Annotated in this window: 36 protein-coding genes and 2 pseudogenes; 18 read left to right on the top strand and 20 right to left on the bottom strand. The window is 65.7% G+C overall.

Translation table 11 applies throughout. The annotated features are described in order from the left end of the window. The 9 genes from AC1DXV_RS05415 to AC1DXV_RS05375 all read right to left on the bottom strand — a co-directional run. Positions 1-442, bottom strand: a 442-nt coding sequence (locus AC1DXV_RS05415) for a hypothetical protein (protein WP_477932770.1), incomplete at its 3' end; no start/stop codon positions are given. Between the two features lie 62 nt (positions 443-504). Beyond that, entirely contained in the window at positions 505-1,740 is a 1,236-nt protein-coding gene (locus AC1DXV_RS05410) for an MFS transporter (RefSeq protein ID WP_477932768.1), read from the bottom strand. Then, positions 1,740-2,618 carry a hypothetical protein gene (locus AC1DXV_RS05405; protein WP_477932766.1) on the bottom strand — a complete coding sequence of 293 codons (879 nt, stop codon included), beginning with the start codon at positions 2,616-2,618 and terminating at the stop codon, positions 1,740-1,742. Before AC1DXV_RS05405 ends, AC1DXV_RS05410 begins: the two co-directional genes overlap by 1 nt. A 259-nt stretch (positions 2,619-2,877) precedes the next feature. Then, on the bottom strand, positions 2,878-4,092 hold the full coding sequence (locus AC1DXV_RS05400) for a M16 family metallopeptidase (RefSeq protein WP_477932764.1): 1,215 nt from the start codon (positions 4,090-4,092) through the stop codon (positions 2,878-2,880). After that, the gene (locus AC1DXV_RS05395; protein ID WP_477873807.1) at positions 4,089-4,712 is read right to left on the bottom strand and encodes a DUF6445 family protein; all 624 of its coding nucleotides are present in this window, start codon (positions 4,710-4,712) and stop codon (positions 4,089-4,091) included. The genes AC1DXV_RS05400 and AC1DXV_RS05395 overlap by 4 nt, the downstream gene beginning before the upstream one ends. Positions 4,713-4,722: 10 nt before the next feature. Further along, positions 4,723-5,826, bottom strand: coding sequence for a spermidine synthase (locus AC1DXV_RS05390; RefSeq protein ID WP_477932762.1), 1,104 nt, complete (start codon positions 5,824-5,826; stop codon positions 4,723-4,725). Between the two features lie 17 nt (positions 5,827-5,843). Next, positions 5,844-7,322, bottom strand: a complete 1,479-nt coding sequence (locus AC1DXV_RS05385) for a TfuA-like protein (protein WP_477932760.1) — start codon at positions 7,320-7,322, stop codon at positions 5,844-5,846. Continuing rightward, positions 7,319-8,497 carry a YcaO-like family protein gene (locus AC1DXV_RS05380; protein ID WP_477868442.1) on the bottom strand — a complete coding sequence of 393 codons (1,179 nt, stop codon included), beginning with the start codon at positions 8,495-8,497 and terminating at the stop codon, positions 7,319-7,321. The genes AC1DXV_RS05385 and AC1DXV_RS05380 overlap by 4 nt, the downstream gene beginning before the upstream one ends. 285 nt (positions 8,498-8,782) lie before the next feature. Then, positions 8,783-8,971, bottom strand: a complete 189-nt coding sequence (locus AC1DXV_RS05375) for a hypothetical protein (protein WP_477868440.1) — start codon at positions 8,969-8,971, stop codon at positions 8,783-8,785. 1,477 nt (positions 8,972-10,448) lie between these two features. Between AC1DXV_RS05375 and AC1DXV_RS05370 the strand changes: the two genes are divergently transcribed. From AC1DXV_RS05370 to AC1DXV_RS05360, 3 genes and pseudogenes are all read left to right on the top strand, one after another. Beyond that, positions 10,449-10,694, top strand: coding sequence for a hypothetical protein (locus tag AC1DXV_RS05370; RefSeq protein ID WP_477868438.1), 246 nt, complete (start codon positions 10,449-10,451; stop codon positions 10,692-10,694). 229 nt (positions 10,695-10,923) lie between these two features. Beyond that, positions 10,924-11,097 (top strand): annotated as a pseudogene (locus AC1DXV_RS05365) (IS66 family transposase); the annotation flags it as partial. 147 nt (positions 11,098-11,244) lie between these two features. After that, a pseudogene (locus AC1DXV_RS05360) lies at positions 11,245-11,446 on the top strand (IS66 family transposase); the annotation flags it as partial. A gap of 798 nt (positions 11,447-12,244) precedes the next feature. Here AC1DXV_RS05360 and AC1DXV_RS05355 read toward each other — a convergent pair. Continuing rightward, entirely contained in the window at positions 12,245-13,072 is an 828-nt protein-coding gene (locus AC1DXV_RS05355) for a symmetrical bis(5'-nucleosyl)-tetraphosphatase (protein ID WP_477932758.1), read from the bottom strand. A gap of 110 nt (positions 13,073-13,182) precedes the next feature. Between AC1DXV_RS05355 and AC1DXV_RS05350 the strand changes: the two genes are divergently transcribed. From AC1DXV_RS05350 to pcaCD, 4 genes are read left to right on the top strand one after another with little or no spacing between them, the layout of a single operon-like run. Next, positions 13,183-14,484 (top strand): hemolysin family protein, encoded by a 1,302-nt coding sequence (locus AC1DXV_RS05350; protein ID WP_477867246.1) that lies wholly within the window; start codon positions 13,183-13,185, stop codon positions 14,482-14,484. After that, positions 14,481-15,260, top strand: coding sequence for a SapC family protein (locus AC1DXV_RS05345; protein ID WP_477867244.1), 780 nt, complete (start codon positions 14,481-14,483; stop codon positions 15,258-15,260). Before AC1DXV_RS05350 ends, AC1DXV_RS05345 begins: the two co-directional genes overlap by 4 nt. 13 nt (positions 15,261-15,273) lie before the next feature. Next, the gene (gene pcaB / locus AC1DXV_RS05340; RefSeq protein WP_477867242.1) at positions 15,274-16,686 is read left to right on the top strand and encodes a 3-carboxy-cis,cis-muconate cycloisomerase; all 1,413 of its coding nucleotides are present in this window, start codon (positions 15,274-15,276) and stop codon (positions 16,684-16,686) included. A gap of 50 nt (positions 16,687-16,736) precedes the next feature. Beyond that, complete coding sequence (gene pcaCD / locus AC1DXV_RS05335) at positions 16,737-17,945, top strand: bifunctional 4-carboxymuconolactone decarboxylase/3-oxoadipate enol-lactonase PcaCD (RefSeq protein WP_477867240.1); 1,209 nt, start codon at positions 16,737-16,739, stop codon at positions 17,943-17,945. Here the strand turns inward: pcaCD and AC1DXV_RS05330 are convergent. Next, positions 17,929-19,464, bottom strand: a complete 1,536-nt coding sequence (locus AC1DXV_RS05330; RefSeq protein ID WP_477932756.1) for a S41 family peptidase — start codon at positions 19,462-19,464, stop codon at positions 17,929-17,931. The two genes, pcaCD and AC1DXV_RS05330, sit on opposite strands and share 17 nt — an antisense overlap. A gap of 33 nt (positions 19,465-19,497) precedes the next feature. Next, positions 19,498-20,277, bottom strand: coding sequence for an IclR family transcriptional regulator (locus tag AC1DXV_RS05325; protein WP_477932754.1), 780 nt, complete (start codon positions 20,275-20,277; stop codon positions 19,498-19,500). Between the two features lie 70 nt (positions 20,278-20,347). On the opposite strand from AC1DXV_RS05325, the gene hmgA reads away from it, so the two are divergent. The 3 genes from hmgA (at position 20,348) to AC1DXV_RS05310 (ending at position 24,558) form a co-directional block, all read left to right on the top strand. Continuing rightward, positions 20,348-21,649, top strand: a complete 1,302-nt coding sequence (gene hmgA, locus AC1DXV_RS05320; RefSeq protein WP_477932752.1) for a homogentisate 1,2-dioxygenase — start codon at positions 20,348-20,350, stop codon at positions 21,647-21,649. Next, the gene (gene fahA, locus AC1DXV_RS05315) at positions 21,646-22,962 is read left to right on the top strand and encodes a fumarylacetoacetase (protein WP_477932750.1); all 1,317 of its coding nucleotides are present in this window, start codon (positions 21,646-21,648) and stop codon (positions 22,960-22,962) included. Before hmgA ends, fahA begins: the two co-directional genes overlap by 4 nt. Positions 22,963-23,058: 96 nt before the next feature. Further along, on the top strand, positions 23,059-24,558 hold the full coding sequence (locus AC1DXV_RS05310; RefSeq protein ID WP_477867563.1) for a Do family serine endopeptidase: 1,500 nt from the start codon (positions 23,059-23,061) through the stop codon (positions 24,556-24,558). Between the two features lie 537 nt (positions 24,559-25,095). Here the strand turns inward: AC1DXV_RS05310 and AC1DXV_RS05305 are convergent. Further along, positions 25,096-27,327 (bottom strand): RHS repeat domain-containing protein, encoded by a 2,232-nt coding sequence (locus AC1DXV_RS05305; RefSeq protein WP_477932748.1) that lies wholly within the window; start codon positions 27,325-27,327, stop codon positions 25,096-25,098. A gap of 325 nt (positions 27,328-27,652) precedes the next feature. Between AC1DXV_RS05305 and AC1DXV_RS05300 the strand changes: the two genes are divergently transcribed. Further along, positions 27,653-28,099: a carboxypeptidase regulatory-like domain-containing protein gene (locus tag AC1DXV_RS05300; RefSeq protein ID WP_477865302.1), complete on the top strand. Its 447-nt coding sequence runs from the start codon at positions 27,653-27,655 to the stop codon at positions 28,097-28,099. Positions 28,100-28,109: 10 nt separating this feature from the next. Here AC1DXV_RS05300 and AC1DXV_RS05295 read toward each other — a convergent pair whose 3' ends face one another. Genes AC1DXV_RS05295 through kynB form a run of 5 tightly spaced genes read right to left on the bottom strand, consistent with a single transcriptional unit; the run spans position 28,110 to position 32,293 of the window. Beyond that, on the bottom strand, positions 28,110-28,562 hold the full coding sequence (locus AC1DXV_RS05295) for a VOC family protein (protein WP_477865301.1): 453 nt from the start codon (positions 28,560-28,562) through the stop codon (positions 28,110-28,112). 16 nt (positions 28,563-28,578) lie between these two features. Continuing rightward, complete coding sequence (locus tag AC1DXV_RS05290; protein ID WP_477865300.1) at positions 28,579-29,451, bottom strand: DUF6597 domain-containing transcriptional factor; 873 nt, start codon at positions 29,449-29,451, stop codon at positions 28,579-28,581. A gap of 40 nt (positions 29,452-29,491) precedes the next feature. Continuing rightward, on the bottom strand, positions 29,492-30,361 hold the full coding sequence (gene kynA, locus AC1DXV_RS05285; protein WP_477932746.1) for a tryptophan 2,3-dioxygenase: 870 nt from the start codon (positions 30,359-30,361) through the stop codon (positions 29,492-29,494). Then, entirely contained in the window at positions 30,358-31,659 is a 1,302-nt protein-coding gene (gene kynU / locus AC1DXV_RS05280; RefSeq protein WP_477865298.1) for a kynureninase, read from the bottom strand. Before kynU ends, kynA begins: the two co-directional genes overlap by 4 nt. Positions 31,660-31,669: 10 nt before the next feature. After that, positions 31,670-32,293 carry an arylformamidase gene (gene kynB, locus AC1DXV_RS05275; protein ID WP_477865297.1) on the bottom strand — a complete coding sequence of 208 codons (624 nt, stop codon included), beginning with the start codon at positions 32,291-32,293 and terminating at the stop codon, positions 31,670-31,672. Positions 32,294-32,452: 159 nt separating this feature from the next. Here kynB and AC1DXV_RS05270 point away from each other — a divergent pair, with 159 nt between their 5' ends. The 7 genes from AC1DXV_RS05270 (at position 32,453) to AC1DXV_RS05240 (ending at position 40,279) form a co-directional block, all read left to right on the top strand. Beyond that, the gene (locus AC1DXV_RS05270; protein ID WP_477932744.1) at positions 32,453-34,807 is read left to right on the top strand and encodes a bifunctional salicylyl-CoA 5-hydroxylase/oxidoreductase; all 2,355 of its coding nucleotides are present in this window, start codon (positions 32,453-32,455) and stop codon (positions 34,805-34,807) included. Continuing rightward, complete coding sequence (locus AC1DXV_RS05265; RefSeq protein ID WP_477865295.1) at positions 34,807-35,667, top strand: SDR family NAD(P)-dependent oxidoreductase; 861 nt, start codon at positions 34,807-34,809, stop codon at positions 35,665-35,667. Before AC1DXV_RS05270 ends, AC1DXV_RS05265 begins: the two co-directional genes overlap by 1 nt. A gap of 4 nt (positions 35,668-35,671) precedes the next feature. Next, positions 35,672-36,199: a MarR family winged helix-turn-helix transcriptional regulator gene (locus AC1DXV_RS05260; RefSeq protein ID WP_477865304.1), complete on the top strand. Its 528-nt coding sequence runs from the start codon at positions 35,672-35,674 to the stop codon at positions 36,197-36,199. Continuing rightward, positions 36,196-37,047 (top strand): enoyl-CoA hydratase family protein, encoded by an 852-nt coding sequence (locus AC1DXV_RS05255; protein ID WP_477865294.1) that lies wholly within the window; start codon positions 36,196-36,198, stop codon positions 37,045-37,047. Before AC1DXV_RS05260 ends, AC1DXV_RS05255 begins: the two co-directional genes overlap by 4 nt. Further along, positions 37,047-38,189 carry an acyl-CoA dehydrogenase family protein gene (locus tag AC1DXV_RS05250; RefSeq protein ID WP_477932742.1) on the top strand — a complete coding sequence of 381 codons (1,143 nt, stop codon included), beginning with the start codon at positions 37,047-37,049 and terminating at the stop codon, positions 38,187-38,189. The genes AC1DXV_RS05255 and AC1DXV_RS05250 overlap by 1 nt, the downstream gene beginning before the upstream one ends. 1 nt (position 38,190) lies before the next feature. Next, positions 38,191-39,795, top strand: coding sequence for an AMP-binding protein (locus AC1DXV_RS05245; protein WP_477932740.1), 1,605 nt, complete (start codon positions 38,191-38,193; stop codon positions 39,793-39,795). Between the two features lie 88 nt (positions 39,796-39,883). After that, positions 39,884-40,279, top strand: coding sequence for a RidA family protein (locus AC1DXV_RS05240; RefSeq protein WP_477865291.1), 396 nt, complete (start codon positions 39,884-39,886; stop codon positions 40,277-40,279). A gap of 4 nt (positions 40,280-40,283) precedes the next feature. Here AC1DXV_RS05240 and AC1DXV_RS05235 read toward each other — a convergent pair whose 3' ends face one another. Continuing rightward, entirely contained in the window at positions 40,284-41,390 is a 1,107-nt protein-coding gene (locus AC1DXV_RS05235) for a catalase family protein (protein WP_477932772.1), read from the bottom strand. A 73-nt stretch (positions 41,391-41,463) separates the two neighbouring features. After that, positions 41,464-43,369: C1 family peptidase (locus AC1DXV_RS05230; protein ID WP_477932738.1), on the bottom strand; the 1,906-nt coding region annotated here is incomplete at its 5' end.

Raw genomic sequence — 43,369 nt, 5'->3', positions numbered from 1 at the left:
GACTTACCTCATATACCGGCGATAATGTCGCTGCGTCATACATCCAGCTTTTGCCTTCGTCATCGTGTGCACGCAGTGAAATCAAAACCCCTTCGCTCGGCGAATACCTAACATGTGTTCGGCGTCCCGCTGGGATCCAGAGAGAGCATTTGGGAGGCAGAGATTGCGTACCTTCTGATTCCAAAGGAAGCGGCTTGCCGTCCGAATGACTCTGTCGGTACACGTTAATATCGGCTGCCACGCCCATTGGGTTAAAAATGAGCTCACTTCGGTAGCCGCCGGCGATATATAGGCCCCCATACAGCGCTTTGCTCTCTGCGCTTACTGAATACAAATCATAGTCATCGAAATGAGCTAGAAGAACTTCGTCAAAGGAGCCGGATGGTGACTCTGACGAGTTCCGGCAAATAGCTTGGAGTGACTTGTTCAGCAGGCGTGACAACGCTCCACTCGAGAGTAAGCGAGTCAACTCTGTCCTTAGAATATCTTCTGTAGGCGGAAGAGTCATAGTGGGGCTTTCATCGGGGTTTCCTCGGCACGCGAATCCAGTGCATCACGTGCAGAGTAAGCATAAAGAAGGAATAGACCTGCGCTGACCGGCATCAACCATACTGCTACGTCGCGAACCCCGGGCCCAAGAAAGAGGAGGTAACCGGCAACCCCGGCCACCGCTAAGTTGATGAGACTCATGCCGCGGTGCAACGAAGCCCAAGTACGACGGTCGTCGCCGTGCTTGGATACCGCGATTTGGATCTTCGACTGTAGCGTGCTAGAGATAAATGTATGAAAGAAGCCGCAGAGTCCAACGCAAACTATCAGGGCCGGAGCGTCATGAAAGAGCACCAGTGCGAACAGCGACGCCAACAATCCCGTACCTAATCTGCCGATCGACTGTTCAAGAAGCCATGGCCAATGAACTCCCGCTGCCGACAGAAACCCTCCCAATCCCCACGCTCCAATCGCGAGACCAATTTCAAACTGAGTCAACTGACGAAGCTCGAAAACCGCAAACTCCAATGAATTAATGCAGGCTCCCGTCAGGATAAGGACGAGCCAACTCCATGTAAGTGTCCGTATGAGAGCTGGCACCGGGGACACTCCGGTAGAAATTGAATCTTGGGCAACTGTGAGCGTCTTCGCACCGTCTGTAGCTACGCCGTCTTGCTCTTCAGTCGTACCATAGAGTTGTCGGCAATAGATCAGTCCGAAAACAAGGATGACGGCAATTGCGGCGTCCAGAAGCAGGAGAACGCTGAGATTTGTATAACTTGCGACCACCCCGCCAAGTGGCGGCCCGACCGCAATCGCAGCTGCCATCAGTCCGTTGAGCCGAAGTCTCATTCCCTTTGCCGCCGCCGCTGGCACCCACTCCGAGATCAGCGATTGCATCGCAGGGCCCGAGTAGGTGCGTAACATGGCCGCTGCCAGGAAATAAGCAAAGATGCTAATTGTGCTGAGGTTGTTGCTCAGATAAACAAGGAGCAACGCTCTAGCGAAGTGTGTCGCAATAATCCCCGTCACCCTCGCCCTCCGCGGGAATATTCTGACAAACGTCATTGCCAGTAGTATCGCTGGTATCGTCTGGAAAACAATGGAATATGCGACACTTCCGCTACCACTCATCTTCATAAGAGAAACGGTTAGAGCAAAGTATGAAAGAAAGCTTCCTACTTGTCCGCCGATCGCCAGAGCATATATCGGCAAAAATGTAGGCGCCCCACTATGGTTGGGCTTGATCATTAGATATCTTCCTCAAAGAAAACTGCGTTTGTCAGCTGTGCATTAAGTGCGTTGAAATCCAAGTCGGCGAGTTCATTCTCAAAGTGTTCGCGAATATTCTGTAAAGCGTTGGCTGCAAAGGAAGCTGCCCCGCGCTCAGCGAGATACAAATGAACCAGCTTTCGCGCTCGCTGGTACTCTTCGTTGGATACTCCCTCGCGAATGAGATCCCGATAAATGGATCCTAAGCGCCCGCGCGGGCTTCTAAGCTCAGTCCCCGCACCCCGTGGAGCAACTGTTCCTATCATCTGGACGTGATCGTCAGCATGAGTAATTTCCGCATAGCGGTAGCAGAGCGGATCCAAGCCTCGAAGAGCGGAGAATATGCGCCCGCTTCGTGAATGGAGCACGGCCGAGAGAATCGAAATTGCGTGTACTCGATTAATGCCCCGGCGCGAGAAAGGAATGATTATTCCAGCTCCAAAGAATCGATATTCAGAGAGCTCACTTTCTCGGACTTGATTAGACCGGCTATACGAGTTAACAAAACTGCGTAGCGGGTCGGATTTCAGGTACGGTCCGAGGGCGCATCTAAACTCAAGAAGATGCCCCACGGCATATTCGGCAACGGGCAGAGGTGGCGCTGTGGTGACGACTGCAATCTGCTCGTCGTAGTGAGGCTGGCCGGAGGCCGCCTTCAGGCCCGGCGACGATACTCGCCGTCTTAGCGACCCTCTTACCGGTGAGGATCCTGAACTCGGCATCATCTTAGCCATGAAGCGCGCCATCGCGCGCGTCAACGGATCTCCTGCTGTCGCAGGAAAGGGGTGGTCCAAATCCTTCAGCGTGTCGATAGAAATCTTTGACTCGCACACCTCCCGTGCGTAGCTGAAAAGCATGTCGACGTCCGAAATTGAGATTTCACCCTCAACGCTGAGAAATACTCCGAAATAGCCGTCTAGCGTTGAGAAGGTGATTTCGGAATCTCTCCGGGGCACATCGTTGGCGCTTGAGGGCGGCCTAGAAAATTTGGGCGTTGATTCGTAGCTTGTGAGGTCATCCTCAGTTAATGCATGATATCGCCAGACAAAGCCGAGGTGCTGCCGGAGATCCGCGCTCGAGAGCCTCAAGATTGGAATGTCTGCGCGAGTCATTGCGCTATGCCGTGACAACAGAGATGGAACCAGCCGTTGTCGATAGTGATGTCTGGATGGCGTGCACGTTTTCCGCAGAGAGGTCGTTGACCCACTTGCGCCAAGTGCTAGAAATATCGCCTTGGAGAATGTCCTTCGGCCAAAATGAAAGAGGTGTCATCCAGGTTTCCGAAAAGAATGAGGACGAAGTAAAGCGCCGGGATAGTTCATTTTTTACGGCATATAGATCGGCAGCCTGCCAGTTGAATCCAAGTAACCATTGGATCAGAATACGTGCGAGCGACGAGCCACGCACACCAGGCATCCTCAAGCTGCACTCGGCGAACGATATACTTCGGATCTCGCAAAGGTTAATTTGCAGGCGCTGACGAACAATCATTGGGAAGCTCCGCTCAGCGACTAGCTGCGCGAGTTTCCAATACGTAGCGTAGGTAGCAAATCTCTCCTCCGATGGTAAAGCCCTGCAAGGAAATATCGCAATCACTTGCTCTTCTTCGGCAGGATGCATCGGAAGTGTGGATATCGGGTTGCTCACAATAGTGCTTGATGAGCGAATGTCTGGCAAGGCCCTTCCTCCAGTAGAGGTCGTGGGGTGCTCCAGAAAATACTTAGATAACGTATCGAAAATGGCTGTGAACGAAATTGGTCCGACATATATAAATCTCACTGTGGCGCCCACATGTGTCGTACGATGCAGGTCACGTAAAGCTTGGCTAGGAATTTCCTCCATCGAACTGCGGAGCCCACGGCTATGATGTGGCCGATCGCGTCCGAGTAGTCCAGCAATAAGGTGCGGCGAGCTTCGGCCGACGAATGTATCTTTTATATCTTCTATCTCGAGCGCCACCACCGCCTTCTCCGCAGCTATTGCTGTCTCAGAAAGTGCAGGATGGAAAATCGCCTGCAAAAAAAGAGGCAAAATCTGATCTGCTACGAAATCTACCGCTTTCAATTCGTAGATTAGATGATCCAGTCCAACGCGAGCGTCAAACACGGCTCCGTTTCTCTCGAAATTTTCGGAGAGATCGTTTCCTGCAGAGTCACGAAAAGCAAGATGCTCTAGCAAATGCAGGATTCCTGAGCACGCAGGTTCCTCATGTATGGTTCCAACTGGAAAGACGGCTCGCAAAAGACTGAAACTTCGCTCGGCCTGGATACAGGCTAGCTCAGCACCATTGGGAAGGGTATGCACTGCCAGTGGATTGCGACGTCGATTCATTTTGCGATGTTAAAGAAGAAGTGCTGCGTGAGACGTCCTGATTCGAAGCAATCCCCGAACTGACCCCAGGGGGCGTGATAATAGATGCTACCGCGAACGAGGAGCAACCTATTGAAAACGGCGGGAACGAGGCTCGAGAGTTGCCAAGCATCGGGGTTAAGAGTATCTCGTAGAAGGACCTCTCTATCGAATGCGGCCGCATCCTCATAGCCGAGCATCTGGGCTTCCGCATTCGTCGGAGGACCAGTTAATCCGGTCTCCTTATGAGTCAAGAATGCGGTTCCGCCCTCGATATTCTCAGGTCGCGACAAGTGCACTAAACCAGCCCAGTCTTCATGATCGGCATGGACTAATAGTCGTGGCCGATCGCTCTTTACCTCAAGTCGGAAATGGCCAAAGTTTGCCTCCTTGTGATCGTAGGTGATCGAGGATCCAACCAGCTTAGAAAATCTATCAACTACCCCCCTGGAGAACAGCGCCGTCCTTGATTGTGCGGCCGCAACATTCCCTGGTGCCCTATAATATTTCAGTGCTAAAGCAGCACTTCGAATTCGCTTGGGATCAGCAAAGAAATCATCAATGATGATGATCTCGGTTTCGCTTGGGCTCTGAAATGACATATGTCCGCAATCAGTTCTGTGCCAGCAGTTGGATGCGCCGCGACCAATGAGGATTGCGAGCAGAAATCGACTGTACGTTAGATAGGATGTCCCCATCGTAAGGCGACGCTGCCTGGCTTTCTATGCTGCAGCGAATCTGTTCGAGGCGATCCAATGCGCGCAGCGGATGATCGAAAGACAGTGCCGCGATTTCGGTGAGAAAAATCCAACGAAGAAATGGGCTATTAGTAAGAGCACTGAGTAGACCGGCGGTTATGTTCGAGCGCAACGACAATTCACTGAAGTCTGAAGCACACCGAATCTGCGGAAAGTTGAGCGCCGCCTTTTCATATAGTCGGAGCGCTCTTACTTCGAAGAGCTCTTGAATACTGGAGTAWAGTCGAGGAGAGGGAGATTGTGCAAGGAAGACGCGATGGTCAAATATGCGGGTGAATCGCCGAAAATCGCTGGCGCGGATGGCCAGCGCCTCGGCACAATATCGATCAGCTTCCGACAGATGTTCAAGCGAGTGGGGCTTACGCACATGTGCTTGAAGCGTGCCGGCGTAGATGAGAACATTTCTACGGTGTTTCAAGTACCATACTTCAGGAAAAACATTTCCGAGCGCTGCCATAGTGGCTGTTGAGATGGTCGGCGGGATCTCCGGGAACGCGTAGCTTGCAATGTCAAAGCAATTAATGGCCACGACACCCTTTGCCGCAAGGCGAGATCGCAAGAGTTCTATAAATGTGGGGTCCTGCAATAATTCATACGATGAGTGATCAGAGTATAGGTCCACATAGATGAATTCATACTTGCGCTCGGTGCTTTGCAAGAACTCCATAGCATCTGTTTGCACCTTTTCAATCGAAAAGAATATTTCGAAATCATCGTTGAGCGGGAGCGCTATCTCCTCTACGTCGACCAGCGTGACGTGGTGGACCTCCCGAAACAGGGAAAAAGGCAATAAGCAAGCCGCAAGCGACGCTCCAAGAACCAATATGCCATCCAATGATGGTGCCCGACCAAGCGCGCAAAAGAGGTCGTCCATTAGCGTACCCTGGAAAACACGACCAGGGGTAATCAACGCATGGTATCCGCCGTCTGATCGGTATGCAGCAAATTGATTTTCCACGCGGACCGCTTCCGAAGTTAAGGATTCTCTATGTCTAGCAGATCACGAGCGCCCTGGTCAAATCCGAATCTGACGAGGTGAAACTCACTGCGGCACAAATCAGAAAGTCGCGCACGGTTACCCTCGATGGCCGACTTATCCGAGTCTTGTATTCGTGTGCCAAGCTGAAGAAATCTATTGGCTTCCGACCACCACGAAATGTCGAGCGATGGTGYCCAACGCATCGGTGCTACTAAAGACATTATGGTGTGCTCGATTCTTGCGATACTCCTCAAGACTTCAGGTAGCTCGCGAATCGAAAGTGCATAGCGGGAAAGGAGTGCGCCGAGCGTGTCAACATCTAGTGATTTTGCCAGGCCGTACATTGCATCTACGACTCGTACCGCGTCCTTTTTTAGGGCAAGTGGTGGAGTGGAATCCGCATACCGTGCGAATAAGCTATTGAGCATTGAGGTAGACATTTGTAACGCGTCGTCCTCAATTATCTGAGCATTCGAAATCTGCGGCGAAGTGCGCCACCATTCGTCGAAAGCTTGCGACAATTGGAGATCGATATACAGGCGAAGCGTATTCTCCAGTCGCTTATCTGTGCCTTCTTTCCCCGGCATGCCAGAGTGCCAAGGCATGTTGGAAAGGCAGAGCATGCGAGAAGTGATGCTCGCAATCAAATAAAGACGCGGCCAGCATCTGAGTACTCTTGAGTCGACATACTCCGATGAGGCTTCTGCTTGGTCGGGTACTAGGGGCCGCCCGCTTGCAACAAGGCGGCCGATCAACCGTCGTACTCCACTCGTCAATAGGGGCAATTGCGCCTCAGTATCGTCCGAGACCTTCGGCGCCTCAAGCAGTTCTTGTACTCCTGCGATGTGCGAAATAAGTTTCTGTGCGTCGAGCCTCTTAATACTCGGGCCGCGGAGCGCGTCGAGGATTCGTTCTCGGCAGACAGGAGGGACTCCACACGCGTCCATGTCTTGGTCAAGAGTCCTCTGAACGCGAGTGGGATAGAATCTTTGGCGATGAAGATCAAGGACGGAACGCGCTTGCGCAGAAGTTAGGTCGCCTCTCTCCATTGCCTGTTCGAAGGCAAACCTCACGTCCACTAGAGCGTAGGAGAGACTTTTGTAGTTCAGTGCTCGCGGCCCGTGAACCAATGCAACCTCATCATCGGCCTCAATAACACCGTCTCGGTACCACTCGAAGACTTTTCCAACGCCGATCATGCCTTCGCTGTGGAGTTCAGCGGCTCGTAGCGCCCCCATGCTGGAGCAACCGTAGATGGAGATTCCTTTCGATATGGCAAGCAAAATCTCCTTGTGCCAAACGCTTGGTTCCGATCCAAATAAGCCGTCAATTATTGCTATATATTTTGGTCGCATTGAAATCGCGATCAATATATCTCCGCATCTGACGGGAGGCGCTAGCTGTACCCGGTCGAGACCAATCAAGTCGACTGCGACATCCATGCTGGGGCCGGCAAAGACGATTCCATTGATCATGAGTCATGCCTCATTCCTGGGATGAAGCATCGCACGACATAGAATGGGGGGGCAGCTCGATGCGCATATGCCACACAGGTGGGAAACCCCGAGTCTCTGAGCCGACTTAACAAAAATTCGATCGGATTGCTAAGCCATGACGCCAGAGTATTAGCGTCTGTGGGAGAAAACTCTCTTGTCGAAGAGGATTCAGTTCGCGATCTGGGAATAAAATAGTCCTCATGTAGATTGTCGTCCCGCGCGCCAGAAATCATTGTTAAGCGGCTCTGAGCGGCTTCAGTAATTGCACGCCCCACGGCGATCTCGGAAGATACATGCAATCCTCTGCCCGTGTAAGGTCGCGCTGGCATCAGGGGGTCGTTGGGATTCGTAATTTCGGCGACATAGCAAGGTAACCCCAGCGAAGCTTCCGCCAAGTGGAAGACTGTTAGCTCCATATTTGCGCCCTGTATGCGAGCGACAAGTTGGCGCGCATCGCTGCCAAGAGATGCCAAGGCGACGCCGGTGTCGGCTCGATATGAGGGCGACTGAGCTATCCAATAGCTGAACGCATGCCGCTCTATAAGCTCAAAGACACTATGGCTGAACGCCTCGGAGAAGTCGTTGCCAGAGGCGAGCCCGTTCGTCGTCACTTCGTAGTGCGCGGTTTCACTGTCCCAGCGTGTGGAATCCAGTGAGAGCATTAGCTCGGGAATAAGCACGGGTGTCCGGCTGTGCATCTCCAAGCCACGGTACCAAGACCGCAGGCTATCTGTGTTCCACACCACGTTCGTCCCGTTGAGCGGGTCCAATTCGGCCGGCGTAGCCATTGCGAGCCCTAGGCGCTGCACCTCATTCGCAGATGCAACTTGATCTGGTGTTGCCAAGTGCTCTGCATGATGGATCTCAATCGACTCGAGGAGTGCTGACACCTTGGCGGCTTCGAGCGAGGTACCCTTGCCCTGCGACACCGATAGGCTCTTCGCGCGGGGGCGCACTGCCAACGCAACTGCGATGCCGATGGAGTCAAGCCCGGTTACATCAGCTACCCGAGTCACACCGAAGGATGCGGCGAGCGGCAAGATGGCGCGCAGCGTCTCCTCGGGGGATTTCCGCCGAATGCAACTCCCATAGTTCACCCAACTGCCGCCAATGGACTCAGTGAGATCACGCTCACGAATGGTTTCAATACTCATACGGGCAACCAGCAATAGAGGTGGTGATTGAGTTCGACACTCGCTCGCACTCAACTCCGAACCGACTGCGTCCCACTTGGCATCGCGAGCGTGGGAGCGCTTCCAATTCTTAGTCGTGAAGCTGCACGATCAATACGCGTAAAAAAAGATGCAAGCGGGACAGCCTCAGGGCTGGACTCAATGCCTTGCCCAATTGGATGCCATCGGCCGACCCCAGCCCACTCGTATCCAGCCATCCAACATCGCAGAGACCATGTGGGCCTCTGCGATGGAAACATCCTCTACTTACGCAGCGATAGCTTGCTTATCGCTCTGCTCCGCCTCGACAGCGAAAAGCTGCTCCAGGTCGATCTCTTTCAGAAACTCCTCGCTGGCCTTCTCGCAAGACGCGAGAAGAACTCCTCGGTCAAGCAGGCCAATACCGGTCAGCATGTTGTTGCTTGAAGTGTGGGCGACAACGTCGATGATTTGCATCAATTTCTCCATGATGAACAACGTAGAAATGCGATGGCGGATCTGCCATTGCGAGAGGCATTTGACGTTGCCAATTGCTCAATGTCAAGCGCAATGCGAGCACTCTAGACACAATTGATGATGGCAATTCAGCAGGATGGCGGGCGATTGCGGCGGGCAATTCGAGGCCTGCCCCGGCAATGGGCATTTGATGATTAATTGCGTCAGGATATGTCAATGTGCTTCGCGGCAATTGACAACTGTCGCCGCAAGAACGGGTGACGTCTTGTGTCGTGGCCGCAGCCTTTTCATGCCGATAGCAGCGCGAGGGCATCGTTGATTGAGAACCAAGACATTGTTGCGAGCAAATTCGCGGCAAGTGCTTGCTAGAAGAGCCGACCAGCGGAGACAGGAGGGCCAGCTCTAACGTGAGCTACCACGAAAAGCTAGACACGTCGAACAAGGCCATAGTCGATCTGCTGTGGACAAGCCGCACAATCGCTCCGTGGTCCTCTAGGACTGAGCGCTGCCCAATCGCTTGAGGGTGGTCCCGACGAACTCTCTCCGCGGAACCGACACCGCAGGACGTTGAGAACGAGCGTCTCTTGGCCCAAAGAATCGCCCGTAAGCATAGTGCTGGATGCACGCCCGGATGACGCCAGACGATCGGCTCGGGGATCTACGTCGAGAGGGCAATACGAGGACGGTCATCGCCGCCAACGCAGTGGGGCCCAAACGATCGAATGCCTCGATTGTTGGGTCGGGCTTGAGCCCGCAATATGCCCTTGACAGCTGCCGAGTGCCCAATGAGGCAGGTCGCCTCGAGCCCGGCCAGCGCTCCACTAACGTGGCAGGCGGAATGCAATGTCCTGCTGGAAGGTTAGGCCACCCACGAGAGGCCGCTCCTTCGCCGCAAATTCGCGTGCTCGCTGTCGCGTCATTGCGTCTTGCACGCGAAGACAGCTCCGCCCCACTTGTACGTACTGAATCGTTCAAACCCGCTCCCAATGTTGGTTTGATGTTCTTACTTATGCGGATCAGTTTAGCTGAGAGCTGATCCGCGTCAATCACCGACTAAATTAGAGGGGCACTGCAACCCAATGCGTTGCCAAGGCTCTGTTGTCCGAGCTCTTCAGCGGTGTGGTGAGCAGAGTGAGGTCAGAGGCATTGGCCTTGCATAGCCAGCCATGCGGGACGTTCGGTTGGCACGTGGAACCGCTGTATCGAGAGCTCCTAGTGTGGCGCGGCAATCTGTTGCCTACCTATCTGAAGACGACCGCCAAGGAAGCCACGGCGCGAGAGACCTTGGCCGGATGTCCTATTGGACGAGGCAGTTCAGATGAAGGCTTGGGGTGAGCGTTGCGCTCGGCGATGTAAAAGTTGATCGCCAGCTCCTGTTCAGTCACGTTGGTGAAGMTGTCACGCCTGATTCGTCGTTCGAAGATGTGGYGAAGAACGGCTCGACCATGTTCAGCCACGACGTGCTGGTGGGCGTGAATTGCGTGAGGTGCGTATTGAAGCGACGCGGCTTGGCCAGGCTCGGCGCGTGCACAGTGACTCGGGGAGCACCGGCGTCGCCAAGCGAGAGGAGATCATCAAGATGCAGACTGACGGGCGCATCAGCGGTGACATCGCCTGGCTGATCGCGGCCAAGCGCAGAGCGATCGCCGCGATGACCAACGGCGTGCACGAGCGCCAGGCGGTGCTGCTGAGCACAAGAAAGCGCAGATCCGTGCCCGCGTAGCGCACCCTTTCCACATCGTGATGAATCTGTTTGGCCGCAAGAAGGTCGGCTGCGGCGGGCTGGCCAAGAACCGGGGGCTCATGTACAGCCTGTTCGCGCTGGCCAACCATCATGATGGCTAAGAGGCCGCTGTTGGGGTCTGCCGGGCTCTGTGCGCCCTGATGGTTGAGGACGAGCTCGTCACCCACTTGGAACCAGTGAAAGGTGACTCTCCGCGTCCACAACGGTGGCCGCCGAGATCTCGGCGGTGCTGCAAACCTGGCTGACGCTGCATCGGCAGAAAGTGCCCGCGGGGTCAGCGACAGCCAAGGCGATCGACTACAGCCTGGGACGGTGGACGGCGCTGACGTGCGACGGCACGCTGCCGGCGGACAACAACTGGGCAGAGAACCGCTTACGGCCGAGGCTGTGTGAAAACTCGCCGCGTTGAAGGTGGTCACCGAAATCGACCTCTCAGATCGCGCTGTATTCGACGATCGACCTTAAGGTAGGGGTGAGAAGACCCCCGAAATGCTTCGAGTCTCGAGTTTTCACACAGCCTCGGCCGATTGCGCTTGGGCGCAACGACTGGCCGTTCGCCGGGAGCCTGCGCCCGGGAAAGCGGGCTGCGGCCGCGATGAGCTTGGTCCTGCCGGCTCGGCTCAACGGGCGTGGGTTACCTGAAGGACGTTCTGGAACGCCTGCCGGCACCTTCCGCGCATCGGGTCGCAGACCTGTTGCCGCGTCGCTGGTCGGCGACCGCAGTGACCTGAGTTCGGTCGTGACGAGATTGCCGGACTCGTACATTTTTCTAACCGAACTCTGCGGTCAGTCGAACGTCGCCAACACGGCCAACCATCGAGATGAAATGCAGAGCCGTCTCTCAGCGGCACGATGCAAGCCTACAGAAGGCAATCTCCGGGAGTGCCGAGGCGGCGATCTCTGCACGTCGTGGCTTCCGACCCGGGACTCCACCTGCAGCGGGTGCATGATTCGCTTTAAGCCTCAACGTCCGCAAAAAATGGCACCAACTGTTTGCGACGGCTATCGTCAAATTGATGTCAATACGTACTGACTATACGGTGTGCTGTGACCACCTATCCGAACGTTGCGGACTCATGTCGACTGCCAGGAAGCCGGGCAGTGGAAGCGTGGGCGCTCGACGCGCGTCCTCGGGGCCTCTCAGCAAGCGACCAACTGTGCTGGCGCACGGTACGTCCGGAGAGGGGCTGGGGTGCCGCAAGGCGTCTAAGGGCGGTCGCACTGCCGCTACTTGATTGCCAGGTGGTTGAATGAACTGGGAGTCGGGACGGGTTACTCCGACTGCAGACGCACTACCGGCAGGCGGCTCAAGCCGTACGGGCTGCTCAAGCCGGCCACGCAAATGGCCCGCGCTACGTGCCTCGAACCGACGACTTGAGCGTGGCCGACATCCCCAATTGGATGCACAACTTGATGGTTCAGATAAGAACCCTGGAGCCCTTGCGGGCTGCCGGTTTTCAAGACCGGTGCAATCGACCACTCTGCCAAGCTTCCAGAAGGAGGCGCGCATTGTAGTCCGGCGACCGCGCTCACCCCGGCTGCTGCGCCTGCTCGCAGTCCACCTGGACCACCTCGGGAGGATCGCCCGCCGGCCCCAGCCGCACCGCGGTGAGCCGCCCGCCCCACACGCACCCGGTGTCCAGCGCCATCAGGTCCGGCCGAACCGTCAGCCCGAGCGTCGACCAGTGCCCGAACGCGATCGGCACCCCCGCCGTGCGGCGCCGTGGCGCATCGAACCACGCGAACAGCCCCGGCGGCGCGGCGTCGGCCGCCTCGGAGCTGGACATCTCCAGCGTGCCGTCGGCCGCCACGAAACGGATCCGCGTCAGCACGTTCACCGCGAAGCGCAGCCGGTCGGCGCCCTGCAGCCCCGCATCCCAGCGCGCCGGCTCGTTGCCGTACATCACCTGCAGGAAGCCCACGAGGTCGTCGCCGCGCAGCCGCTGCTCCACCTCGCCGGCCAGCGCCAGCGTCATCGCCAGGTCCCACTGCGGCACCACGCCGGCATGCACCATCAGCCAGCCATGCGCATGCACCGCCATCCGCTGCTGGCGCAGCCAGTCGATCAGCGCGCCGCGGTCCGGCGCGTCCAGGATCTCGCCCAGCGTGTCGCGTCGCCCCGGCTTGCGCACCCCGTGCGCCACCGCCAGCAGGTGCAGGTCGTGGTTGCCCAGCAGGCAGGTGGCCGACGACCCCAGCTGCTGCAGCCGCCGCAGCGTGCGCAGCGAGGCCGGGCCCCGGTTCACCAGGTCGCCCAGCAGGTACGCGTGGTCGCGCGAGGCGGAGAAGCCGATCTTCTCGAGCAGGCGCTCCAGCGGGTCGCAGCAGCCCTGCAGGTCACCGATCAGGTAGTTCATCGCCGCCATTCTGCCCGCCACCCCCGTCACGGCCCCGCCGGCGCCATCTGCTACCCTTGCGGCCTTCGTCGTTTTGCGCGTTCCGGGCCGGGTCCCGGCAGCGTGCTTCCATGGACATCGCGCTCCTCGCCTTCCTGATCATCCTCAACGGTCTGTTCGCCATGTCTGAAATGGCGCTCACCGCCAGCCGCAAGGCTCGCCTGCAGGTCATGGTGGAAACCGGCGACGAAGGCGCCCGCGCCGCGATGGACCTGCACGAGAACCCCACCAAGTTCCTGTCCACCGTGCAGATCGGCATCACCTCGATCGGTGTGCTCAACGGCATCGTCGGCGAGGCCGCCTTCTCCGAGCCGCTGGCCGGCTGGATCCATCTGACATTCAACATCCACGAGAAGGCCTCCGGCATCACCGCCACCGCCCTCGTGGTGATGTGCATCACCTTCCTCACGATCATCTTCGGCGAGCTGGTGCCCAAGCGGCTCGGGCAGATGTATCCCGAGAACGTGGCCCGCCTGGTCGCGCAACCGATGGAATGGCTGTCGATGGCGGCGCGCCCGTTCGTCAAGCTGCTGTCGTTCTGCACCGAGGGCACGCTGCGCCTGCTGGGCATCCGCGGCGGCCCGAGCCGTTCGGTGACCGAGGAGGAGATCGCCGCCAGCCTCGAGGAAGGCCTGGATGCCGGCGTGATCGAGGCGCAGGAGCACCAGATGGTGCGCAACGTGTTCCGCCTCGACGACCGGCAGGTCGGCTCGATGATGATCCCGCGCACCGAAATCACCTGGCTCGACGCGTCGGCCGACCTCGACGACGTGCTGAAGGTGATGGGCGACCAGGAGCACTCGCGCTATCCGGTGTGCCGCGGCAGCCTGAGCGACGTGGTCGGCGTGATCTCGGCGCAGACGCTGCTGCAGCAGATGCTGCAGGGCCGCCCGCTCGCGTTGACCGAGGGCCTGCAGGCGCCGGTGTTCGTGCCGGAGACGCTGTCGGGCATGGAGCTGCTCGAGCAGTTCCGCGCCTCGTCGGCCCAGCTCGTCTTCGTGGTCGACGAGTACGGCGAGGTGCAGGGCGTCATCACCGTGCGCGACGTGCTGGAGGCGATCACCGGCGAGTTCACGACGCCGGCCGACGGCGAAGCCTGGGCGGTGCAGCGCAACGACCAGAGCTGGCTGTTCGACGGCCTGATCCCGGTGCCCGAGCTGAAGGACCGGCTGTCGCTGAAGGAGCTGCCCGAGGAAGACCGCGGCCGCTACAACACGCTGGCCGGCATGATCATGTTGTTGTTGGGCCGGCTGCCCAAGACCGCCGACACGGTGGACTGGGAAGGCTGGCGTTTCGAGGTGGTCGACCTGGACGGCAAGCGTGTCGACAAGGTGATGGCCACTGCCTTGCCCCCTGGAGCTGAAGTTCAATGATCACTGCCCTCTACAAGAAGCCCGCGCTGCTCGACCGCACGCGCCATGCCGGCAAGCACGTGCTGCCGCTGGACGTGTCGGGAGTCGCCGGCATGAACGCGCTGTTCTGCACCTTCGGCGAGTTCGTCGAGGCCGGCAAGGACTACCCGATCCTGTTCGTCAACAGCGGCACCACCGCAGACGGCAGCCCGCAGCTCAACCCGGCCGTGCTGCTCGGGCTGACGGTGGGCGAGAACCTGTTCGTCGAGGGCACGCAGTGGGTCGGCCGCTACATCCCGGCCGCGCTGCGCTGCTATCCGCTCGGGCTCACGCGCTTCCCGCGCGCCGACGGCACCGGCGACGAACTCTCGGTGGTCATCGATGAAGGCTACCCGGGCCTCGTCGACGGGCCGCAGGGCACGCCGCTGCTCACCGCCGCCGGCGAGCCGACCGAGACGCTGAACAACGTGATGAAGCTGCTCGAGCTGTACGACCAGGAAGCGCAGCGCACCCCGCTGTTCTGCGAACGCCTGCGCGAGCTCGACCTGCTGAAGAGCATGCGCGCCGAAGGCACGCTGGACGACGGTGAGACCTTCTCGGTCGACGGCTTCCTCGTGGTCGACGAAGACAAGCTGCGCGCGCTGCCCGATGCCCAGGTGCTCGAGCTGTACCGCAACGGCATGCTGCCGCTGATCTACGCCCACCTGGCCTCGCTGACCTGCCTGCAGCGGCTGAGCGATCGCAAGATGCAGCGGAAGGCACAACACGCCCAAAAGGCGCAGGCGTCCGCCGCCTGACCGGAGCGCCGTGATGTCGACGGGGCAATCGGTTTTCGAAAGCTTCCTGTCGACGCCCGAGATGTCGGCGGTGTTCTCGCCGGCCTCGGTGCTGCAGGCGATGCTCGATTTCGAGGCGGCGCTCGCGCGCGCGCAGGCCGCCGAGGGCCTGGTGCCCGCCGCCGCCGCCCAGGCGATCGCCGGCGTCTGCAAGGCCGAGCTGTACGACCTGGGCGCCCTCGTCGACGCGAGCGGCCGCGCCGGCAGCCTGGCCATTCCGCTGGTCAAGGCGCTGACGCAGGCGGTCGGCCTGTTCGATGCCGACGCGGCCGGCTTCGTGCACTGGGGCAGCACCAGCCAGGACGTGATCGACACCGGCCTCGCGCTCACCACCCGCCGCGCACTCGCGCTGGTCGACCGCGACCTGGGCACGCTTGCCGCCGCGCTGCTCGCGCTGGCACGCCAGCACCGTGGCGTGCCGGTGCTGGCGCGCACGCTGATGCAGCCGGCGCAGGTGGTCAGCTTCGATTTCAAGCTGGTGGCGTGGATCGCGCCGCTGCTGCGCTGCCGGCAGCGCGTGCGCGCGGCCGGGCTGCAGGCGCTGCAGCTGCAGCTGGGGGGCGCGGTGGGCACGCTCTCGGTGATGGGAGAACGCGGCCCGGCCGTCGCGCACCGGGTGGCCGAAGCGCTCGGCCTGCGGCTGCCGCCCGGCCCGTGGCACACGCAGCGCGACGAGCTGGCCTCGCTGGCCGGCGAGCTGGGCGTGCTGGCCGGCGCGCTCGGCAAGATCGCGAAAGACATCTCGCTGATGGCGCAGGGCGAGCTCGGCGAGCTGGCCGAGCCGTCGGGTGCCGGCCGCGGCGGCTCGTCGACGATGCCGCACAAGCGCAACCCGGTGGCCGCGATGACGGCGCTGGCCGCCGCGCTGCGCACGCCGCACCGCGTGGCGGCGCTGCTGGCCGCGATGGTGCAGGAGCATGAGCGCGGCCTCGGCAACTGGCAGGCCGAGCTGGCCGAGACGGCGGGGCTGTACCTCGGCGTGCACGGCGCGCTGAAGGCGCTGGCCGATGCGGCGCCGGGCCTGCAGGTCGATGCCGCCCGGATGCGGCACAACATCGATGCGCAGCACGGGCTGGTGTTCGCCGAGGCGGTGGCGATGCAGCTGGCGCAGCAGCTCGGCAAGGCGCGCGCGCATGCGCTGCTCGAGGCCTGGTCGCACGAGGCGGTGGCTGCGCGGCGCCCGCTGCGCGAGGTGCTGCTGCAGGCGCTGTCGCAGGACGAAGCGCTGCGCGCGCAGCTCGGTGCCGACCAGGTCGACGCGCTGTTCGACGTCGAGCGCGCCGCGGAACACGCAAGCCGCGTCGCCGATCCGCAGCTGGCGAGCTGGCAGCAGCGCGCCGACGCGCTGGCGGCCGAGGCGCCGTGGTCGGCCTGGCTGCCGCACTGATCTCCTCCCATTCTCGAAACATCCTTGAAACACCCTCGAAAGAGAGCGCGATGCCGGAGCAACAGGACGATTTCGACCGCGGCGTGAAGAACCGCCGCGCGGTGCTGGGCGATGCGTGGGTCGACCAGTCGCTGGACAACACCTCCGCGTTCAACGCCGAGTTCCAGTCGCTGATCACGCGCTATGCGTGGCACGACATCTGGGGCCGCCCGGGCCTGGACACGACGACCCGCCGCCTGCTGGTGCTGGGGATGACGATGGGCCTCGCGCGCTGGGAGGAGTTCGAGCTGCATTGCCGGGCCGCGGTGCGCGGCGGCGTGCCGGTCGAGAAGATCCGCGAGACGCTGATGCAGGGCGCGATCTACTGCGGCGTGCCGGCCGCCAACACGGCCTTCAAGCTGACCACGCAGATCCTGCGCGACGAAGGGCTGCTGCCGCCGCCGGCGCCGCTCTCGGCCGGCGTGCGCACGTCGAGCCACCACACCTTCAGCCGGCCGCAGCTGAAGCTCGCGCTGCAGGGCGAGGGCCCGCCGGTGGTGCTCAGCCATGCGCTGGGCCTGGAGCTCGGCATGTGGGACGCACTGGCCGCCGCGCTCGCGCCGCGCCACGAGGTGCTGCGCTACGACCACCGCGGCCACGGCGGCTCGGCCGTGCCGGCCGGCCCGTACCGCATGGACGAGCTGGTCGACGATGCGGCCCGCGTGATCCGCGAGTGGGGTGCCGGCCCGGTGGCCTGGGTCGGGCTCTCGCTCGGCGGCATGGTGGGCCAGGGCCTCGCGATCCGCCATCCGGAGCTGGTGCGCTCGCTGGTGCTCGCCAACACCACCGCGCACTACCCCGAGGCGGCGCAGGCGGCCTGGGCGCAGCGCATCGCGGCCGTCGAGCAGGGCGGGCTGCAGGCGATTGCCGACATGGTGATGGAGCGCTACTTCCACGCCGGCTTCCGCAGCGGCCGGCCGGAGGCGCTGGCGGCATTCCGGGCGGCGCTGCTGCGCACCTCGGCCGTCGGCTATGCGGCGACCTGCCACGCGGTGCGCGAGGTCGACTGGCTCGAGCGCCTGCCGCAGGTGCGCTGCCCGACGCTCGTGATCGCCGGCGCGCTGGATGTGGGGGCGCCGGTCGCGATGTCGCAGGCCATCGCCGAGCGCATTCCCGGCGCGCGGCTCGAGGTGCTGGCCGAGGCCTCGCACCTGAGCGTGGCCGAGCAGCCGCAGGAGTTCGCGGCGCTCGTCGAGGGCTTCCTCAGCGCGACGGCGTGAGGAAGCGGTTGCTCAGCAGCGGCCGGCCACGCACCGCGGCGCCGCGGCCGGTCGCGGCCCGCAGGGCTTGCGCGGATTCCTGCGACGCGGAGACGACCGGGCAGGCGCCGGTCGCGCGGTAGGCGAGCGCCGCCTTCAGCAGGCCCTCGTCCGGGCTGCCGAGCGGCTGCGTGAAGTCGTCGGACGCGACGCAGCCGGCGATGCCGGTGGCACCGCTGCCGTTCGGCACGAAACCGTCGGCATAGTCGCCGAAGCCCTTCGCGTTGATGCCCTGGAACTCGATCGGGAAGTACGAGATGCCGCAGTTGTCCTGCGCCGCGAAGCCATAGGGCTTGCCGCAGGTGCCGCCGCCGATCAGCCGCACGTCGACATCGACGCCGCGCAGGCCGTTGATCACCGCTTCGCTGGCCGAGCAGGTCTCGGAGGTGGCGAGCACGTAGACGCGCGGCAGGTCGAGCGTCGGCAGCGCTGCGTTGGTGGTGCTGGTGGCCTGGAACCCGAACGGCGCCTGCGCGTTGTCGGAGGTGCGCTTCGCGTTGTAGTTGAGCTTCTCGAACACCTTGCCGCCGGTGCGCGTCGGCCCGGCGATCATGTAGGCCAGCTCGCTCGCGATGTACAGGTAGCCGCCGCCGTTGTAGCGCAGGTCGAGCACCAGGTCGGTGACGCCCTGCGACTTCAGCGACGAGACGGCCTCGATCAGCTGCGCCTCGGCCGGCGCGACGTGCGAGGTGAAGACGATGGTGCCGACCTTGCCGGTGGCCGTCGGGACCACGCTGTAGTTCAGCACCGGCTTGGTGGTGACGGCCACGGTCGTCAGCGAGACGCTCACCAGGCCCGTGCCTGCCCGGTTGAGCACGTAGGTGTGCGTGCCGCCGGTGTCGCTGGCGAACATCGCGGCATTGAGCACGCCGACGCCGGCCGCCGTCTCATCGTCGGCCGACACGCCGTCGACCGTCACCAGCGTGTCGCCGCGCAGCACGCCCTTGGTGGCCGCCTCGGTGCCCGGGGTCACGTACGACACGCGCAGCCCGCGCGGGGCCCGCGGCGACAGCATGCGCCAGTTGACGCCGGTGCCGGCCTCGACGCCGGACTCGAACAGCGCGTCGGACRTGGAGGTCGGCAGGATGAAGCTGAACTGGTCCTTGCGAACGCCGCTGGCGGTGAGCCGGATCGTCTTCAGGGCCTCGAAATAGTTGTCGAGCGAGCCGTAGACGTCGGACGTGTTGCTGTACTGCGCCTGGCCGGCGGTGATGTTGGGGACTTCGTCGTACCAGAGGTAGGCGTCGTTCAGGTAGGCGCGCACCCACTGCTTCTCGATGTCGAGGCTGCCGCTGTGGGTCGAGGCCAGGGAGTTGGTCGGGGCGCATTGCTGCGCGTACTGCGACGAGGACGCGAGGCGGTTGCTGGAATCGCCATCCGATCCACCGCCGCAGGCGGTGAGGGCGGCTGCTGCGACGAGCAGGCTGACCCAGGTGGCGCGCACGCGTTGACCGGCGTGCCGTTGGCTTGGAACTCCCATTTCCTCGCTCCCGATTCATTGGTTGAACGCCGACTATACCRGTGCATCCGGAGGGCCGGCGCCGCCGAGCTGGCGCGACAGCTGCGCGGCGCAGCCCTTCAGCGCGAGCGCGACCGGGCCGGTGGGCTGCACGTCGAAAGTGGCGTTCGGGCCGATCGCCGCCAGGCTCAGCACCAGCTCGCCGTGCAGGTCGAACACCGGCGCCGCCATCGCACTGACGCCGGGCACCGTGCCGTCGACGACGCGGCTCAGGCCCTCGGCGCGGATGGCCGCCAGCTGCTCGCTGAAGGCGGCGTCCAGCGTGCGCCGGCCGCCGTGCGGCTGCTGCGCCAGCAGCTCGCGCAGGCGGGCCGGCGGCAGGTGCGCGGCGAACAGCAGGCCCGACGCCGTGCCGCGCATCGACATCACGGTGCCGTGGCGCATGTTGACGTGCACCGCGGACGGTGCCTCTTCGACGCGCACGATGGTCGGCCCGCGGTTGCCCCACACCGCGATCGCGACGGTGTGGCCGACCTGCGCCGCGAGCGCCGGCAGCAGCGGCGTGGCCAGGCGCAGCGGATCGAACTGCTGCAGGCTGATCAGGCCGAGCTCCATCGCGAGCGGACCGAGCCCGTAGCGGCCCGACGCGGCATCCTGCGCGATCAAGCCGAGCTTGCCGAAGCTCACGAGATAGGGGTGGGCCTTGGCCGGCGCCATGCCGGCTTCGCGCGCCAGGTCCTTCAAGGCCATCGGCCGGCCGTGGTGGGCGAGCGCACGCAGCAGCTGGCCGCCGACCTCGATGCTCTGGATGCCACGAGGGGTGCTGGGAGTCATCCTGGAATTCGTGTATGTAGAATTGATTAGACAGTAACGAATCTGCTGTCGAAAATCAAGGAGACCCGCCATGGCTTCACCTGAACCCCTGCGCTACCAGAGCGGCTTCGGCAACCAGTTCGCGAGCGAGGCGGTGCCCGGCGTGCTGCCGCTCGGCCGCAACAGCCCGCAGAAGGCGGCGCACGGCCTGTATGCCGAGCTGCTGAGCGGCAGTGCCTTCACTGCGCCGCGCGCCGAGAACCGGCGCACCTGGATGTACCGGCGCCAGCCGTCGGTGGTGGTCGGCGGCTACGCGCCGTATGCGCAGCCGTGGTGGAAGAGCGGCGCGGCCGACGGCGTGGCGGCGCCGCCCGACCCGCTGCGCTGGGCGCCGACCGCGGTGCCCGAGGCCGCGGCCGAGCCGCTGGACTTCGTCGACGGGCTGCGCAGCATCGTCGTCAACGGCGATGTCGATGCGCAGGTCGGCATGGCCGCGCACATCGCGTTCATCAACCGCTCGATGACGCAGCGCGCCTTCGTCAATGCCGATGGCGAGATGCTGCTGGTGCCACAGCAGGGCACGCTGATGATCACCACCGAGCTCGGCCTGCTGCAGGTGGCGCCCGGCGAGATCGCGCTGCTGCCGCGCGGCCTGGCGTTCAAGGTGGCGGTCGACGGGCCGTCGCGGGTCTACGTCTGCGAGAACCACGGCGCGCATTTCCGCTTGCCGGAGCTGGGGCCGATCGGCAGCAACGGCCTCGCGAACCCGCGCGACTTCCAGGCGCCGGTCGCGGCCTTCGAGCCCGACGCGGCACCGCACGAGCTGATCAAGAAATACGGCGGCCGGCTGTGGTCGGCACGCTGCGCGGCCTCGCCGTTCAACGTGGTCGGCTGGCACGGCAACCTCGCGCCGCTGAAGTACGACACGGCGGACTTCATGGCGATCGGCTCGATCAGCTTCGACCACCCGGACCCATCGATCTTCACGGTGCTCACGTCGCCGAGCGACACGCCGGGCACGGCCAATTGCGACTTCGTGATCTTCCCGCCGCGCTGGCTGGTGGCCGAGGACACGTTCCGCCCGCCCTGGTACCACCGCAACCTGATGAGCGAGTTCATGGGCCTGGTGCACGGCCAGTACGACGCGAAGCCCGAAGGCTTCCGCCCTGGCGGTGCCAGCCTGCACAACTGCATGGTGCCGCACGRGCCGGATGCCGATGCGTTCGAGCGCGCCTCGAATGCGCCGCTCGCGCCGCACAAGCTCGACAACACGCTGGCCTTCATGTTCGAGAGCCGCTACCGTTTCCGGCCCACCGACTGGGCGATGAACGGCGGCGCGCTCGATGCCGCGTATGCCGATTGCTGGCGCARCCTGAAGGATGGATTCCAATGAGCGACGCTCTCGACGACACGAACGACGCGGGGCTGCGCAGCTGGGTCGCCTCGGCGCAGGATCCGCTGACCGACTTTCCGCTGCAGAACCTGCCGCTCGGGCGCTTTCGACGGCAGGGCAGCGACGAGCCCTGGCGGGGCGGCGTGGCGATCGGCGACATGGTGCTCGACCTGCGCCTTGCGCACGAGCTGTGCCCGTGGTCGCCCGAGGTGTCTCGGGTGATGGAGCCGCTGGCGCGCGGCGATCTCAACGCCTTCATCGCGCTGGGGGCCGCGGCACGCCGCACGCTGCGCGCCGCGTTGTCGAATGCATTGCGCGAAGGCTCCGACGACGAGCCGTGGCTGCAATCCTGCCTGGTGCCGCAGGCCCAGGCCGCGATGGCGCTGCCTTGCAAGGTCGGCGACTACACCGATTTCTACACCGGCATCCACCACGCGACGACCGTCGGAAAACTGTTCCGCCCGGAGCAGCCGCTGCTGCCGAACTACGAGTGGGTGCCGATCGGCTACCACGGCCGCAGCTCGTCGCTGCAGGTCAGCGGGCAGGCCTTCCATCGCCCGCGCGGGCAGTACAGGACAGACGCCGCGGCACCGGTGTTCGGGCCTTGCCAGCGGCTCGACTACGAGCTGGAGCTCGGCGCGATCATCGGCCCCGGCAACGCGCTCGGCGAGCCGATCCCGATGGCGCGGGCCGAGGACCACCTGGCGGGGCTGGTGCTGCTGAACGACTGGTCGGCGCGCGACGTTCAGGCCTGGGAGTACCAGCCGCTCGGGCCCTTCCTCGGGAAGAGCTTCGCGACCACGCTGTCGCCGTGGATCGTCACGATGGAGGCGCTGCAGCCGTTTCGCCGGCCGTTCGAGCGGGCGGCCGACCGGCCGCAGCCGCTGCCGCACCTCGACGGCGAGGCCAACCGCGCGCAGGGCGCGATCGACATCGTGCTGGAGGTGTGGCTGCAGACGCCGGCGATGAGCGCGCGCGGCGATGCGGCGGTGCGGCTGATGCAGTCGAACTTCCGCGACGCGTACTGGACGCTCGCGCAGCTGGTGGCGCACCACAGCAGCAACGGCTGCAACCTGCGCCCGGGCGACCTGCTGGGCAGCGGCACGCAATCGGGGCCGTTGCCGGAGCAGGGCGGCTCGCTGCTGGAGCTGACGCAGGGCGGCAAGCTGCCGATCACGCTGCCGAACGGCGAGACGCGGCGCTTCCTGCAGGATGGCGACAGCGTCGCGCTGCGGGCGTTCTGCGAGCGCGACGGGCAGCGGCGCATCGGCTTCGGCACGTGCGTGGCCGAGGTGCTGGCGGCGCGGTCTTAACCCTCGCTTCACCAACCCCTAATCGAGTTCTAACCGCGGGCCCTTATCTTTCGTCTCATGCGGAATCCCCCGCGACGCTTGTCCCCAGGAGATCACATGAAGATGAAGTCGTTGACCGCTGCGCTCGCCGCAGCCGGCCTGCTGGCCGCCGGTTCGGCCGGCGCCTTCAGCCTGACGCCCGAGTGGCTGAGGAGCAAACCCGAGGCGAAGCCCGCCGCCGTGACCTCGACCGCGCCGGCACCGGTGCCGATGCTGGCGGCCGCGGGCCAGGTGCCCAACTACCGTGCGATCGTCGCGACCTCCGGCCCGGCCGTCGTCGGCGTCACGGTGGCCGGCCTGCACAAGGCCTCGGCCGAGGAGCAACAGCAGCAAGGGCTGCCGCCCGGCGCCGAGAACGATCCGTTCTTCCAGTTCTTCCGCGGCCTGCCGGGCTTCCAGCAGCGCGGCCAGCGCGGCAACCCGTCGGTGCCGTTCCGCGGCCAGGGATCGGGTTTCATCATCAGCGCCGACGGCCTGATCCTGACCAACGCCCACGTGGTGCGCGAAGCCAAGGAAGTGACCGTCAAGCTCAGCGACCGCCGCGAGTTCTCGGCCAAGGTGCTGGGCTCGGACGCCGCCACCGACATCGCGGTGCTGCGCATCCAGGCCAAGGACCTGCCGATCGTGCGCCTGGGCGACCCGCAGAACATCGAGGTCGGCGACCCGGTGCTCGCGATCGGCGCGCCCTACGGCTTCGAGCAGACCGCCACCACCGGCATCATCAGCGCGAAGGGTCGCTCGCTGCCCGGCGACGCGGTGGTGCCCTTCATCCAGACCGATGCGGCGGTGAACCCCGGCAACTCCGGCGGTCCGCTGTTCGACGGCAGCGGTGCGGTGATCGGCATCAACGCGCAGATCTACTCGCAGACCGGCGGCTTCCAGGGCCTGAGCTTCGCGATCCCGATCAATGTCGCGCTGAAGGTCAAGGACCAGATCGTCGCGACCGGCCGCGCCACGCACGGCCGCCTGGGTGTCGCGGTGCAGGACGTGAACCAGAGCCTGGCCGAGTCGTTCGGCATGAAGCGGCCTGACGGCGCGCTGGTCGCGAAGGTCAGCAAGGACAGCGCCGCCGAGAAGGCCGGCCTGAAGCCGGGCGACGTGATCACCGCGGTGAATGGCGACCCGATCGTGCGCTCCGGCGCGTTGTCGAGCCGCATCGGCCTCGCGGCGCCCGGCGACAAGGTGAAGCTGTCGGTGTGGCGCGACCGGGCCGAGCGCTCGATCGACGTGAAGCTGGGCGGTGCCGATCCGGACGAGGACGTGGCATCGGCCAACGGCGGCGATTCGCAGGGCGTGCAGCTCGGGCTGTCGCTGCGCCAGCTGACGCGCGAAGAGAAGCGCCAGAGCAAGCTGGAACAGGGCCTGGTGATCGAGAACGTCGACGGCCCGGCGGCGCGCGCCGGCATCGAGGCGGGCGACGTGCTGCTGGCCATCAACGGCAAGCCGGTCACGTCGATCGAGCAGGTGCGGGCCGTGATGGCCGGCAAGCCGAAGAGCGTGGCGCTGCTGGTCGAGCGCGATGGCGAGCGGATCTTCGTGCCGGTGAACCTGGGCTGACGCGGTCTCTGCCGCAAGAAAAGAGCCGACCCTCGGGTCGGCTTTTTCAGTTCTATGACTCTGCAGGCAATCTGCCGAAGTTGTTGACGATGTCCGTCGTGGCACCGTTCGACAGAAGGAGGTGGATGACCTCCGCCTTGCGATACATGTGGGCGAAGTTCGACGTCGACCGCCTGGGGGTTGGTGAGGTAGCCGTACCGGCGTTGCAATTCGGCGATCTCGTCGGCGGTCAGTTGGATGGGCATGTCAATTCCCCACCTTCTCCATTTCCTTTGGGGACAACGACAAGGAGTGGGTCGCGGACGTGCCTTCGCCGGTTGCCCACGCCTTGGACACCCATGCGCCACCCCATTCGTCGATTTCGTAGACAGACAGAACAAGTCCCCGCATCCCGGCAACCCGAAATCTCTCGTCAGCGTTCAGTCGATCAAGGACGGAACTTCTTATCGACAGGACTCTTACGGCGTCACCGACTTCGACTTCCCTGCCATTGACATCATGTGTCTTCATCGAGAGATGCTCCTTTCCGGCTTGTGATCATCGCCCGCCCGTCTTGAATTTTTCGCCCTTTGAGTTGATGCATGCACATTGGCAATGTTCGGCTTGGCAGCCAAGGTTTTTTTTCGCTTCCTTTTCGGCCTCCCGCTGAGCATCGCTCATGGAGCTCCCCTCTCCAGAACCTTCTGCAGAAGTATTGCTTGGCCCTCCCGATTCCGTGTTGGCAAAGCACTTGCAGTTGCATCGCACCATGCCACGCGTGCCGGGCCTGGCTGGATAGTTCAGATAAATTGCGATAGGGATCGCGGTTGTCACGGCCGGCCTCACCAGCAGGCCGGCCTCTATGCAAGCTGGGGCATTGGCAGGATTGGCGCACAGTGCGGGCGTCTGCAATCCTTCGGGGTCAATCAAGCTCAACGGATTTCCGTCTACATACGTGTATGTTGACGAGCTTCCGCCATACAAACCGATTGGGTCGCTCTGTCGATAGGCTCCTCCGTCGGAGGCGTAATACCGGTGATAGTTGTAGTACAGACCGCTCTCGGCGTCCGCGTACTGCCCTGGGAAGCGCAGGTTCTGCGTGAAGACCGCAAGCCCCTCTGGATTGGTCTCCGGCGCCGTGGTGCCGAACGGTTCGGCCAGCCAGCGCCAGCGCACGCGGTTGTCGCGATCCATCACGATGCGCGGGGCGTTCAGGTGATCGGCGTGGATGTAGTACACGAGCGGCTCGCCGCTCGGGTTCGCCGGATCTGGCATGAACGCCGCGATCGGCGTGTCGCGCAGCCACACGTATTCGCGGATCGCCGCACCGTTCGGGTCGTACTCGCCGAGCAGGTGCCCGCCTTGGTCGTACACGAAGACCACCGTGCTCGCCGGCCCCGTGCTGCTGACCTTGCGCACCCGCTGCCCGAAGGCGTTGTAGGTGTAGGTCGTCGTCACGCCGGCCTTGGTAAGCGTCGCGAGTTGCCCGAGCAGGTTGTAGGTCGCGGTGTAGCCGGCACTGTCCTGCGTCGTGTTGCCCGCGTTGTCGAACACGAAGCTTCGCGCCGGGTTCGTGATGCTCGTGAGTCGGTTGCTGGTGGGCTCCGTGTTGCAGGTGCTCAGACTGCCGTTCAGGCTCACGTTCGCACGGTTTCCGCTGGGGTCGTAAGAGATCGCCCAACTGGAAGTAGCCGTCGTGATGCCGGTGAGCCGGTCGTTCTCGTCGTGCGTGAAGCTCTGGTCCAGCGCTGGCTGCGACGTGCCGTCGGGCAGCAGGTGCGTGAAGCTCGTGATGCGGCTCGCCTCGTCGTACCGCACGTCGCGGAACACGGGGCCGAGCCGGTAGCGCGTGATGCGCCCGCTCAGGTCGTAGAAGCGCTCGTGCGGCAACGGGCCACCGGTGGTGTTCCATTGCCAGCTGCTCACCGCCCACTCGAACGGCTCCCAGCGCACGCCGGTGATCAGTGYCAGCGCGGTGCTGCCTGCATCCTTGGCGAGGCTGACGGCCTGAACCCGCCCGCGCAGCAGCGTCAGCGAAGCAACCCGACCGGACGGGTAGGTGGTGCTGCTCAGGTTGCCGAGCGTGTAGCCGTAGGTCACCACATGGGTGAGCTGCGCCGCGTTCGCGCCGGCAACCGGTTGCACGCGCTGCGTGTCGCTGACGACTCGCCCGTGGCCCTCGTGGCGGTATTGGTTCGAGCCCGCCTCGTGGGTGGTACTGGTCAGGCGACCGATGCCATAAGCGAAGCCGGGACCGGTCTGGCTGTAGGTCCAGGTCACCGATTCGCTCCGCTGGCCGCTGAGCGTTGCCACAGCACCCGTGGGCCGGTCGGCCAAATCGTAGGAATAGGTCGTCAGCACGCCACGGCTGTCGGTGCGGGTGAGCAGGTTGCCGATTTCGTTGAAGGTGTGGTCGGCGGGACCGGTGTCGGGGCTGATCAGCTGCGTCGCGTTGCCGAAGCCGTCGCGCGGGTACTGGGTGACGAGATTGCGCGGATCGGTGACCTTCGTGGTGCGGTCGCCGCCGTCGTACTCGAAGCTCGTCTTGCCGCTCTTCGGATCGGTGTGGTCCTTCACGCGGTACAGCGGGTCGTAGCTGAACCTGGTCTCCAGGTCCAGTGTGCCGGCGCCGCGGGTGATCTTGGTGCGGTTGCCTTGGGCATCGTATTCGTACGTCGTCACCGGCGTCGGTGAGACGGGCGGCGGCGGAAGCTCTGCGTGGCAAAGCGTGGTGATGAGCAGGCAGGTCGCAACAGCAATGACCCCTGCATGGGTTGTCGTCTTCTTCATCGGGTGGATCGCGTGAGGGTGGTGGATCAGGCCGCGCCATCCACCCTCTCTACGACCAAGGACGACTGCTTCGACGACGCGGCCGGCGGATTACACGTGAAGCAGATTGACGTGCCAAGAGGGTCGGCCGCCGATCACGATTTCAAGTACATCTGTATGGCCGACGCGGCCATGGGATGCCCAGCGCGGTCCTACACCTCACGGCCTCTGGACTGACACGCCGCTGCGCCACTGCCCGTCCCGCAGCGTCGGCCTCGTCCCAGGCACGCGACGCACCTCGCGCAGTCCAATGAAGTTCACCTTCATGACAAGAAAGGACTTCATCATGAACAGCCACAAGTCCCTGCTCGCACCGATCGCCGCCGCCCTCGCCATCGCGTCCGGCACCGCCGTGTGGGCCCAGGACGACCGCGCCCCGCTGCCGCCCACCAAGCAGGCCGGCGACATCACCTACGTGACGGGCGGCGTGGCCTATGAAGAGGTGCCGGCGTTCAAGGACGCCAAGCGCGACTACCCGCTCGCGATCGAGATCTACGAGAAGGCCGGGTCGAAGAACCAGTTCACCGCCGACACGCAAGTGAAGCTGATCGACCGGGAGGGCGACGTCGTCTTCGACGCGCAGGCCGACGGCCCCTACATGCTGGTGAAGGCACCGGCCGGGCAGTACAAGATGGAAGCCACGCTGAACGGCCGGACCGTCACGAAGCAGGTCACCGTGAACTCGCGCGGCACGGCCAATCCGGTGGTGGTGTTCCCGCAGGGCACCGACTGACCCACAGCGCTCACTGCGCTGACGGCTCCGTCATCAGCGCGGTGTAGCGGCGCTGCATCTCGTCGGGGGTGAGTTGCTCGATGCTGTGCCCGATCAGCCATTCGTGGCCGAACGGATCACGCAGCTTGCCACTGCGCTCACCATAGAACTGATCGGTCGGCGCCATCAGCACGGTGGCGCCGGCCGACACCGCTTGCTCGAGCACCGCGTCGGCGTTGTCGACGTGCAGGTGCACGCTGGCGTAGCTGGTCGAGCCGCCCACCGGAGGCGCCTCGATGCCGTACTCGGGGAACGCGTCCGACAGCATCAGCACCGACGGACCGAGTTCCAGCTCGGCATGCCCGATGCGCCCCGACGGCTCGGTCAGGCGGAACAGCTCCTTCGCACCGAAGGCCTGCGTGTAGAACGCGATCGCCGCGGCGGTGTCGCGCACGCGCAGGTAGGTGAACACTTCATGGATCATCGCAAGCTCCTTGGAGTCATCCGGCCGAAGCGTAGGGGTTCGCCCGGCCCGATGTCTTGAAGATTTTTTCCGCGGTGTGGCTGGCCTGGTCCGGTGCGAGCGGGTGGTACGCCGTCGGCGTGAGCCCCGAGAAGCTGCGGAACTCCCGCACCAGGTGGGCCTGGTCGGCATGGCCTTCGGCGAGCGCGAGCGCGGCCCAGTCGACGGGCTCGCCGAGGGTCCGGCATCTTGCGGCGATCTGCACGATGCGCTGGAAGCGGGCGATCCGCAGGTAGCGCTTGGGCGCCAGCCCGACGCGCTGCGAGAACTCGGCGATGAAGCGCTTCGGTGACCAGCCGAGCGCGGACCGCACTTCGGCGACGCTGCGTGGCACCGAGCCCTCGAATGCTTGCAGGGCCCAGGCGATCGGCGCATCGGCGGCGTGCCGCGGCGCCCGGTGCAGGCGCGACAGCAACCATGCTTCCAGGTGATGCAGCCGGGCGGCCGCCCCCTGCAAGGCCTGGAGGCGGTCGCGCAACGCGCCCGCCTCGGGGCCCCACAGCTCGTCGGGCGTGGCCGGCGTCGCCAGTTCCGTCAGCGGCACGCCGAACAGCGCCGCGGCGCCGCCGGCCCGGAAATGCACGCCGAGCACCGACGAGGGCTCACCGGTCTCACGGAAGAAGGGCCCTTGCTGCGGCGCCTGCACGATGCCACCGGCAAAGCGTCGGCCCTGCAGGTCATCGGCCGAGGCGAAGCGGTTCAGGTGGCTCTGCCGCAGCGCGATGATCAGGTCGGCCCGGCCGGTCGGCAGGTTGCGCTCGCGCGCATGCGGCATCGCGCCGCGTTCGCCGGCCCACAGGCAGTCGACGAAGGCGTCGAGCGGCGGGGCGGGCGTGCGACGCAGAAGCATGGCCGCACCATACACCGCCGATCCCGGATTGGCATCCGGGCTACAGGTTCGTGCGGAGTCTCCAGATCTCGGGGAACAGCACCACGTCCAGCATCTTGCGCAGGTAGCCGACGCCGCTGGTGCCGCCGGTGCCGCGCTTGAAGCCGATCACCCGCTCCACCGTCGTCACATGGCGGAAGCGCCAGAGGCGGAATGCGTCCTCCAGATCCGTCAGCTCCTCGCCGAGCTGGTACAGGTCCCAGTGCTGCTGCGGCGCGCGGTAGGCCACCAGCCACGCCTGCTCGACGGCATCGTCGCACACGTACGGCTGCGACCAGTCGCRCTCCACATGCGAGGCCGGCACCGGCAGGCCACGCCGCGCCAGCAGCCGCAGCGCCTCGTCGTACAGCGACGGCGCGTGGTACGCCGCCTCGACACGCGCCAGGATCTCCGGCGTGTGCGCATGCGGCTTCAGCATCGCCGCGTTCTTGTTGCCCAGCATGAACTCGATGCAGCGGTACTGCCAGCTCTGGAAGCCGCTGCTGTTGCTCAGGTACGGCCGGATCGCCGAATACTCCGGCGGCGTCATCGTCGCGAGCACGTCCCAGGCATGCACCAGCTGCTCCATGATGCGGCTCACGCGGGCCAGCATCTTGAAGGCGGTGCCCAGGTCGTCGCTCGCGATGCGCTGTACCGCCGCACCCAGCTCGTGCAGCATCAGCTTCATCCACAGCTCGCTGGTCTGGTGCTGCACGATGAACAGCATCTCGTTGTGCTCGGGCGAGAGCGGGTGCTGCGCGTTCAGCACCTCGTCGAGGTGCAGGTAATCGCCATAGCTCATGTCGCGCGAGAAATCGAGCTGTGCACCTTCCTCGCGGACGATGTTCTCGCCGGGGTGGCCTGGCTGACCTGGGTTGTGCGGGCAGCTCATGTCACCGCCGCGCGCTGGTTGAAGCGGGCCTGCTGCCACTCGCCGGTCTGCAGCACCTGCACCAGGTGCTCCACCGCATCCCACACGTCGATGAAGCGGGTGTACAGCGGCGTGAAGCCGAAGCGCAGGATGTCGGGCGCCCGGAAGTCGCCGATCACGCCGCGCGCGATCAGCGCCTGCATGATCGGGTAGCCGCCATCGGCGCGCGCGAAGCTCGCCTGGCTGCCGCGCTGCGCCGCATCGCGCGGCGTCTGCAGCGTGAGGCCGTGGCCGGCGCAGCGCGCCTCGACCAGCGCGATGAACAGCTCGCTCAGCGCGATCGACTTGCGGCGCAGCGCCGGCTGCCCGCCGTGCGCCTCGGCGGCGAGCATCGTGTCGACACCGCACTCCAGCGCGGCCAGCGACAGCACCGGCGGCGTGCCGCAGATGAAGCGGCCGATGCCGGCGGCGGGGTGGTAGTCGGGCGTGAACTGGAACGGCGCCGCATGCCCGAGCCAGCCCGACAGCGGCTGCCACAGCTGCTCGGCGTCCATGCGCGCGGTGATCGTCGGGTGCACCCAGACGAAGGCCGGCGCGCCGGGTCCGCCATTCAAATACTTGTAGCCGCAGCCCACCGCGAAGTCGGCCGCGCCAGCGCGCGGGCCGCTGCCCTTCAGGTTCACCGGCACCGCGCCGGCCGAGTGCGCGAGATCCCACACCACCAGCGCGCCCGCGGCATGCACCGCGAGGTTGGTTGCTTCCATGCGGTGCATGCGGCCGCTGCGGTAGTTCACGTGCGTCAGCATCAGCACCGCGAGGCGGTCGTCGATCAGCGCCGGGATCTCGTCGGCCTCGGCCAGCACCAGCTCGAAGCCGCGCTGCCGCGCCAGGCTCTCGGCGATGTACAGGTCGGTCGGGAAGTTGAAGCGCTCCGAGACGATGCGCTTACGCCCCGGCGTGTCGCGCTGCGCCAGGTCGAGCGCGGCCGACAAGGCCTTGAACAGGTTCACCGAGGTCGAGTCGGCGACGATCAGCTCGCCGGGCCCGGCCCCCAGCAGCGACGCGATCTTGTCGCCGATGCGTTGCGGCAGGTCGATCCAGCCGGCGGTGTTCCAGCTCTTGATCAGGTCGCGGCCCCATTCGGCGGCGGCCACCTGCTGCACGCGCGCCGCGGTGGCGCGCGGCAGGGCGCCGAGCGAATTGCCGTCGAGGTAGATCACGGCTTCGGGTGTGTCATCCGGAAGGTCGAACAAGTCGCGCAGCGGCGCCAGTTCATCGCGGGCGTCGAGCGCCAGGCAGTCTTGTCGTGTCATCGTCATGCAGGGTCTTTCAGAGTTCTCTCAGCACTGCGCGCACCGGCGAGGCGCAGGCCAGCATCAGCTTCAGCGGCAGCGCGATCAGTTCGTAGTCGCCGGCCGGCACGTCGTCGAGCACCAGGTTCTCCAGCACGCGCAGGTCGCGCGCCAGCAGCTGGTGGTGGCTGTCCAGCGTCTTGCTGTCGGCCGGGTCGACCGACTGGCTGTCGATGCCCACCAGCCGCACGCCGCGGTCGGCCAGCCAGCCGATGCTCTCGGGCGCGAACGACGTGAACTCGGGCGACCAGGCGGTCGGCGCCTTCAGCACGCTGCGCACCAGCACGCGTGGCGGCAGGTCATCGGCGAACGGCGCCAGGTGCTCCGGCCGCACCAGCGCGCCGATGCCGATCGCGTGGATCACCCGGCAGCGGCCCAGGTACGGCGCCAGGTCGACCGCGCCGATGGCCGGCGCGCCGTCGCCGTAGTGCAGCGGCGCATCGGCGTGCGCGCCGATGTGCGGCGACATCGTGATCGCGCTCAGGTTGACCGGGCAGTCCGGGCCGATGCGCGCGGTCCAGGCCTGCGAATACGCCTCGTCGCCGGGAAACAGCGGCGAGTCGGGGGCGATGGGGGGGGAGATGTCCCAGAGCTTTTTCACGGCCGGAACATAGCACCGCCGATGGCACCGTGGTGTCGGTTATTTCAGACAGGCCGTGATGGCCAATAAATGCTTGACACCTGAAATATCAAGCTCTAAATTTCATTGGCCCGGCAGTTTCCCCAATCCATCCGCCGCGGCCTTCCGGAGATCACCCACATGCGCATCGCCTGCATCGGCGGCGGCCCCGCGGGCCTGTACTTCGCGCTGTTGATGAAGAAGCAGGACCCGTCGCACGAGGTCACGGTGATCGAGCGCAACCGCGCCGACGACACCTTCGGCTGGGGTGTCGTGTTCTCCGACCAGACGCTGGGGGCCGTGCAGCGCAGCGACCCGAAGAGCGCGGCGCAGATCCTCGATGCGTTCAACCACTGGGACGACATCGAGGTGCACTTCAAGGGCGAGGTGGTCCGCTCGTCCGGCCACGGCTTCTGCGGCATCGGCCGGCGCAAGCTGCTGAACATCCTGCAGGACCGCTGCGCCGAAGAGGGCGTGCGGCTGCGCTTTGAGACCGAGTGCGCCGACGACACCACCCTCGATGCCGACCTCGTGATCGCCTGCGACGGCCTGAACAGCCGCATCCGCAGCCGCTATGCCGCCACCTACGAGCCCGATGTCGACACCCGGCTGTGCCGCTTCGTCTGGCTCGGCACGCACAAGCGCTTCGATGCGTTCACGTTCGCGTTCGAGCGCACCGAGTGGGGCTGGTTCCAGGTGCACGCCTACCGCTTCGATGCCGACACCTCCACCTTCATCGTCGAGGCGCCCGAGCCGGTGTGGCGCGCCGCGGGCCTGGCCGACCTGGGCAAGGAAGAGAGCATCGCGTTCTGCGAGAAACTGTTCGCGAAGATCCTGGACGGCCATGCGCTGATGTCGAACGCGGCGCACCTGCGCGGCTCGGCGCAGTGGATCCGCTTCCCGCGGGTGGTGTGCAAGCGCTGGATCCATCACAACGGCCGTGCGCCGGTGGTGCTGATGGGCGACGCGGCGCACACCGCGCATTTCTCGATCGGCTCGGGCACCAAGCTCGCGCTCGAGGATGCGATCGACCTGGCCGCCGCGATCGGAGCGCACCCGGGCGCGCTCGACCAGGCACTGGCCGCCTACGAAGCGCAACGCAGCATCGAGGTGCTGAAGATCCAGAACGCGGCGCGCAACTCGACCGAATGGTTCGAGAACGTCGAGCGCCATGCGCGGCTCGATGCGCCGCAGTTCGCGTATTCGCTGCTGACGCGTTCGCAGCGCATCTCGCACGAGAACCTGCGGCTGCGCGATGCGGCGTATGTCGGCGGCTACGAGCAATGGCTGGCGCAGCGTGCCGGGCTCGACGGCACGCATGCGGTGCCGCCGATGTTCACGCCGTTCACGCTGCGCGGCGTGACGCTTGCGAACCGCGTCGTCGTCTCGCCGATGGCGCAGTACAGCGCGGTCGACGGCGTGCCGGGCGACCACCACCTGGTGCACCTGGGAGCCAGGGCGATGGGCGGCGCGGGCCTGGTGTTCGCCGAGATGACCTGCACCTCGCCCGATGCGCGCATCACGCCGGGCTGCCCCGGGCTGTACACCGATGCGCAGATGCTGGCGTGGCGGCGCATCGTCGATTTCGTGCACCAGGGCAGCAGCGCGAAGATCGCGATGCAGCTGGGCCATGCCGGCGCGAAGGGTTCGACCCGCGCGCCGTGGGATGGCGAAGACCTGCCGCTGGCTGCGGCCAACTGGCCGCTGATCTCGGCCTCGCCGCAGCAGTACCTCGATGGCGTCAGCGACTGGTCGCGGGCGATGACGCGCGACGACATGGACCGCGTCACCGCCGATTTCGTCGCGGCCACCAAGCGTGCCGCGCAGGCCGGCTTCGACTGGCTGGAGCTGCACTGCGCGCACGGCTACCTGCTGTCGTCGTTCCTGTCGCCGCTGACCAACCAGCGCACCGACGTGTATGGCGGCGAGCTGGCGAACCGGCTGCGCTACCCGCTGGAGGTGCTGGCGGCGATGCGCGAGGCGTGGCCGGCCGACAGGCCGCTGTCGGTGCGCATCTCGGCGCACGACTGGGTGCCGGGTGGCAACACACCTGATGATGCGATCGCGATCGCGCGCGCATTCAAGGCGGTGGGTGCCGACCTGGTCGACGTCTCGTCCGGGCAGGTCAGCCCGCAGCAGCGGCCGGTGTACGGGCGCATGTACCAGACGCCGTTCGCCGAGGCGATCCGCAACGAGGCCGGCATCGCGACGATGGCGGTCGGCGCGATCTTCGAGGCCGACCATGTGAACGGCATCATCGCGGCCGGCCGCGCCGACCTGTGCGCGATCGCGCGGCCGCACCTGGCGAACCCGGCCTGGACGCTGCTGGAGGCCGCGAAGATCGGCCACGTCAACGGCGTCGGCGCCGAGTGGCCGCGGCAGTACCTCGCGGGCAAATCGCAGCTGGAGCGCAACCTCGAGCGCGAGCGGGCGATGGCGGCGCAGACGGCGGGGCTGTCGGCGCAGGAGCAGGCGAACCTGGCGCAGGGGGTGTGATGGAACTGGCCGGCTTGCATGCGGTGGTGACCGGGGGCGGCAGCGGGATCGGCGAGGCGATCGCGGCGGCGCTGCTGAGGCATGGGGCGCAAGTGACGTTGATGGGGCGAGACGAAGCCCGGTTGCTGGCGGCGCGGGAGCGCTTGGCGGACGGAGCTTCGACAAGCTCAGCCCGACCCTTCGACAAGCTCAGGGCGAACGGGGGAGGAGCCGGAGCAAACGGGGGGGAATCCGTTCGGGCTGAGCCTGTCGAAGCCCTGCCCGCGATCCACGTTCGTCCCGTCGACATCACCGACGCGGCCGGCGTCGAACGGGCGTTTCACTCCGCTGGCCCCGTCGACCTCCTGATCAACAACGCCGGCCAGGTCGAAAGCCAGCCCTTCGCTCGCACCACGCTCGACCAGTGGAACCGCCTGCTGCAGGTCAACCTGACCGGCACCTTCCTGTGCACCCAGCAGGTGCTGCCCGGCATGACCGAGCGCGGCTTCGGCCGCATCGTCAACATCGCGAGCACCGCGGCACTGAAGGGCTATGCCTATGTCGCCGCGTACTGCGCCGCCAAGCACGGCGTGCTCGGCCTGACGCGCGCGCTCGCGCTCGAGGTGGCGCGCAAGGGCGTCACCGTCAACGCCGTCTGCCCGGGCTACACCGACACCGACATCGTCGCCCGCGCGGTCGAGCAGATCGCGAGCAAGACGCAGCGCAGCGCCGAAGCAGCGCGCGATGCCCTCGCCGCCACGAACCCGCAGGGCCGCCTGGTGCAGCCCGACGAGGTGGCGCAGGCCGTGCTGTGGCTGTGCCGGCGCGAATCATCCAGCATCACCGGCCAGGCGATCGCCGTGGCCGGTGGGGAGGTGTGATGTGATTTCCGACATCAGCGACCTCGAATCCCGCGTGATCGACGATCACCATCAAGCCCTCAAGCTCTGGCTGCGCCTGCTGTCGTGCAGCAACCGCGTCGAGTCGGTGATCCGCAACCGGCTGCGCAGCGAGTTCGCGACCACGCTGCCGCGCTTCGACCTGCTGGCGCAGCTGGAGCGCGAACCGGCCGGCCTGGCGATGGGCGAGCTGTCGCAGCGGCTGATGGTGACCGGCGGCAACGTGACCGGCATCACCGACCAGCTCGAAGCCGAAGGCCTGGTGCGCCGCGTGCCGCGCCCGGACGACCGGCGTTCGTTCGCGGTGCAGCTGACGCCGGCCGGCCGCCGCCAGTTCCGGCGCATGGCGGCCACGCACGAGCAGTGGGTGGTCGAGCTGTTCGCCGGCTGGTCGGCCGACGAGAAGACGCAGGTGCAGGACTTGCTCTCGGTGCTGAAGCGGCATCTCGCCGGCATCGACAGTGCGCTGCCTGCAAAGCCGGCGAAGAGAACCCGAACGAAGGAGAAGACATGACGCGTGCTATGGATTCCCACCTCGCGGCCGGCAACCGCCAGGGCGCGGCCGCGATCGCGCCGCAGCACGTCGGCTGGGCGCTGCATGGCCGCGTCGGCGTGATCACGCTGAACCGGCCCGAGCGCAAGAACCCGCTGACCTTCGAGTCGTACGCCGAACTGCGCGACCTGTTCCGCATGCTGGCGCAGGTCGACGAGGTGCGCGCGATCGTCGTGCAGGGCGCTGGCGGCAACTTCTGCTCCGGCGGCGACGTGCACGAGATCATCGGCCCGCTGACGAAGATGGCGATGCCCGACCTGCTCGCCTTCACGCGCATGACCGGCGATTTCGTGAAGGCGATGCGCGCCTGCCCGCAGCCGGTCGTCTCGGCGATCGACGGCGTGTGCGCCGGTGCCGGCGCGATCATCGCGATGGCCTCCGACCTGCGCGTCGGCACCGCGCGCAGCAAGACCGCGTTCCTGTTCTCGCGCGTCGGGCTGGCCGGCTGCGACATGGGCGCCTGCGCGCTGCTGCCGCGCATCGTCGGGCAGGGGCGCGCGTCGGAGCTGCTGTACACCGGGCGCTCGCTGGGCGGCGACGAGGCGTTGCAATGGGGCTTTTTCAATCGCCTGAGCGAGCCTGACGCGCTGCAGGCCGATGCCCTGGCCTGGGCCGGCGAGATCGCGGCCGGCCCCGGCTTCGCGCATGCGATGACGAAGCGCATGCTGCACCAGGAGTGGGCGATGGGCGTCGACGAGGCGATCGAGTCCGAGGCGCAGGCACAGGCGATCTGCATGATGACGCAGGATTTCCATCGGGCGTACGAGGCATTCGCGGCGAAGTCCCGGCCGGTGTTCGAGGGCGATTGATGAGCGCGCACCTCGACTGGCCGTTCTTCGAGGCGCGCCACGCGGCGTTGGAACAGGAGCTCTCGCGCTGGTGCGGCGAGCACCTGGCCGACGTGCCGCACGACGATGTCGACACCACCTGCCGCCGCCTCGTGAAGCAGCTCGGCGACGCCGGCTGGCTGCGCCACGCGATCGCCGAGAAGCCGGGTGACGCGATCGACACCCGCGCGATCTGCCTGCTGCGCGAGACGCTGGCGCGCCACCACGGCCTGGCCGATTTCGCGTTCGCGATGCAGGGCCTCGGCTCGGGTGCGATCTCACTGGACGGCACGCCGGCGCAACGCGAGCGCTACCTGCCGAGGGTCGCGCGCGGCGAGGCGATCGCGGCGTTCGCGCTGTCCGAGCCCGAGGCCGGCTCCGACGTGGCCGCGCTCGCCTGCGCGGCGCGCGACGACGGCGATGCGTATGTGATCGATGGCGAGAAGACCTGGATCTCGAACGGCGGCATCGCCGATTTCTACGTGCTGTTCGTGCGCACCGGCGAGGCACCGGGCTCGCGCGGCATCACCGCGTTGATCGTCGATGCCGACACGCCGGGCCTGCAGATCGCCGAGCGCATCGAGCTGATCGCGCCACACCCGCTGGCACGGCTGCGCTTCGACGGCTGTCGCGTGCCGAAGACCCAGCGGCTCGGCGAGGCGGGCCAGGGCTTCAAGCTCGCGATGCGCACGCTCGACATCTTCCGCACCTCGGTCGCGGCGGCCGCGCTCGGCTTTGCGCGGCGCGCGCTCGATGAAGCCTTGCAGCGCGCGACGACGCGCAAGATGTTCGGCCAGACGCTGGCCGATTTCCAGCTGACGCAGGCGAAGCTCGCACAGATGGCGACCACCGTCGACAGCGCCGCGCTGCTGACCTACCGCGCCGCCTGGCAGCGCGACCAGGGCCGCAACGTGACGCGCGAGGCCGCGATGGCCAAGCTGGCCGCGACCGAAGGCGCCCAGCAGGTCATCGATGCCGCGGTGCAGTTGTGGGGCGGCGCCGGCGTTGTCAGCGGCAACACGGTGGAGACGCTGTACCGCGAGATCCGCGCGCTGCGCATCTACGAGGGTGCGACGGAAGTCCAGCAGTTGATCATTGCCCGCGAGTTGTTGAAAGGAACGTGAGATGTCAGCGCACGTCGACACCTTTGCCCGCGATCACCTGCCGCCGCGCGATCAGTGGCCCGAGCTGGTGTTCGACCTGCCGGAGCTGCAGTTCCCCGCCGAGCTGAACTGCGCGGCCGAGCTGCTGGACCGCTGGGTCGACGAGGGCCACGGCGATCGCCTCTGTGTGCAAGGGCAGGGCGTGCGCTGGACCTACGCGCAACTGCAGGCCCAGGCCAACCGCATCGCGCACGTGCTGGTCGACGACCTGGGCCTCGTGCCCGGCAACCGCGTGCTGCTGCGCGGGCCGAACTCGCCGATGCTGGCGGCCTGCTGGTTCGGCGTCGTCAAGGCCGGCGGCATCGCGGTCGGCAGCATGCCGCTGCTGCGCGCGAAGGAGCTGGTGCAGATCGTCCACAAGGCCGAGATCAGCCATGCGCTGTGCGACATCCGGCTGGCCGACGAACTGGCGCAGGCCGGGCCGCAGTGCCCGACGCTCGCGCACGTGCTGCACTTCATGACCGATCGCGAGGGCGGCCTCGAGGCGCGCGCGGCCACCAAGGCGRCCCGCTTCGACACCGTGCGCACCGCCGCCGACGACACCTGCCTGATGGCCTTCACCTCCGGCACGACCGGTGCGCCGAAGGCGACGCTGCATTTCCACCGCGACGTGATGGCCGCCTGCGCCTGCTGGCCGCGCCACGTGCTGCGGCCGACGCCCGACGACGTGTTCATCGGCAGCCCGCCGATCGCGTTCACGTTCGGGCTCGGCGGGCTGTTGCTGTTCCCGCTGTCGGTGGGCGCATCGACGGTGCTGGTCGAGCGCCCGGGGCCGGATGCGCTGCCGGCCGCGATCGCGCAGTACCGCGCGACGACGCTGGTCACCTCGCCGACCGCGTACCGCGCGATGGCCGGCCAGCTCGCCGCGCACGACCTGTCGTCGCTGCGCCAATGCGTGTCGGCCGGCGAGGCGCTGCCGGCGGCGACCCGCCAGCTGTGGAAGCAGGCGAGCGGCATCGAGATCATCGACGGCATCGGCTCGACCGAGCTGCTGCACATCTTCATCTCGCACGACGAGGCGCATGTGCGGCCGGGCGCGACCGGCACGGTGGTGCCGGGCTACCGCGCCTGCGTGCTCGACGACGACGGCCGGCCGCTGCCGCCGGGGCAGGTGGGGCGGCTCGCGGTCAAGGGGCCGACCGGTTGCCGCTACCTGGCCGACGAGCGCCAGCGCCAGTACGTGAGCGGGGGCTGGAACCTGACCGGCGACGCCTACCTGCAGACCGACGATGGCTACTTCATCTACCAGGCGCGCACCGACGACATGATCATCTCGGGCGGCTACAACATCGCCGGACCGGAGGTGGAGGCGGCCCTGCTGCTGCACCCCGCGGTGGCCGAGTGCGGCGTGGTCGGCGTGGCCGACGACGAGCGCGGGCAGGTCGTCAAGGCCTTCGTGGTGCTGCGGCCGGGGCATGTCGGCGACGCGGCGATGGTGAAGACGCTGCAGGATTTCGCCAAGCAGGCGATCGCGCCCTACAAGTACCCGCGTGCCGTCGAGTTCTGCGACGCGCTGCCGCGCACCGAGACCGGCAAGCTGCAGCGCTTCAAGCTCCGTTCGGGCTGAGCCCCACCCCCCCGTTCGGGCTGAGCCCCACCCCCCGTTCGGGCTGAGCCTGTCGAAGCCGGCGTACACACACAGAGGAGACATCGAGATGAAAGTACTGCAACCCCCCGGCTGGCTGCCGCCGCGCGGCTATGCGAACGGCGTGGCCGCCGAGGGCGTGCTGGTGTTCGTCGCCGGCCAGATCGGCTGGAACGAGCGCTGCGAGTTCGAGAGCGACGATTTCGTCGACCAGGTGCGGCAGGCGCTGCACAACGTCTGCGCGGTGCTGGCCGAAGGCGGCGCGGCGCCGCAGCACATCGTGCGCATGACCTGGTACGTGCTCGACCGTGCCGAGTACCTGGCGCGCGGCCGCGAGGTCGGCGCGGTGTTCCGCGAGCTGGTCGGCAGCTACACGATCGCGATGAGCGCGGTGCAGGTCAGCGCGCTGATGGAGCCGCGCGCGCGGGTCGAGATCGAGGTCACGGCGGTCGTGCCGCGCCCCTGAGCGCTCAGGGCGGCAGCTCGTCGGCCGTGCGCGGCTCGACCATCCGCACGCCGTTGCGTTCGGCCCGGAAGCGCGCCGACGTCTCGTAGACCCGCTTGCGCACCCGCATCACCGCACCCAGCGGCCGGTGTGCCGCGAGCCCGTGCCACGGGCTGAACGACATGCCGTCGTCGATCGCTGCCGAGCGTGCCTCGGTCCACGCGAGCTGGGGCCGCATCACGATGCGCGCGACGCTGGCGAACGGGCTCTCGTCCTCGGGCCAGCGCACCGACGCATCCTCGATCGGCATCGAGGCGAGGTCGGTGCACAGCTGCACGCGCAGTTCCCACTCGCCGCCGGCCTGCGAGAAGTGCGACATCACCGCATCGCGCAAGGCCTGCGGGCGGTCTGCCATCTCGACGTGCGCGCCGGTCAATGCCTGCAGTTCCGCGGACACCGGCACCACCTGCACCTTCGCCATGTACGGCCCCCACAGCATCGGCACCTGGCTGAAGTAGCTGTCGCCCAGCGGGTGGCTCTGCGGATGACCGCCGAGCGCCTTCAGCGTGCCGCTTTGCAGCCCGACCTGCTCGATCGCCCTCTCGGCGCCGCGCAGCACCGCCGACACCGCCTTCTTCAGCGTCGGCACGCGGTCGGTGGTGGCGGCCAGCAGCTTCAGGCCGGCCAGGAACTGCTTCGGCCCCGCCGAGCCGAAGACCGGCCCGTTGACCAGCACGAAATCCTGCGTGAACGCGCCCTCGCTGCCCGGCAGCCGGACGCCGTCGACGCCGATCAGCTTGATCGCCATGCCGCGCGGCGTGGAGACGGCGTCGTCGAGGATGTCGCCGGGGATCGTCGACAGCCGCATCACCAGCGGCCATTCGCCCGGTTGCGCGAACGCGCCCTGCGCATATGCCGGCGGTAGCCCGGCCGGCACGCGCAACTCGCCGCGCAGCAGGCCGTGGCTCTTCGCATGCACGCCGCGCAAGCCGTGGCCCGAATGCGAGAACGTGGTCTGCGCGATGCCGCGCATCGTCTCGATCATCTGGTCGCAGACCGCGGCTTCGTCCTCCTCGGCATGTTCGAAGGACGGGTCGTACGGGATCGGCGTGATGTCCATGCCGCCGATCATCGGGGCCACGCCCGGCGCGGCGCGTCGGACGTGGAACCGGATGCCTGTAGGAGCGGGCCGCCCCGGGTGGGCGTCAGTACCCCCGCAGGTCGTCGATCTTCAGCGCGAGCTCGCCGCCGCGGATGCGTTGCAGCGTGCGCGTGACGACCTCGATGTCGTTGTCGAAGCCGCCGTGCGAGGCCCGCACCCGCACCGGCTGGCCGTCGCTGCCGATCGCGGTCTCGATGCGGTCGCTGGTGACGAGCTGCGTGCGCTTCGCGAGCTGCGCATCGGCCGCCGCGGCGCGCCAGGTGGCCAGCGCCTCGCCGGTATCCGACGAGCCGTCCCAGCCGGCGAACGCGGTGTCGTTGACGGCATCGAGCCCGAGGATCGGCGTGCGCAGGTCGGTCTCCAGCGCGTTCGACACCAGGTACAGCAGCGACTTGCGGTAGATCGACGCGACGTTGTCATCGCGCTCGACCTTGTCGGACAGCACGTCCAGGTGCAGCCGCTCCATCACCCGCGCGTCGCTCGCATAGTGCTGGTTCGCGAACGCGACGGTGCAGGCCGGCGCATACAGGTTGACCGACGCGAGGCGCTGCGCGAGGCCGTCGTCGCGGCCGGCGTGCTGGCGCGCCGCGAGCGCCCCGAGGAAGTGGCCGAGCGCGATCGAGCCGGCCGAGTGGCCGACCAGGTGCAGTTCGAACTGCGTGCCCCAGGTGGCCGCCAGCGACTGGATCGCGTCCAGCAGCAATTCGCCGCCGTGGCGCGGCGAGAAGGCGAGTTGCGCGTTCTCCTTCATCTCGCTCCAGATCGGCCTGGCGAGCGGGCGGCCGATGGTCTTCTCGATCAGCAGGTCGGTCTTGTCGGTCAGCCATTCGCCGGCGCCGGCGCGCGCCGGTTCGCGGTGGAAGGCGTCCGACAGGATGTCGCCGATCGATTCGAGCATGCCGGTCTTCCAGACCAGGAACAGCGGGTAGCAGCCGTTGCCGAGCAGGTAGCGGCCCATCGCGCTCGCGCGCTTGATCGCATCGGGCTCGCTGTTCAGGCCCCCGTGCACGTACAGCAGCAGTCGCTTCGGCCCGTCGGGCTGGCTGCGGAACCACTGGTCGGGCAGCGCATACGCCTGCTGCTGCAGCTTGCGCGGCTGCTCGTCCTCGGTCAGGTAGCGGCTCACGCGGCCGTCGTTGCCGAGCACGACGCTGTGCCGGTACGCGAGCGCGCTGTCCCACCAGCCGTTGCGGTTCGCGTCGCTGCGCTTCGCGCCGGTGCCCTGGGCGCCCGGCTGCGCCACCGCGAGCCGCCCGGCCACCACGCCCGGCACGCCGAGCGCGACGACCCAGGCGTCCATTGCGTTGGCCAGCCAGTCGAGGTACGACAGCGTCGCGAAGCCGCCGGCACCAAAGTCGCGGCCCCAGGAGTTCTGCAGCACGAAACCGCGGTCGTTGAAGCCGACCAGCGCGAACGCATGGCCGCCGTCCTTCGACGGCTTGCCGTCGAACGCGATCAGCGGCAGGTCGGCATGGCCCTTGGGTTCGCCGGCGACGTCGGGCACCGCATCCCAGCCGTCGTGCGTGAAGGCCGAGACGAACACCGCACCATGCTGCGCGATGGCGGCCTGCATGTCGGTGATCGACTGCGTGTCGACGCGGTAGTAGACGCCCAGCGTGTTCTGCGTGGCCCGCGTCGCGAAGCCGTAGCGCGCGGTGTCGGATTTGTCGGCCTGGTAGGGCCAGTCCTTCTCCAGGCACACGCCGTTGTTGAACCAGCCCTTCAGTGCGCCGCGGCAGCTGGAGCCCTCGTAGTTCTCGCCTTCGTATTCGTCGTGGCGGCGCGCCAGCGTGTAGAGCATGCGCGGGCTGACCGATTCGAAGCGGGCCGGCGTCTTCGCCTTCAGCCAGCGCAGGTAGTTGATGACGCAGCCGAGCCCGAAGCCGGTGCAGGCGCCTTCGCTGCCCTGGTTCAGGATCAGCCCGGCCTTGGCATAGCCGGGCAGGAAG

The organism is Rhizobacter sp. P3_C12 (genome assembly GCF_056402735.1).
Note: the sequence above shows the minus strand (reverse complement) of the source record. Positions and strands in the feature narration are given on the sequence as shown.

Excerpts from the sequence above, each read along its gene's own strand:
- AC1DXV_RS05410 (WP_477932768.1), bottom strand. The coding sequence starts at position 1,740 with ATGATCAAGCCCAACCATAGTGGGGCGCCTACATTTTTGCCGATATAT.
- AC1DXV_RS05405 (WP_477932766.1), bottom strand. The coding sequence starts at position 2,618 with ATGCTTTTCAGCTACGCACGGGAGGTGTGCGAGTCAAAGATTTCTATC.
- AC1DXV_RS05400 (WP_477932764.1), bottom strand. The coding sequence starts at position 4,092 with ATGAATCGACGTCGCAATCCACTGGCAGTGCATACCCTTCCCAATGGT.
- AC1DXV_RS05395 (WP_477873807.1), bottom strand. The coding sequence starts at position 4,712 with ATGTCATTTCAGAGCCCAAGCGAAACCGAGATCATCATCATTGATGAT.
- AC1DXV_RS05380 (WP_477868442.1), bottom strand. The coding sequence starts at position 8,497 with ATGAGTATTGAAACCATTCGTGAGCGTGATCTCACTGAGTCCATTGGC.
- AC1DXV_RS05375 (WP_477868440.1), bottom strand. The coding sequence starts at position 8,971 with ATGCAAATCATCGACGTTGTCGCCCACACTTCAAGCAACAACATGCTG.
- AC1DXV_RS05355 (WP_477932758.1), bottom strand. The coding sequence starts at position 13,072 with ATGAACTACCTGATCGGTGACCTGCAGGGCTGCTGCGACCCGCTGGAG.
- AC1DXV_RS05350 (WP_477867246.1), top strand. The coding sequence starts at position 13,183 with ATGGACATCGCGCTCCTCGCCTTCCTGATCATCCTCAACGGTCTGTTC.
- AC1DXV_RS05345 (WP_477867244.1), top strand. The coding sequence starts at position 14,481 with ATGATCACTGCCCTCTACAAGAAGCCCGCGCTGCTCGACCGCACGCGC.
- pcaB (WP_477867242.1), top strand. The coding sequence starts at position 15,274 with ATGTCGACGGGGCAATCGGTTTTCGAAAGCTTCCTGTCGACGCCCGAG.
- pcaCD (WP_477867240.1), top strand. The coding sequence starts at position 16,737 with ATGCCGGAGCAACAGGACGATTTCGACCGCGGCGTGAAGAACCGCCGC.
- fahA (WP_477932750.1), top strand. The coding sequence starts at position 21,646 with ATGAGCGACGCTCTCGACGACACGAACGACGCGGGGCTGCGCAGCTGG.
- AC1DXV_RS05310 (WP_477867563.1), top strand. The coding sequence starts at position 23,059 with ATGAAGATGAAGTCGTTGACCGCTGCGCTCGCCGCAGCCGGCCTGCTG.
- AC1DXV_RS05300 (WP_477865302.1), top strand. The coding sequence starts at position 27,653 with ATGAACAGCCACAAGTCCCTGCTCGCACCGATCGCCGCCGCCCTCGCC.
- AC1DXV_RS05295 (WP_477865301.1), bottom strand. The coding sequence starts at position 28,562 with ATGATCCATGAAGTGTTCACCTACCTGCGCGTGCGCGACACCGCCGCG.
- AC1DXV_RS05290 (WP_477865300.1), bottom strand. The coding sequence starts at position 29,451 with ATGCTTCTGCGTCGCACGCCCGCCCCGCCGCTCGACGCCTTCGTCGAC.
- kynU (WP_477865298.1), bottom strand. The coding sequence starts at position 31,659 with ATGACGATGACACGACAAGACTGCCTGGCGCTCGACGCCCGCGATGAA.
- AC1DXV_RS05270 (WP_477932744.1), top strand. The coding sequence starts at position 32,453 with ATGCGCATCGCCTGCATCGGCGGCGGCCCCGCGGGCCTGTACTTCGCG.
- AC1DXV_RS05265 (WP_477865295.1), top strand. The coding sequence starts at position 34,807 with ATGGAACTGGCCGGCTTGCATGCGGTGGTGACCGGGGGCGGCAGCGGG.
- AC1DXV_RS05255 (WP_477865294.1), top strand. The coding sequence starts at position 36,196 with ATGACGCGTGCTATGGATTCCCACCTCGCGGCCGGCAACCGCCAGGGC.
- AC1DXV_RS05250 (WP_477932742.1), top strand. The coding sequence starts at position 37,047 with ATGAGCGCGCACCTCGACTGGCCGTTCTTCGAGGCGCGCCACGCGGCG.
- AC1DXV_RS05240 (WP_477865291.1), top strand. The coding sequence starts at position 39,884 with ATGAAAGTACTGCAACCCCCCGGCTGGCTGCCGCCGCGCGGCTATGCG.
- AC1DXV_RS05235 (WP_477932772.1), bottom strand. The coding sequence starts at position 41,390 with ATGATCGGCGGCATGGACATCACGCCGATCCCGTACGACCCGTCCTTC.